The organism is Vibrio olivae (assembly GCF_042428525.1).
Lineage (GTDB): Bacteria > Pseudomonadota > Gammaproteobacteria > Enterobacterales > Vibrionaceae > Vibrio > Vibrio olivae.
Window position 1 is genome coordinate 28864 of record NZ_JBHMEP010000006.1, and the last position, 57671, is coordinate 86534.

Here is a 57671-nt window from a genome sequence, read left to right on the forward strand (position 1 = left end):
CAGAATCAACAGAATCAACAGAATCAACAGAATCAACAGAATCAACAGAATCAACAGAATCAACAGAATCAACAGAATCAACAGAATCAACAGAATCAACAGAATCAGTCTGATCGACAAGGCCAGCAAAGCAAGCAAAATGGCAATCAATCACAACAATCAGACGCGAATCGCTCACAAAGCGCCCAGCAACAACAGCAAGAGAAACAAAATCAGTCGGCTCAGGAGCAAAATGCACAGTCTTCGGATAAACGTCAGCCAACACCGTCATCTCAAGACCAGTCGCAAGCTGCTAAGCAAGCTCGCACGTCATCTGACGATGAGCAAGATGACAGCTCGCAATCGTCTCAAGCATTACCCCAGTCCGCATCGTCGGTAGAGCCGGAACTGAGGAAGCTAGAACAAGTTGAAGCGGCGCGTGACCCTAGCCAACTGCTGCGTGCTCAAATGATTCTTCAAGCCAAACAGAAACAAGCGCCTCTTGATACAGGTAAAAAGTGGTAATCATGACTATGCAATCAATTCGCTCCCTGATACTCATACTGTTCATTGGACTTAGCTATAGTCCACTCAGTTTTGCACTTAATCTGCAGGCCAGCGTAAGCAAAAATAAAGTGGCGCAAAATGAAGTGTTTCAGCTACGTATTGTCGCTGATGAGCGCCTGTCTTCCGATGACATCAATTTTGATGTGTTAGACCAAGACTTCTACCTAAGTCGCCCAAGTTTTGGCTCATCAATAAACAGCATTAATGGTAAACGGACCACACGCAGCGAATGGAATATTTCCCTTGCCAGCAATAAATTGGGGATGGTTAAAATTCCATCTTTTGAGGTCAATGGCGCTCAAACGCAACCCATCGCTATTCAAGTGGTCAAAGCGCAAGATGCCGTAGACCCTTCAGAATTAATCGACCTTAATGTTAGCCTCGACAACCAACAGCTTTATCCGAACGAATCCGCCATTTTATCGATTCAATTAGTCGTAAAATCCAGTGCCAGTCGCCTCAGAAACCCACGTATTTTTCCGCCGAAAATTGATGGTTTGAGTATGGAATCGGTGGATAATGGCAATCAATACAACACCGTCATTGATGGCGTGAGCGCCTCGGTTGTTGAATATCAGTTTCGTCTGACGGCTGACAAACCAGGGACTTATCAATTACAAGGCCCTCGATTTACCGCCAACTTAATGGATGATGATCCTCGTTCGGGCTCTACCCGCTTGGTGCCTGTCGATATTCGAGGTAAAGACTTCACGATCACCGTAGAAGGAAAACCCAGCAATTACTCTGGCGTCTGGCTACCAACGCCTCAACTGACGCTAGGGCAAAATTGGCAGGACAGCAATAACAATGCGGTCGATGTGCGCTACGACCAACCCTATTCAACACAAGTGGGTGAGTCACTATCACGAGAGATCACGTTAGATATTCAAGGTCTTAACCCTGAACGATTCCCAGATTTAAAGATTGACTACCCGAACTCTGTGCGCGTCTATAGCGAAAAACCGCAATTTGAGAAACTCGACAATAATACAACTCGCATGACTCTAAAGCAGGTGCTTATTCCTCAAGCGCCAGGTGCTGTTACGCTTCCCGGGTTAACACTCAATTGGTGGGATAGCCAAGAACGAGAGCAGCGCAGTGCAAGTCTTAACGCTCTAACGCTGGACGTGGCCAGCGCAACCAGTATTAATGCCGCTCCCGTTGCACCTTCATTACCCAGCGTCGATAACCCTGTCGAAACCGTTACCATAAAAGATGCGGGTTGGTGGCCAACCCTCAGCGCCATACTCGCCGTTTTATGGTTGGTTACCGCAGCCATTGCATTCCGTCTGGGACGCCATCGTGGCAGTAAAGCACCAAATAAAACCGAAATCGATGTGGATAATCATTGGGACCAGCTACTTTATGCATGCCAGCGTAACGATGTCATACAGATTCAACATTACTGTTCTTTATGGCTGCAAGATCACCCTGAGTTACTCAGCCAATATCGTGCAGAAATCGAACAACAACTTAGCGAGATGAACCAATCTCAATTCTCCGAGTCAGATAAGGTATGGCAAAGTCGTCATTTAGTCAGTGTGCTTAAGAAAGCACGTAAATCTCTCAAAAAAGAGACAGCAAAAGACGTCACACTAGCCAAACTCTAGCTGACCGTTGACATAGGCGACGATAGTTAATGCTAGTTTTATAACTAAAGTGGATGTATCGGAGGGAGAGATTGTGTCTGCTGCACAAAGCCCAAAAACTGAAGAGACGTATGTGATTATTTATTTTGATGGTGCCGACATGGCGTCATTTGAAATCGAAGCAGAAACTCGCGAGGAAGCGGTCGAGGCATTCAAACATACGGGTCGTTCAGATAAAGATGTATTTTCTATTCGCCCCTAGTTCGCTACTCGAATACAAAGTTCATCACGCGTTATAAAAAACCACGTCCAATGACGTGGTTTTCTGCTTTTATTACGATAACGGTTAGCCCCTATAGGGTTATAAGTTCTCGCCATAAATATCAAAATTGAAGTATTTGGCGGCGATTTTATCGTACGTGCCATTATCTCGAATGGCTTTAATTGCTTGGTTGAATTTAGCCGCGAGCGCTTTATCCTGCTTACGTAACGCAAGCGCTGTTCCTTCTCCTATATAGGCTTTATCGGTTACCGCTTGGCCTTTAAACTCAAAGTCTGCGCCCTCAGGCTTATCTAGAAATGCCAATGCCAGTTGATCCGCATTACCAAAGGTCACATCCAAACGACCATTTTGCATATCGAGATACACTTCATCCTGACCACCATAGCGTTTAATATCCGCGACACCCGCAAACATATCTGTTACATAGCGATCATGAATGGTTCCTTGTTGAACACCAATTACTTTGCCTTCTAGCCCTGCTTTATCAATCGTAAAATCCGCAGATTGTTTGGCAACAAAGCGTGCAGGAGTCTGATAGTACTTATCCGTAAACAGAACTTTCTTTTTACGGTCTTCCGTGATTCGCATCGAGGCCATAATCACATCCGATTTACGAGCCATCAAACTCGGTATCAAGGCATCCCAACCTTGGGAGACCCAAGTACAATCCAGTTTCGCCTCTTCACACAGAGCATTAGCAATTTCAATATCAAAGCCAACGGGTTCGCCCTGTGCATTTTTATAGTTAAACGGTGGATAGGTAAAATCCGAAGCTAACCGAACTTCCTTTGCACTCACCACACTACATACCAAGCTGGTAATAACGGCTAATCCCAAAGTGAATTTTTTCATTTCACGATTCCTTTTGATTCATTGTGTTCATTGGTATTACTTACAGAATAATTGTTCATGGCCTCAAGCACGTCTTGCATACTGGCTTGACTGCCGATGGTGATTCTTACGCAATTGGCTAGTGCGAGTTCGTGCCCCTGATCGCGCGTGACGATACCGTGGCTCAACAAATAATCAAACAGTTTTATGCCCGGCTTAGTACGAAGCAAAACAAAGTTGGTTGCGGATGCATACACCGTTTCAATCCAAGCGAAACCAGTGACTTGCTCAGCAAACCAGTCACGCCTGGCAATAAGTTGATGGGTTGCCTCTCGCATCTGTGCAATTCCTTGCTCTGACAGCGCTTTTAGTACAATTTCAGAGCTGGAATCTGGCATCGGGTACGGTGGAATCAGCTTCATCACATAATTCATGACCGAATCATCGGCGATAATGAATCCACAACGTACCGATGCAAGGCCAAACGCTTTGGATAACGTTCTAATAACCACAAGGTTCGGGTAATCAAGGACTAAGTCCGCTACGCTCTGTTGCCAATCGAACTCGATATAGGCTTCGTCCACCACCACTAATGTATCGTCTCGAGTGGCCTCTAAAATGCGTTCGATATCTTTACGCGCCAACACATTCCCAGTCGGATTATTGGGTGAGCATAGAAACACCACATTGGCCACCTTCGCAGCCGAAATGACCCCTTCGACATTTAACTCGAACTCGTCACCGAGTAATGGTACAGGCAAAGTAGCAACGGAGAGTGCTTCTGCACAGAATTCGTACATAGCGTAAGTGGGCGTACACACCACGATGTTATCTTTTCCCGGCTGACAAAAGGTGCGTATTAGCAGATCTATCGCTTCATCTGCGCCGCGTACAGCAAGCACGGGTGACTTGATCTCACTGTAACTTTGGTACGCCTTTGCCACTTCTGATGGCATAAAATCGGGATAACGATGATACTGCCCTTGCCCCGCAACGTAATCGATAGGCTGCTCTAATTCGTTGGCATTGAGCCAAATACGTCCTGCGCCTCCAATCCGACGAGCCGACTGATAAGGTATTAACTTTTTTATAGCCTCTGGTGCTAATTTTTCTGCAACCGATGACATTCCAACCTCATTACAAATGTTAATGATTTGTTTATGGTAATTTTTTATGCACTAAAAACATGAATAATGCGTTTATTTGCAATTTTATTAACTTATTAACCATTCAAACAAAAACCATTTGTAAACTGAATCGAAATAAAGACATACTAGGCATGATAAAAATTCATAGCTGTAACTCTTTTATGCCATTACCATCGACCAAATCACTGCAAGTATTTCTTGCCACAGCGAAACACCTTAATTTTACTCGAGCCGCAGATGCGATGAACCTGACCCAAGGAGCCATTAGCCGGCAGGTCATTGCGCTTGAAGAAACCGTCGGCGTGCCATTGTTTTATCGGCATGCTCGTGGCTTGTCCTTAACCGAACAAGGTCGTTTGCTTGTCCCCAAAGCCCAAGACATTCTTGACCGCCTGCAGCAGGCGATATCGGATGTCAGCGCCAGCTCTTCGCGTATCAAGCTTAATGCTCCGAGCTGTGTGACCTCATGGCTGTTACCACGGTTAATGGCGTTTCAAGATGCCCACCCAGATGTCGATGTTGAACTGACGTCAAGCATTAATCATCACTCCGCACCGAACTTCGAAGCCTTTGACGTGGTCATCATCTATGGCAAAGAGCCAAGACAGCCGAGCGTCACCAGCCATCATTTATTTGAAGAGCGCCTTACTCCGATGTGCCGCCCTGAACTGTGGGATGCCATCGTTCCCAAGGCCATCTCTGACCCCAGTCCTTGGCTTGAACAATTTACGTGGCTTCACGCCAACAGTACACAAAGTGATTGGCAACTGTGGCTAAACCATCGTCAGCAAAAGAAAATGTCGAGTAAAAGCAATCAGCACTTTTCGACTCTAGACCAAGCAATGAACGCTGCACAGCAAGGGTTTGGTATCGCCATTGGCGATGTCACGCTCGCGCAGCAAGACTTATTGATGAATCGTTTAATTCAGCCTTTTAACGACACCGTGTTATCGGGTCAAAGCTATTACTTTTTGTATCCAAGACAAACTCATAACCCAATCTTGAACTTGCTACAAAATTGGCTAATTTCAACACATTAACTGACGCGATTTTGCCGTATGATAAAACGAAGAGAATGAATTAGAACGGGCCGGCTAATACGATGCCCACCACCACCTCTAGGATAGGATGAATGCCAAGTCGACAAAAGCTACTAGAAGCGCCGATTCACCGAGCCCTGCTCTCGCTAGCCATTCCAATCGTCATCGGGCAAATATTGCAATCCACCTATCAACTGACTGACGCGTTTTGGGTCGGGCGGTTAGGCGCGCATCAGGTTGCCGCCGTATCTGTTAGTATGCCTGTCACCTTTTTAGTCATCGCGCTTGGCTCGGGACTTGCGATGGCAGGGGCAACATTAAGTGCCCAGTATATGGGCGCTCGCCAATACGAAAAAGTCAATAAAGTTGCAGCGCAAACCATGCTAATGGTGTTGTTTAGCTCAATCATTCTTGGGCTTACTGGCTATTTGCTATCACCCTACTTTTTAACACTCTTACAAGTTGAGCCAGCGGTTTATCAAGACGCACTGCGATTTATGCATGTGTCATTTATTGGTGTGGTGTTCGTTTTTACCTTTGCGATGTTTCAAGCCATTATGCGCGGTATCGGCGAAGTCAAAGTGCCGCTCCTGATCGTCTTTGGTACGGTCATTCTTAATTTCTTTTTGGACCCATTATTTATTTTTGGCTATGGCCCACTCCCTGGCTATGGCGTGATGGGCGCCGCACTGTCAACGCTGGTGACTCAAGGGTTAGCAGCGCTTCTTGGTCTAATGGTGCTACTAAAAGGCCGCCATGGCATTCATTTACGTCGTTACCATTTTAAGCCTGACATGAGCTATATACGCCGCGCGTTCTTTTTGGGTGCGCCCGGTTCGGTTGAGCTTTCCGCCCGTGCTTTGGGCTTAATCATTATGTCCTTTTTGGTCGCCAGTTTTGGCACCGTCACGATTGCCTCTTACGGCGTAGGATCCAACATACTGCAAGTGGTCACGATCCCTGCGATGGGGCTATCGATGGCGGTCTCGACCTTAGTGGGGCAAAACCTCGGTGCTAAACAGGTCGAACGCGCCGAGCACGTCACGTACATCGGCACGTTATGGGGTTTTATTGCGCTGACTATTTTAGGCATTCTCGCCTACTTTTTTGCGCCAAACATTGTCGGATTCTTCATTCCGGATGATCCTCAGGTCATTGAAAATGGAGGGCAATTTGTCAAAACCATGTCTCTAACATGGGGATTTATTGGCGTACAGCTGTGCGTTGTATCAGCATTTAGAGCCTCAGGAAATATGGTCAATACCATGGTGCTCTCGTTGCTCTCACAATGGGTATTTCAATTTCCCTTAGCGTATGTGCTGTCAAAGCATACACCGCTATCACAAACGGGAATCTGGTACTCTTTCGCTATCACCAATGTCCTGATAGCCGCAGTATCCGTAGCCTGGTTTGCACGCGGTCGCTGGAAGCAAACCCGGCTAACCGATGATGATCAAGACGTGTTGCAAGTCACCGAAGAAGCGCTATTGGATATTGAAGACCATCGATAGGCATTATATTGTGCAGTCGGGCTTTTAAAATCAGCGTGAGCCAACAAGCGTTGTAAGCTCTTCATACTTGAGCAAATCACGTAAGCCACGGATACTAGGGCTCTTTCACTCAATAGTTAACTGCTCTAAGGTTACTTACATGGACGTTTTTCAAAGCCTTCACCATCACCGTTCAATTCGCCAATACCATCCAGATCCTATCGATCCACAACTGCTCGAGCAGATATTAAATGCAGGCATACGGGCATCATCATCTGGGAATATGCAGTCGTATTCGATTATTGTCACCCAAGATCCACAGCTCAAGCAGGCATTGTATGAGCCTCACATGCAACAAAACATGGTTGTGGATGCACCTGTTCTTCTCACGTTTTGCGCCGACTTTCGCCGCATGCGTAAGTGGCTCGAGCTTAGCGATGCTCCGCTGAATTTTGATAACTTTATGAGTTTTATGATTGGAGCGATTGACGCCACTCTGGTATCGCAAAATGTGGCTCTAGCCGCCGAAGCGAAAGGTTTGGGACTATGTTATATGGGATCGACCTTAGCGAATTGCGACCAAATCGCCGAGCGATTAGCGCTGCCCCAAGGTGTCGTGCCTGTGGTCGGCTTTTCACTTGGCTACCCCGCAGAAAAGCCAGACATTCGAGATAGGTTGCCCTTAGAAGGCTTGGTGCATTACGAAACCTACCATGATCATAGTGATGAAGAGATTAAACGTATTTATGCTGATCGTGAGAAATCTGGCTGGGAACGCTACATGTCCTACCCTGACCTAAGAGCAATGATTACCTCGTCAGACGTCGAAAACTTAGCACAAATCTATACCAAATTAAAATACACTCGAGACTCTCATATCACCTTTTCCAAAACCGTACTCGATTGTCTTAAAGCACAAGGCTTTATGAATCATCAATAACCCTTGTTGGGCAACTTGAGCTCATCAAGCTGCCCCGTTTTATCCCAATACGGCGTATCACCGTAATATTCACTCAAGAAATCGATGAAATGGCGTACTTTTGATGCAAGAAATTCACGATGGCTGTATAACGCGTAGAGACCCAAAGATTCGATAGGAAAATGCTCTAGGGCGACAAGTTCACCGCGAGCAAGAGCTTGCCCTGTCAAGAATGTCGGTTGAATCGCATAACCACGCCCTTGCATCGCCATATTCACAATGACATCGCCATTGTTACTGGCAAAGTCACTTTTAAAATCCTGAATGGAAACGGACTTCGGCCAATCAACCAGTAAACTACGCAGGTCCGAATAGGTAAATCGCAAATAATTTAATTGGCTCAACGCCACTAAGTCTTGGGGTATTCCGTGTTGCGTCCAATACTGCGGAGCCGCGCACAAAGACAAGCGAATAGGGGTAATTTTCTTCGCCACCAGCGTAGAGCTTTTAAGGTGGCCAATTCGAAGCGCGACATCGATACCTTCATCCAGCAGATCGACTTTGCGATCGGTCAGAAACAGTTCAACCCGCATCTCTGGGTAACGCTGCTGAAATTCGGTTATTGGATTGGATAAATGGTGAATCCCAAACGACATCGGCACACTGACCCGTAGCGTCCCTGTCACCTGATTTTGCAAATTAGTTAAATCATTCTCCATATTATCAATATCTTGGAGAATTTGCTGGCAACGCTCAAAGTATGATTGACCGGCTTCGGTTAGATGGACTCGTCGTGTGGTTCGATTGAGAAGCCGCACCTGTAAACTCTCTTCTAACTGGCCAATGTACTTACTGATCAATTGCGGAGATATCTCTAAGCGACTCGCGGCTTTGGTAAAGCTACCTTCCATAACCACAGCATTAAATGCACGCATTGACGTAAACTTATCCATATTAACAACGCTCCGTTGATAATTAAGCAATGAATACCCGTTTTATCATACAATCTAACAGAGGTATATTAGTTCCATCGCAGTCGCCACCAACGAATAGATGAAAGAGTGGCGCAGTAATTCGCCGAAATGGCTAAGAGAGAGGTAACATGACAAATCAAACCCGTATGCCAGCGCTGTTTTTATCCCACGGTTCTCCAATGATGGCGATGGAGTCTTCATCAACGACCGCGTTCTTTAAAACGTTGGGACAATCCGTTCCTACACCAAAAGCAATTGTTATTTTCTCAGCGCACTTTGATTATCGTGGCCCTGCTGTTATTACCAGTGGGCATACTTTGGGTACCATCCATGATTTCTATGGTTTTCCTCAACCTCTGTATGATATTCAATACCCAGCTCAAGGTGCCCCAGAGTTAGCCAAAGAAATCGAAACAATGCTGACTGATGCAGGTATTCCCGCGATAACCAATGGCGAACAAGGGTTAGATCACGGAGCTTGGATCCCCATGTTGTATATGTTCCCCAACCATGATGTGCCTATTATCCAAGTCTCGATCGACAGTACTAAAGACGCGATTTCACACTACGAAATTGGTCGATTTTTGCGTCCACTACGTGAAAAAGGCGTGTTGTTTGTCGGTTCGGGTGGTATTAGCCATAACTTACGTGAAATCTTCGCGCCAAATGCGGATCCACAACGTGTGGCGAAAGTGAATGAGTTTACACAATGGGTCGGAGACGAAGTGACCCATGGTCGTGTCGATGCTTTGCTTGATTACCGTAACCAAGGCCCACATTCGTTGTATAACCATCCAACGCCGGATCACTACCTACCACTGCCAAGTATTCTAGGGGTGACTTATGATGATGAAAAAGGTCAAGTACTGCATCGTGCAATGGATTTAGAGATACTTGCTCTGGATGCGTATGGCTACGGAATGTAATAAAAAAGCGCCTATTAAGGCGCTTTTTTTAGGAGCAAAGAACAAGGAGAACGACTTTGACTATTTTGGACTATTCACCAATAAGGTGACAATGTAACTTGTTGATATGCTCCGGACCAATACCACAACACCCACCAATTAAACTTGCCCCGAGTTGACGCCATTTATCAGCCCAAGCTAGATAAGCGTCTGGGGTTAAATCGGCTCGAATGTCATCAAGCCCCTCATTTGCTGTCGCTTCCTTGGTTTGAGGCGGAAACGCATTGGCATACGCTCCAACTTGAATGTGGTTTGCGCCTTTTTTACGAAGAATGGTTATCGCCGCTTCAACGGCTTGTTCAATGACTTCCGGCTGAGAGCAGTTGAACAGAATCGCTTCAACACCTGCATTTGCCAAAGCCACAACCGCTTCCTCAACTGGCTCGCCAGAGCGCAGTAGCGGTGTATCTGATGGATTTTCATCATCCAATGTAAACGCTACCCAAAACGGTTTATATTCACTCGAGATCTGGTCAGTTAGTGCTTTGATATCAAGCGCTTCTGTGATTAAGCTCTGAGTCTCGGCCAACCAAATGTCAGCATAGGGCGCTAGGCCTTTAATCAGAGGCGTGGCTATATTTGCAACATCGTCTCTTTGGTAGAGATCTGGACGATAAGATCCAAACATAGGCGGTAAGGAAGCTGCTACTTGCACCGCTTTACCTGACTCAGTAACGGCTTGTCGCGCCACTTTTCCCGCTTCAGTCGCTAACAACAACGCAGATTCCAAGAAGCGTTGTTCACCGAGATGAAATGGCACTAAAGCATAACTATTCGTGGTAATAATTCTCGCCCCACTGTCGATGAAATGCCGATGAACTTGTAACACGGAGTCTGGTGATTCAATCATAGCAAGCGCAGACCATTCGGGTTGTTTAAACGGAGCACCAATGCGTGCGAGTTCTCTTCCCATTCCGCCATCAAGTAATGTAACTGGCTGTGACTGCATCATTCTTCTCTCACCTATAAACGACAAACATCTAATGGACGTCTAAACATCTAGAATTCCATTGAATGGCAATATAATTGACTTGCTATTTATTGACAAGCATTTTGTAAATTCTTTTATTGAAGTTAAGGACAAAACAAGCTGCTCATTTTATCTTTGTGGGCAATGAGTTAGAGTAAAAAAAACGAAGGCGCGATGGCCTTCGTCTTATCAACGCACATAGCGAACATGCTATAACTTAAAGTAACTGACCAACTTATCAAGCTGGGTTGATAGTCGCTGCAGGCTAGCACTCGCGTCGTTGAGCTGCTCTGCAATATCTGTCGTTTCGGTAGTAATTTGATTGATGTCTTCTACGTTGCGGTTAATGTCTTCAACCACGCTGGATTGCTCTTCGGTCGCCGTCGCGACTTGGATATTCTGGTCACTGATTTGATCAATATAACTGTCGATTTGCTCAAGCGATAAATTGGCTTTATCTGCGTATTCCACCACCAAACCACTTTTTGTTCGGCCTTTATCCATAGCATCAACCGCTCGCTGCGACTCAGCTTGTAAGCTGTCGATGATATGTTGAATTTCTTCTGTTGAATCCGCTGACCGACTCGCAAGCGTGCGGACTTCATCGGCAACCACGGCAAAGCCACGGCCTTGCTCCCCTGCCCGCGCCGCTTCTATCGCTGCGTTCAATGCTAGCAAGTTGGTTTGTTCTGAAATGCTACGAATCGTATCAAGCGTAGAACTGATACCATCAATTTGGCTGGCTAACGATTGCACCACCGCCGCTGACTGCTCAAGTTCGGTTGAAAGCTGAGCGATCTGCTCTCTCGCCTGCCCAACGACTTCACGCCCGTCAGCAGAACGGTGCGTTGCATCGCGCGCAACTTCGGCTGCATTAGCCGCATTCGATGCAATCTCCGTTACTGTAGCGCCCAATTCATGTATAGCTGTCGCCACTTGTACCGTGCGATCTCGTTGAGACGTACAGTTGCTTTGGGTCAGTTTTGCTCGCTCAGCCACATCCTTCGCCATCGCTGACAAATCTCTTGAGTTGGACGCAACCTCATTGATCGACTCATGTACTTTTTGAATAAAGCGATTGAAGCTGTTACCAATCTCGGTAAGCTCATCTTTACCTTGCAGATCAATACGCGTATCAAGTGCCAAAGTTTCAGCAGCGCTGCTCATCGTATCGCGCAAGAACGAAACTCGCTTGCGTAGATTATTGACGATAAACCAAGAGGTAATAAACGAAATCACCAAACCAATAATGATCACAGCAATTTGATTACGACGGCCATTTTGATAACTGGTCACACTCATGGCATTTTCCGATTGCGCTTGTACTAATAACACATCCAATAAATCATTGGCGGCTTTACGCATCGTGCCATAACTTTTCGCGTATCTATCGCGATATAAACGCTGTGCAAGGGGAATGTCACCTTGTTCAAACGCATCAAGCAAAGGGTTCAAGTCATTGCTGACCATTGACTCAAATTGATTTAACAAATCGTTCGCTTTGGTTTTTAGTTCAGGATTAACCTGAGCATCCACCGCTTGAGTCATCGCTTCACGCATTTGCGGAATATCTTCTGTACGCGCCTCTTTAACGCGAGTTAATACCCCACGTTCATCACGTAGCGACGTTTCCTGCAAAAGCATCATATCGATACCAACACGCATTCTCGGTATCCTCGAAGCCGCTTCGGCCATTGCTCGCATCGGCGACGCGGTATTGAGGTACAATTTTTCCGCCTGAGTTTGCATTACCGACATTGTCGTCAAGCTACCTAGTCCAACAATAATCAGTGCAATACATGGAATTGCAACAGCAATAATAAGGCGGCTTTTAAGCGTGAGCCTATTAATAAACATGAAGGGTCCTTTTGTATATAATTCGTACCATTATTGATAAACAACTTAAGTATAAGAGAAAAATATACAAAGGAAGTGAAATGTTTGGATTCGTTGAACTGTGCCAGATTTATTGCTCAGGAATGCAACAAAAGTGTTAGAAGACTATACCGTGGACTAGCTGTTTTTATCCATCCACTGAGCTAGGTATTGCTTGCCCATCATCAGCAACTCGGTTCGGGCGGTTGCAAGCAATAAATTACGCTGGCTATTCACAACATCGCATTGCGTCGTTGCACCAGCGATAAAGCTTAACCCTAAACCTTGTGGACTTGACGCCAGATTCAGTACCTTACTTTTATACTGTTGTCGCGAATCGCTCGCCAATTGCTCCATCGCTTTGGTTTTCGCATGAAGTAAGTCGCGCTTGCGGCGCATCTCTTTTAGACCAAACATTAGTCCTCCTCATCACTTGGGATTAACGCATCCAACGTTCGAGTAAAGTTCATTGATTTCAATGTTCTCTTAACCAAAATCATCAATCCATACGCGGAACCTAAGGTAATGACCGCCCCAACAAACAATGTTAAAGGTAAAGAAAATCCCGCTTGCCAAGCAATCACTGCGACTGCAGCGATAAGGAGCAACCAAGCCGTTACTAACAATACCGCTGCGCCACACATCAACGCGACAAGCTGTGCGCCAGAAGCAACCCAAATTTTTGCTTCCAGAGCGCCAAGCCCCAACACTCGTTTAAACCAAAGTTTATGAGTTTGAGTAACTTGTTCAAAGCTAATCGCTTGCTCTGTTGCTTGTTCTGAACTGGCTTGGCTCATCGCGTTGTGACCTCTAATAAACTAAAACGGCTGTGAGGAGATTATTTACGTTTGCTGCACAAGAAACCAGCCACTACCGCACCGGCTAAAAAGGCGATACCTACTGATTTTACTGGGTTTTCTTGAGTGTAGCTGCTGACAGCAGTCGATACACGCTCAGACTGAGCTTTTGCTTGATCAGAGATTTTATGGGCTTGATCGCTGATTTGGTTCGCCACCTGACGAATTTGCTCTTCACTGCGTTCAGCGGCTTGCGCTGCACTGTCGACACCTTTATGCGCAGCCTCAGCTGCTTGGTCTACTTTATCGTGTGCTTTTGTTTGAGTGCTTGCATTAGTCGTTGCCATAATATGTCTCCTTCTATTGATGTACTTAAACTAAAGCCAACATCATGCCAACAGTTCATCTTATTCTTTTTAAAGGTCTTTATTAAAAACTTGTTTATTTCGACACGGTGTATGAAAGGAGATTCTGCAGATCGGTTTGTAAAAATTTCATACCATTTTTACGAGCCTCGCTTTTTAGTCTGACTTACGGGTCGTGTTAGTGGTTCGAAATAGGCGCGGCGACATTCCAATAGATTTAGTAAAACGGTGGGTAAAGTTATTGGCATCACGATACCCAAGACGCGATGCAATCATTTTCACAGACCAATCTTTGGTTCGTAATAAGTCTTTTGCTTTATCCATGCGCAAAGAGATCACGTAATCTCGCGGCGTTTTGCCGTAGAGTTTTTTACAGATTCGATTAAGTTGCTCTTCACTTAAGTAAGCATGATTGGCAATCGCACTCACCGTCCAATCAAGATGAAGTTGCGACTCCACCAAGTTAAATACCCGCATGACTCGAATCGAGGCCGGTTTCATCGAACCATCAACTCCAGAAAGCAATTTCACCACTTCACTGACCATTAGGGCACGAAACGTCTGACGACCGTGAATGTCACGATGCACCAAGTTTAAAGCGGAATAAACCGACTCTGCCATGTCAGACTCCAGAACAACCGGCGCCATATCATCAATTGCACGCCACTGAGGGTGAGCCTTTAATAAGATCCATGCCATTTTCCAATGTCGATGTTGCGGGTGGAGCTCAAAACAGAAAGCCGTCTTTGCCGGTAACACGGTCACTGTGTTTTGACCTATTTGTTGCCTACCCTCATCAGTTGTCAGTTGCCCACACCCACCAATCGTTGCAAGCAGAGTATGAACGTCCGGGTTCTGACGCTCCACTCGATAGCCATCATTGAGGTCAGCCAGTCCAGCCATGAATATCTGTTGCTCAACAAATTCGGGAATGTCCGTAGTGGTTAGAAAGCGTTCCTTACACGCCGGCGCTAGATACACATCGTCGCGCCAAGCCATCTTATGACTAAGTGGGGAGATGACGGATTTGCACAGGTTTTTATCAGTTTTGAACATTTTGCTTGCGCCCTGCAAAAGGTAAAGTGAGCGCTATTATAGTCTCTTTTTATTCAACAAATTGGAACTCATTGCCAATGTCTGTTCACGCTCGAGCCATTCAACCACGTTCGGTTTTATTTAACGCATTCAAACTCGGGTTTCCAGTCGCTGTCCAAAGTGCGTTAGTCGCCATTCTTGCTTTAGCGGATGTTTTGATGGTGAGTGATTTTGGTCAAGCGGCGACCGCTGCCGTCGGACTTGCCTCCAAATGGCACTTTGTCGTCACCATGATCATGGCAGGTATGGCCAATGCAAATGGTATTTTGGTCGCTCAATATTGGGGACGGGCAAACGTAGAAAAATCCAAGCAAATTTCACGCTTTGCGATTGGCGCGGGTTTAGTGATCCTAACCCCTGTAACGCTTGCACTCACCTTAGGAGCTGATTTCATCATGCTGCTACAAACCAATGACAGTCACGTCATTGCGTTTGGTGTTGACTATTTATGGTTCGCAGCGCCTGCACTGCTATTGACTCATTTTATTATTGTTGTTGAATCCAGTATGCGCTCGACAGGCGATAGTATGACTCCGTTATTGGTCGCCGCGTTTACCATAGGTTGTAACATTACGCTCAACTACGCCTTAATTTCAGGGCACTTTGGTCTACCTGCGCTTGGGGTTGCTGGAGCAGCGTTGGCAACTACCTTATCGCGTCTTATCCAAGTCATCATTTATCTGATATTACTTAAAAAACGCCAGCACTGGCTGTATACCACCCAAGCAGATAAAGCCGACGCACGACTGAAAAAATCTTATTTACAACTGGCTGCACCAGCCGCAACCGGTGCCGTACTTTGGGCAACGGGCACACTGATATACCAAATGATCTTTGGGCACATGGGAACCACGGAGCTTGCTATTTTCAGCACTATCGCGCCTTTTGAGTCTCTATGTTATTCCGTGTTTCTTGGTATTTCCGTCGCCTGCTCGATCATTCTTGGTCAGCATCTAGGACGAGATGAGTTTGATAAAGCGACACAAACAGCAACGTTGTTTACCCAACTGATTCTAGTACTCGGCATCACCACTAGCGTGGTGCTATTTATCGGTAAAGATGGGTTAATCGAGTTACTTCGTCTTGACGGCTTGGACACCGCTTCCATGGCCAGCTTGGCATTGAATGTGACATGTCTTGGTGTCAGCGTAAAAATGATGAACATGCTGGTCATCAACGGTATTTTACGTGCGGGCGGCGAGAATAAGTTTTGCTTAAAAATGGACTTTATTTCCACTTGGGTATTTGGTCTCCCTCTCACCGCATTGGGCGCAATTTTACTCGATCTCCCTTTCCATCTGGTTTATTTGTGCATGTTGGTTGAGGAAGTGGTCAAAATCAGTTTGTGCTTTACACGCTACAAGAAACACATTTGGCTCAGAAACCTCACCCTCAATTAGAATTTCACCACGGTTTGAGTACTGGTTTCCTGCTCATAACGCCTCAGTAAGCCGTGCAAAGCGACATATTGCTGAGAAAGCCGATTGTGGCGAAAACGTAGAATAAGTGTCGGCAACCATACCCAATGATGAATAAACTCAATGGTTTTATGTAACTCTGTTCGCATCGCTTCGCTAGCCGTCAAGTGCCATGCAAGAAGCTCTTGAAGACGAGTTTCTTGACTCACGCTTTCTAAGCGATAGGAATCAAGCATAAACAAAATGAGATCGCGCACTTGCAACTTTGGTAAGGTCGACACACGGGATTCTTCCAAATCGAGAAAAGTGACCTTACCTTGCTCATCAACGACAATATCTCTCATGGCTGGTCGGCCATGAATAAACCCTTCTTGATGTAAGCGCTGCAAGTTTTTAAAAGCGTTAATGTAGAGTCGTTCTTGCGGCTGATTTTGCACTTGGTGGATTGGAATACCGGAGTTTTCCGTTGCAAATGAAGAGCGAGTTTTGAATATCAACTTTGGCACGGGTAAATGGTGTGCCAGCGCATATTCTAAGGCTTCTAATTCATGGAGAAACCTCTGTTTAGGCGGATAAGCGCTATAGAGAGCTAAATGGGTTAAATGAGGACAAGAACGAAACAATTTGTTGGTCAATACATTGAACCAATTACGTTTATCTTCGCCACATTTTTTAAGCCAAACTTGACGCCCATGAACTTCAAGTTGGTATACATACGGATTACGGGTGATAAGGCGCATGATCAGGTCCTTAGCAGAAAATTAAAGGAATAAAAACTTCTGATCAACAGAAAAACATTATGTTAACACCATTAAAAATGAGATCAATGTCTCAAAATTAAGTTACACAAACAATATATTGCGCAAATGAATCGCTTCCCCTATCGCCATGATAATTTTCGCGCGCATTCCCGTTTTAGCGCATAAAGTGTTAGAATCGCCGCCAACACAATGGCAGCGGTCAAAGCAGCTTATAACCAGAAGGCAATTTACGTCTTTAGAAGCATAAATAAGCGCACTTTACTACCGCTCAGCAAGATATATAAAGGTTGAATTACAAATGGTTAATAACTCGATTCAATGGTTCCCGGGCCATATGCACAAAGCTCGTAAAGAGATCGAGGAAGCTATTCCACAAGTCGATGTCATTATTGAAGTTCTTGATGCGCGCATTCCTTTTAGTAGCGAAAACCCAATGATCGCGCAGCTTAAAGGCGAAAAGCCAGTGGTTAAAGTATTGAACAAGCGAGATTTGGCCGATCCAGTTCTGACTCAACTTTGGATAGAACATTTTGAAAAAGAGCATAATGTCAAAGCCATAGCAATTACCACGTCACAGCAGCAAGAAGTGCAACAAATCCTTGAACAGTGCCGCCAATTAGCGCCTCACCGTGAAGAAATTGGTAAAAACATTCGCACTATGATCATGGGCATTCCGAATGTTGGTAAATCAACCATCATCAACACACTGGCAGGCCGAACCATCGCGGTGACGGGTAACCAACCTGCGGTGACTCGCCGTCAGCAACGGATTAATTTGCAAAATGGCATTGTGCTCTCTGATACACCAGGAATCTTATGGCCAAAAGTAGAAAACCCTCATAGCGGTTTTCGCCTTGCCGCGACTGGCGCTGTCAAAGATACGGCGATGGAATATGATGAAGTGGCTTTCTACACCGTTGAATATCTTGCAAGCGCCTACCCTGAACGCTTAAAAGAACGGTATCAGCTTGACGAGCTTCCAGAGACTGACTTAGAGATCATGGAGGAGATTGGTCGTAAACGCGGTGCCCTGCGCTCTGGTGGTCGTGTTGATTTACATAAAGTATCAGAAATACTGCTTCATGAACTGCGTTCAGGAACACTTGGCCAGCTCACGTTAGAGCTACCTGAGATGATCACTCAAGAACTGATCGAAGTGGAAATTGAAGAAGAGCGTAAAGCAGAAGAAAAAGCCAAACGCAAAGAAGAGCGTCGTAAACGTTACCTGAGAAACAAACGTTAAATTGGATTAAAGGTCTCTAAGTGATTGAGTGCTCAGAGACCTTTTTTGTATGATTGGGCGTTATTTACTTGTGTACGCCCGCAAGCTCTAACAACACGTCCTCTAGCTGATCCCATGGCATCAGTGATGAATCGATCACTTCAATGCGTGATTCAAAACCTTCTAAACTCATTTCATTAACAGATACCACACCTTTTGCCACATTAAATGCATAGCAACCACGTGACGTATTGACCACCGCTTTCACTCGCTCTGCCGTGATGTCATTGAGCATGGAAAGCAACAAATCAAAATCGAACTGATACTCAGCGCCAAACAGCCAACCACAGCTAAAGTAACCTTGGCCTTGATTCTCCCTACGCGAATACGCTTCACCCGGTGGTAATTGGAATTGGGGCTCCATCTGTGCGTGGTGGTGATGGTGGTCATCGCCTTCATTTTTGGCAACAGAATACACACTGTGAATATCGAGCACTTCCAAAGGTAATTCGCCATATTTTACTAATTTTGAAAATACCTTGGGTGGAACTTGGTCGGTGATCCAAGCATTGAAACGATCGATATCTTTCACTTGGCATTGGTCAACTTTGTTACCAACGACTACGTCAGCACACGCGAGTTGGTCAGCAAAATTCTGGTTTGAATAATACTTTTCGTCACTCAGATTTCGCGGATCAACTAAGGCTATCGTTGCTTTTAAATCAACATAGTCTTGATATTGCGGGGAGCGAAGCGTTGCCATTACCTGTTTTGGATGACCTAGGCCTGTTGGCTCAATAAGCAGTCGATCAGGCTTTTGACGCAACAATGCGGTAATGCCTACCGACATTGGCACGCCAGCAGTGCAACACATACATCCACCGGGCACTTCTTTTATCATCGCCCCTTGCTCAGACATCATCGCCCCATCAATGCCTACTTCACCAAATTCATTGACCAACACTGCCCAATTTTCATCTGCAGGCTTGGTTTTTAGCAAATGTAAAATAGCGGTTGTTTTTCCTGAGCCTAAAAAGCCGGTGATGATATTAGTCGGGACGCGGGATGACATATAATCGCTCCAAAAGAATTTTTCGACAGTATACCACTCTTTATAAACGACAAAAGGCGCATCATAAGATGCGCCTTAATCCCTCGTGACTCAATCGTGAGTTTGCGAATTGGACAGTCTCTAGATGCTGACCAATCATGGTACGAGGCGTTGGAAATGACTGTTTGAATCCATCCAAATTGTAGGTAAGGCGATTGCATTCCTCCCTGCGAGTCGGTTCAGATTGCCTTACACTTTAACTATGGATCAGATTTTGATTTGTGCAAATTTCAACTGTGATCTTGCTTGCAAAACGACACCAAATTTGCAACTCAATATTTCATTCTTGTCGCTATAGTTAGACGAGTTGGCGAGTATAATTTGTAGCACATGCTCCCCTTTTTCTTCGTCGACTACGAGGCCTTTAAACTAATGACAAATAGAGAGAAAATAAAGCGGTCTTTTCTTGCCCATGTTCCAAAAGATGCAATAAATCAGTTTCTCTCTAAAGATCGAACCCCTATCTCCGTATTATTCATGGCGCTCTTGGTTGGTATCCTTGCTGGTTTAGTCGGCACCTATTTTGAAGTGGCGGTGCACTTTGTCTCCGAAACGCGCACTGAATGGCTAAAGAGCGAAATCGGCCACCTCGTCCCACTCTGGTTTGCGGCATTTGTTATTAGCGCAGGCTTGGCGTTTGTTGGCTATTTCCTTGTACATCGCTTTTGCTCAGAGGCAGCAGGTTCAGGAATTCCGGAAATCGAAGGGGCGATGGACGGTATGCGGCCTGTTCGTTGGTGGCGAGTCATTCCCGTAAAATTTCTAGGTGGTATGGGCGCCCTTGGTTCTGGCATGGTACTTGGTCGAGAAGGCCCCACCGTGCAGATGGGCGGAGCTATCGGGCGCATGGTCACCGATATTTTTAAGATAAAAAATGAAGACACTCGTCACTCTCTGCTTGCTTCTGGTGCTGCAGGAGGACTGGCGGCGGCATTTAATGCGCCATTGGCGGGGATTTTGTTTGTCGTCGAAGAGATGCGTCCGCAGTTTCGCTATTCACTAATTTCAATTCGAGCCGTGATCATTTCGTCGATGTCAGCCAATATCGTATTCCGGATGATTAGCGGTCAAGATGCCGTGATTAAAATGCCGCAATATCAACCCCCTGAATTGATTTCGTTATGGCTATTTTTGTCATTAGGCATTTTGTTTGGTGTGTTTGGCGTGATGTTCAACCGCTTAGTCACCTTTTCTCAAGATTTATTTGCGCGTATTCATAAAAATGACCGTAAGCGCTATTTAGTCACAGGCACACTGCTAGGCGGATTTTTTGGGATTACCCTACTGTATATTCCTGAACTGACTGGTGGCGGGATTTGGTTAATTCCTAATATAACCAATGGCGACTATGGCGCCGCATTCTTACTTGTCCTGTTCTTGGGTCGTATTTTAACCACCATGATGTGTTTTGGCTCTGGTGCGCCTGGCGGTATTTTTGCGCCAATGCTCGCGCTCGGCACACTGTTTGGGTATGCGTTTGGCGTGGTTGTCAAAGGCATATACCCAGAGCTGGACATAGACCCTGGTATGTTTGCTATCGCTGGCATGGGGGCCTTATTTGCGGCGACCGTGCGAGCCCCCATCACTGGCATCGTATTAGTCATTGAGATGACGAATAATTACTACCTCATTCTTCCGTTGATTACGACCTGTTTAGGTGCAGTGGTTGTCGCACATATGTTTGGTGGCCAACCCATTTACAGCCAGTTACTTCGTAGAACATTGAAAAATGAGAAGTTACGTCAGCGAGATCTCCCAAAGGAGCGACATTCTTAATTGCCAGTTAGTCACTCCTATTGATATTATTTGAACAAATAATACTCTCGGTGAATTTTCACCTGAAGTTCTTATAATACTCAATAGGAGATTAATTTTTGGACTGGAAGCGTTTTATACGGTTTAACGAAGTACCGTCATCTCAGGCATCACTTGCTTTAGCTGTCATAGCACTTGGTCATGCTTGGTCGCTTTACGTTCCTAAAATTGGTCCCTTTACTCGACAATATTGCGCCATTTTTGGTGCTTTATTATTAATTCCAGTTCTAATTAAGTATTTTACTAACTTTTCACTTTTTATTCGTGATCTACAAAATCCGCTCACTGGCAGTTTAATGGCACCAATCACCATGGCGCTCCTGGTACTTTGTGACTACCTTGCCGCCATCTCACCGCTTATCGCCTACCCTATTTGGTTTTCAGCGCTGTTACTCCATCTTGTTATGATGATTTTGTTTTTCTTCTTTCAAATCGTCAATTTCAAAATGTCGCATCTGCTGCCTAGCTGGTTTTTGTACCCTGTAGGTATGATCAGCAGCTCTCTCGCAGGAACTCAATTTGGCCACACCGTTTTCTCATCGACGCTGGTCAATATCTGTGTCGCGATTTATTTCTTTATGTTGCCCGTCGTGCTCTATCGCTTAGTGTTTGAAGGTATGGTGCCTAAACGCGCGAGGCCAACGTTGGCCATTATGGCAGCGCCTATAAATTTGACGCTTGCGGCATATCTGGTCAACTACAAGCATGCGGACCCAATCTTAACCGGTGCTCTCGCAGGGATCGCCATCACAATGACGGTCTTAGTGTATTTATGCTACCTAAAACTGCTTAAATCTAAATTTCAACCTTCGATCGCGACAGTAACCTTTCCTTCCGTGATCAGCGCTGTCGCAATGCACCATCTTACGACCTTTTTTGCCGCCTATTATCCTCACTGGCATTGGCTACACCATTTTGGATGGTTTGAACTTTCTGTTGCAACAGGATTGGTTATTTGGGTCACTTTTGGCTATATAAAAATGTATTGGCCGGAAATAATAAATAAACAAAAAGATATTAAAAACAACGTACCTTAAATTTAGATATACCTCCCTAGGGGTACGGAAAAACAGAAATAATAAATATACACACTATTTTTGTTTGTTATGGTACCCAAAATAATAATAATTTCACCTCGTAATTATATTAAAATTAACTCATATATTTATTTGTCAGCTGGCTATCAGGTTTACAAATAAAAAAGGATATATGAGTTATGAATACCGTTACGAATTTCCCAGTCTTACCCGATTTCATTCAATCGAAGATCGACTACCATCTAGATGATTTAATTCATTCAAATGACAACGGAAAACATTTAGTTCTTGGTAAACGACCATCTCCCGAAGATATCGTTTTACAAAGTAATGATTATTTAGATTTATCTAATAACGCAGAAATTGTGCAATACCATGCTCAATCATTACTCAAAAATCAAAATACACCGTTTATGTCTGGGATCTTCCTCCAGGATGACGAATCCAAACCTGAGATAGAAACCGAACTGGCACGCTTTACAGGTTTCTCCTCTTGTTTGCTTTCACAATCGGGTTGGGCTGCCAATACCGCGCTGCTCCAAACGATATGCGACAGTGAAACTCAAGTATATGTCGATTTTTTTGCTCATATGTCATTGTGGGAAGGTGCGCGTATTGCCGGAGCAAACATTCATCCATTTATGCATAACAACGTTCGTCACTTGAAAAAACTGCTTAAACGTAATGGCCCCGGTATTGTCCTCATTGATTCTATTTACAGTACTGTGGGTACAATTGCACCAATTGAAGAAATTGTTCACGCAGCGAAAGATGCCGGGTGTGCCGTTGTCGTCGATGAATCACACTCTTTGGGAACTCATGGTCAACATGGTGCCGGATTAGTCCACGAACTTGGATTAACCAAACAAGTTGATTTCCTAACCGCAAGCTTAGCGAAAACTTTTGCTTATCGTGCCGGTGCTATTTGGTGTAACAATCTGGCTAATGAATGTATACCATTTGTCGCTTACCCAGCAATTTTCAGCTCTGCGATGCTTCCATACGAAATAGATCGCATATCTAAAACTTTGGAAGTAATCAAGAAGTCGGATATTGCACGCGAAAGATTAGCCGAATCATCAAAATATCTTGCAGAAGGGCTTAAGAATATCGGTTTTAGTATTCGAAGTGACTCGCAGATTATTGCTTTAGAAACCGGAGATGAAAGAAATACTGAAAAAGCACGAGATTTCTTAGAAAGAAATGGTGTATTTGGGGCTGTATTCTGCCGTCCGGCTACCACCCCAAATAAAAATATCATTCGATTATCTTTAAATAGTTCGGTGACTCAAGTTGAACTAGATAAAATTCTCGAAGTATGTCAAACCGCTTATTCGGATCCGAGTATCTACTTCATTTAAGCTCTGAGAGAACCACCACATTTTTGTGGTGTATTTCAGACCCAATCGGAGATTTTATCGAGCATTGTTTCAGAATTAGATGGCTTCACGATGTAATCATTCATGCCTGATAGCCGAATATTCTCAAGTGTTTCCTCTCTTGAATCACCAGTGTGAGCCAAGATAGGTATAGTAGAATAACCATTTGCTGAATTACGAATGAGTGAAGCCGTTTTAATGCCATCCAATTGTGGCATTTCTAAATCCATAATGATCAAGTCAACCGATTGAATATTGAGCTTATCCAATACTTCTTGTCCGTCAGCGGCTTGCACGATGTTATAGCCCTGTTTTTCAAGCAAAATGGAGGTATAAGTTCGTAAAGAATGGTTATCGTCGGCAATCATAATGGTTTTTCCGACTTTAACATCTTTACGTGGGAGCAAATTACGGTTACTGGATGGATTTTCAAAAAACAGTTCATCCAGCACCGATTTTGCATCCATAATCAAACGATTTCGCTCGATTGGATATATCGTTAAATGTCTTTCAATATCCGTGTGATAGGTTTTAGTATTGTCATACAGGAAGACAATTCTGGCTTCGGTAAAATGTAACTTATTTAATAAAGCTTTAAATTGCGTTGGCTTATTAACCATCACTTCCAAATCAAGCAAAATAAGTGAAAATTCAAACTGATACTCTTCTCGCTCCAGCGCATGTTCAAACTCGCAGGCGTTGAAATGAAAACCTTGATAAAACGCTTGTTCACTTAAAAATCGGCCAAATACCGCAGTTTCACCAATAAAGAGCACCGAGCGCGACTTCATAAGGTCGAGCTTAATATTATCCGTTACTTTGGATTCGTATTTAGGGAAAGACAATGTAAATTCCGTCCATTTGCCAACAACAGAGCGGCAACTAATATTGCCACCAAATGAGTTCATTACCTTTTTACAAAACGGCAAGCCTAAGCCGTAGCTCCCGTTTTTGCCAAAGGTGTAAAAATCCTTAAAGATGTTTTCAAGAATATCGGGCTCAATCCCAACCCCATTATCCTTAAAGCGGATAAGGTTCTGATTGCTTCTCGATGTAATTTCGATGTCAATCTTAAAGTCATTTGAGCTTCGATAGTAAAACGCGTTTTTTAGTAAATTGTACAGTGCATATTTCAGCAAGGTATCACTACCAAGATAGTTAAAATCGTCTTCAACATGCAAAAATACCGCTTCTCTATCCAACGCACGCTTATAAGAGAAGCTTTTTAAGGTATTTTCAACGACAGCTTTAACGCTATGCCGCTTAAATGTATTGCGGGAAACACGGTTTTCATCAATTGAAGTCAACAGTAGATCAATGGTTTCATTACCATTACTGATAACTTCATCAGCATCCGTCAATAATTCACGAGCAAGCGATAGCTCAGAGTCAGATATCGAATAAAAATCGCGCTTAATATCTTTATTTTTTGGCAAAATTGAATCAAGAACTTCAAGCGATGATTTGAGTGCGCTTAGCGGGTTGCGCATCTCATGAGCGATACCTGCACCAAATGATTTGGCAATCGATGCTTTAGTTTCATGAGAGACTTGGTTGCGGAAGTAAAACAAGTTGCCAAATATGTAAGTAAAAAGAAAAATTGGTATATATGGCCATACGACCTGCGAAGCCACTTTCTCAAAATCAAGCCCATAAACGGATAAAAAGGCCATCGTGATAAAAAAGGCCGCTTGCATTACCATGACTCGCGTTTGGTGAACCAGCAAGATATGCAGGAATATAGACGCCATAAATGACATCGCCCACACCGTTGTCCAACCATTCTTAAACATCATGAAGGAAAAGAAAAAAGGCAAACTAAAGCCAATTGAAGCTAAGTAATAAGCAGGGATATACTTTTTAAAGTATTTGGGCGCATGATTTCGAAACGCAACACCTACAAACAACAAAGAACATATCACTCTTAACGTTGCGTTTTCATAGGGTTGGGGAAAAATAAACGACCAAACGATATAATAGGTAGGAAATCCTATTATGCCCATCCATCCTACTAAGGTAAGATTCGGTTCCGCATATTGATAAACCTTTCTTACTGTTTCCATTGAAATTCCTACAAACCTTTGTGCCATCCACTAGCCACGTATTTTATAATTTTTTAAAGCTGTGCGCACATCTAACTGACATTAATCGTTTCTGAAAATATCGATTCGTTAATGTGCTAACGATATCGAACTTCCTGCCCTTGTACTTTTTATATCCACACGCAGAGACATTTGTTCTTTCATTTCTGTCACGTGAGATATGACACCGATGGTTCGTCCACCCTGCTGTAAATCGATCAAGGTCTGAATCGCTAAATCAAGTGATTCAGGGTCGAGGCTACCAAAACCTTCATCAATAAATAACGTATCCAAACGAATACCGCCGCTGTATGATTGAACCACATCAGATAAGCCTAATGCCAGCGCAAGCGCCGCCATAAAAGACTCTCCGCCTGATAGCGTGGCGACATCACGCCATTTTCCTGTATACCCATCTTCCACCATCAGGTCTAAGCCAGAACCCGCATTTCCTCTCGCTCTATCTTCTTTGCGGCGTAATTCATAACGTCCTTTAGTCATTAATCGCAGCCGAGTGGATGCCTGAATCAGTACATCATCAAGCAATACACCGAGCACAAAACGATGCAAACTGACCTTAGTGCCTGTTCTTCCATTTGCAACGTCACTTAACGTTCCAACCACCTGATACTGTTTCTCTAAAGCCTCATTTTGCTGATGGATTAATTTTAAGTTTGTTTCGACTTTGTGATACCCATCAAAATTCGATTGAAGTGCAGACTGCTGTTTTTGTGCTTGTTGATATTTTTCGCTGTGCATTTCAACACGTTTGACGAGCGAATCCATCTCTGGTTCTTTATGCTCACCAAGCTCCTTGTGGAGAGATTCCAAAACGCCGTTAATCGCCGCTTGTTTTTCGAAATAGGTTTTGATGGCCGCTTCTAACCCTTCTAATTGAGCGGGTTCCAATTTGGCGTTCAAGAATGCTTGTTCACTTTCAAACGCACTCTCTTTTAATACCGAGTACCACTGAGTCTCAAGCTCTTCCGTTCGCTGACGACTTTGTTTGTGATATTGCTCTTTGTTGGCAAGATCAGTTTGTGCGGCAACCAACTGCTGCTGAGACGATGAAAGCCGTTGCTGAGTTAGTGACAACGCCTCTTTTAGACGAGTGATTTGTTGTGTGAGTCGCACTTGTTGAGCCTTAACATCTTCAACTCGTGTTAACTCATCTTTCGCTAGCGTCTCAGCAAGATTATCAACTAAGCCTTTTAACCTTACGACGTGATTATGCGCTTCATCACGGCTTGCCAACAAAGCGTGAATCTCACTCTCTTTACTCACCACACACTGCTTAAGGCTGTTGGCTTGTTGCTCAATTTGGTGCAAATTAATGGCTTCAAGCTGCGTAATTTCTTGCTGCAATTGCTCTGATTGCTGCTGTAATGCATCTAAGCTCTGCTGCTCAACATCGCCCAACTGTTGGCGCCATCCCGCAACAGCCTGTTCTACTTTACTCAATTGGAGACTGGCTTGATGACGAGACTCTGCCGCTTGGTTAACAAGCAACTGAGCCTGCTGCTGCTGCTGACGAGCCTGTTCTACAGCTTCTTTGCTCACTTCCTCTGACTCGAATGTTGCGGGGGTTGGATGGTCACAACTCCCACAAACCGGGCAAGGAGCATCTTCAAGCAACGTTTTAGCCAGTAGCGCTGCTTGAGAACTATGCCAGAGAAACTCTTGCTGATTGGCAAAATGCTCCGCATCCGCGAGGGCTTTTTTTGCCGCTTCAAGCTTGCCTTGCTCACTGGCATCCTGCTGCTGATAGTGAGAGAGGGCAGACAAGGTCTGATTGAGCTCTTGATAAGCTCGAATTTGCTTATTTAACTCTTTATATTGTTGCTGTTTGAGAGCCAACTGCGATTGCTGCGCTTTAGCGCTGTCAAACTCTTGATTCTTTTCTTCAAGTTTCTTATTTAAATCAGATAATTGACCCACACTTTGCTCGTGACGCTTCTGGGCCTGAACCAACGCTTTTTGCGACTCATCCAATTGTGCGCTCAGTTTATCTTTCTCAGTCAGCTTTTTTTCCAATTCATCAAGGTAATAGCCCCGCTGGTTTAACTCAGGTAACTGCTGTGATTCTTGTTCCGCTGTTTGGTGGTTTTGCTGCGCCTGAGTTACCGCTTGCTGCTGCTCTAAAACGACTTGTTTAGCTTGAGTGATGGCTAAATTCGCTTCTACCGTTTGCTGCTGCGATTGCTTCCAGTCTCGATATGTCACACTAATTTGTGCCGCTTTTTTTCCGTCAGTCAGCTCGATTTGTTGTTTTTCAATGTCACCGCGAGTAGCTTGAAGAAAATCAAGCTCCTGCTGAGTACGCCTTAACTGGGTATACTTATTGGCGATATCCTGCGCGGTTTTTTGATCAAGCTTAGCGGTTTCAAGCTGCTCAAAACACTGTTGAGTGTATGCTTTAGCGGCATTCAACTCTGGAAGCAATGCATCCATCGCTTGCCTCAATTCTTGCTCCGAGTGCACGTTCGCTGTGCCCAAAGCCCCCATAATTTGATTATCAAAATCCTCTTTCGCTTTGCGAATACTTGAGGCTTTTTCAAACAACGCTCGCTCAATAGCGGTATAAACATGGGTTTGAAACAGTTGCCCAAAGATTTGCTCTCTGTCTTTTGAGTTGGCGATCAGTAATTCACGAAACTTTCCTTGAGGAAGTACCATGACCTGACGAAATTGTTTTACGTCTAAGCCTATAAGTTCGAGCATCGCCTGTGAGACAGGTTTGGGTTTATTGGCGATTAAGGTTTCTTGCTGGTTTTCAATTGCAAATAACGTCGCACTATGCAGCTTTTTTGTCGTCCCCTCTCCACGCTTTTTAGGGATTTGCTGCTCTGGACTGCGCACAACTTTGTACTGTTTGTCACCAAGAGCAAACACAAAGCTCACCTCTGTGATACTATCAGAGGAGGCATAGTCACAACGCATTTGATCACCCGTACGCTCACTACCCGTTGTTTCACCATACAACGCAAAGCAAATCGCATCGAGAATCGAGCTTTTTCCTGATCCAGTTGGGCCATTGATCAAAAACAAAGGATTCGCCCCAAGCAGAGTAAAATCAATCCGTTCCGTGCCTGCAAATGGCCCAAACGCTTGGATCGTCAAGGTAATTGGTTTCATTGATTACTCCTCGCCATGGCGGGTTAGCGTCTGAATCACTTGGGTCACGACCGCTTCTTGCTCTGGCGTTAAATCGCTTTGCTGCGCTTCTAAGAAAAAATCTTTAAACATATCCAATTCGCCGCGAGCTAAACGCGCTTTGCCCATTTCCTGCTCAACGCCAATAAGCATTCCTGGCTTCTCAAGATGCAGGACGTTTGGGTAAATGGCTCGAAGTTTCTCCATCGGGTCCAAAATAGCATGCTGATCCATCAAACGAACGAGAAGATAGTCATCAGCTTTAGGGTCAGACTTGCCACACTCTAGCAAGGTATTGAGCTCGCCTTCCAAAATACGCATTTGATGCGGAGCATGAAGATCGATATGTGTCGCGGAATGAAAGCCTTGTTGGTTGATTTCCACCAGCGTCATACCTTTTTTCTGATGCTGCTCAGAAAAGCTATATTTCATGATTGAGCCTGAATAGCGAATGTAGGACTCACCTTTGTATTGCGGCTGATGTAAATGCCCGAGTGCCACATAATCAAAGTCGACAAAGTGTTGATGATTCACGCGATCAGAGCCACCGATAGAAAGTGGACGCTCAGATTCAGATTCCATGGCGCCATCAACAAAACAATGACTGATCAAAATATGTTTTTGCTCAGGGTGGAATTGCTCACGTATCTTTTCACATAGCAGCTGATGCGCATCATCATGGGTCGATACCGACTGCTGGTAGTAATGACGCACGATTTCTGGGTCGTTATAAGGCATGCCATAAAACGCGACATCACCGGCCTGCTCCGTGTGAATAACCACGGGTTGCAGCATATCGTCAAAATGAGCAATGATATGCAGCCCTGCCTGCTTGAGTTGCTCAGCGCCAAACCCAAGTCTCTGAGCTCCGTCATGATTCCCCGGAATGAGGATAACGGGTACATGAAGCTCCCCACAAACGACGTTCACGAAATGATTCATGACTTCAATCGCGGCGGTTGGTGGCACTGAGCGGTCATAAATATCACCGGCCACGACCAAGGCATCAATGGGATTTGAACGCATAAAGTCAATGATTTGCTCTAGGACCACTTTCTGATCATCAAGCAGAGATACATTGTGGAATTGACGTCCTAAATGCCAATCAGAAGTGTGAAGAAATTTCATTGCAATTCAGACTATTCAAAAAACTAGAGTCTATGATAACAAGAAAATTGTAATGATAACTATAAGCAAACAGCCGCGAAATGCGGCTGTTGTTCAACTATTGGGCTTTTTGTTTGCAATGGGTTATCGCCCGCTCAAGTAGCTCAAGCGCAGACTGCTCACATGGCGGGAGTTGGGCATCACTTTGAGCGAGAGGAGTCACACGTTCGCCCCATTTGATATGGCCTGCCCCCCATGTAAGCCCAGCACCAAACGCGGCAAGCAACACATTATCCCCAGGCTTAATTCGGCCTTGCTCTAGCGCTTCGCACAATGCAATGGGAACGGTAGCTGCCGAGGTATTACCATACTGCTGAATATTGATGAAAGCTTTGCTCTGTTCAATACCTGAAAGGTCGCACAATGTTTGGATAATTCGAACATTGGCTTGGTGCGGAATGACAACATCAATATCGCTTTTGTCCAATTCACTGCGGCGCAGCACTTGCGTTGCCGCGGCTCCCATTCCTTTGACTGCGCGCTTGAAGATTTCCTTACCGACGAAATCAAATTCCCAATAACCATTATCCACAGCAAATCGATCCATGGCCGTTCCAAATTTGGGTACGGCTAAAATATCTCGTCCTTTCGCATCACAACCGATTTGTGCTTGCATTAATCCTACAGGCTGATCAGTTTTACTTAATACCACCGCGCCAGAACCATCACCAAATAAAACCGCCGTATCACGCTTAGTCCAATCAAGAAAAAAAGACAGTCGCTCAGCGCCAATCACTAGCGCATGCCGATAATTCCCGGCTTGAATCAAGCGAGTGGCTGTTTCGAGGCCATAGACAAAGCCAGTACAGGCAGCATTGAGGTCAAATGCCGCGGCTGAGGTGATGTGTAAATTTTGTGAAACTTTAGAGGCAATATTCGGAATTAAAGAATCTGCTGAGCACGTTGCTACAATCACCATATCAATATCGTTGGCTTCAAGCCCAGCACACGCCAATGCCCTTTTAGCAGCTAGCGTCGCAAGTTCTGACGTATTGACATGGCTAATTCGGCGATTTTCAATGCCAGTGCGCGTTCGAATCCACTCATCTGACGTATCGAGGAACGTACTTAAGTCATCGTTGGAGAGCGTGGCGGGCGGCAGACATTTACCCCACCCTGAAATTTCAGCATAATAATTTGTCATCAAACACCTAATTATTTTTATATTTGTTACTTAGCAGTATAACGGCTCGCGCTATAGCGTGTCACAGTGGTGACAAAAATCAGAGAGGTAAGTCATGTCTACATTTAATACTCGCTGCCCGTCTTGTGCTGGAGTCAACCGAGTCCCAAGCGAACGCATATCAGAAAGTCCAATATGTGGAAAATGCCAATCGCCTTTGCTCGATGGCGCACCTATTGAAGGAACCGAGCAGAATTTCACGACCTTATTGCAAAGTAGCCAACCTGTTGTTGTCGACTTTTGGGCGTCTTGGTGCAACCCATGTGTTGGGTTTGCACCCGTTTTTTCCGATGTCGCTAGCGAACGAAAAGGCCAAGTTCGATTTGTAAAAATCGACACAGAAGCACAGCAAAATATCGCAGCGCAATATCAGATTCGCAGCATTCCAACCGTCATGGTCTTTAAGGATGGCCAGCGCGTCGATATGATCAATGGCGCTCTGCCCAAAGGCCAATTTGACCAATGGCTCAACGCAGCACTCGCTAAATAGTTTTCACTTGATTAAGGCGAGGGCCATATTCTGCCTTCGCCTTTCCCTCCAATAACTACTGACTTCTCTAAAAATACCTCACAACGTTCTATTCTATTAGACTCATCACTTGATTTTTGCTAAATATCGCAAATAGTTACTCGTATCTTATAATTTATTTGAGACGTATAACCATGAAGCAGTCATGCATTAAAATCTCATTTCTGGAGTGTTCGTATGAGCAATGAAGATAACGGCGGCGTACCTCGCCCAAGTGGCAAGGCGACGCCGATTGATACTGACTATACCGTTGGACAAGACAACGTCGTTGTCTCCCTTGGCCCATTTGGTTTAGATATCCATAACCGCGTTTTCGCCATTTCCGGGTTAGCGATTGTCATATTCGTTTTTGCCACTCTGATTTTTCGAGAGCAAGTCGAACCCTTGTTCGTTAGTCTCAGAGCTTGGTTAACCTCAACCTTGGATTGGTTCTTTCTATTTTCTGGTAACATTTTTGTTGTCATCTGTTTAGCTCTTGCAATTTCACCGCTCGGCCGGGTACGTATTGGTGGAACAGACTCGACACCGGATTATTCCTATATGGGATGGCTGGCGATGCTCTTTGCGGCTGGGATGGGGATCGGTCTGGTGTTCTTTGGCGTATCCGAGCCAATGTCCCACTTCACGACAGCGCTTGGCGGGCCAATCGTCGAAAACGGCGTGCGAACAGACTGGGCTCCGCTTGGCGGCGCATTGGGTGATACTGACGCGGCAACGGCTCTGGGTATGGCAGCAACCATCTATCACTGGGCGCTTCATCCTTGGGCGATTTACGCATTGCTCGCCTTAGGCCTTGCTATCTTTTCCTTCAATAAGGGCCTTCCGCTCACGATGCGTTCTGTGTTTTATCCCGTGTTTGGCGAACGCGTTTGGGGTTGGACGGGGCATATCATTGATATTTTGGCGGTCATCGCCACGGTATTCGGTTTGGCGACCTCTTTAGGGTACGGTGCATCGCAAGCGGCAACCGGACTGAACTACCTGTTTGACATCCCAATGACCGACACCACGCAAATAGTGCTGATTATCGCGATCACCTCTCTGGCGCTATTGTCTGTCGTTGCCGGGTTAGATAGCGGCGTAAAACGCCTCTCTGAAATTAATATGGCGCTCGCCGCTATTTTGCTGGTGTTTATTGTTTTAGTCGGTCCAACGCTAGCGATTTTAGGTGGCTTTTTTGAAAATATTTATGCTTACATCACCAATATTCCCGCGCTCTCTATGCCGTTTGGGCGTGAAGATGTGAACTACTCACAAGGATGGACTGCATTTTACTGGGCATGGTGGATTTCCTGGTCGCCATTTGTTGGTATGTTTATCGCTCGCGTGTCTCGTGGTCGTACCGTTCGTGAATTCATCGTCTGCGTGCTGCTCGTCCCTTCAACTGTGTGTGTATTCTGGATGACAGCGTTTGGAGAAACGGCGATCAGTCAGTATGTCAATGATGGTTATGAAGAAGTGATGAATGCAGTATTACCATTGAAACTGTTTGAGATGCTTCACGTAATGCCACTTTCAAGCATCACTTCGTTTGTCGGTATTGTATTAGTTATCGTGTTCTTTATTACCTCTTCGGACTCTGGGTCATTAGTCATCGATACCATCGCTGCCGGTGGTAAAGTCGATGCCCCGACACCACAACGTATATTTTGGTGTACGTTCGAAGGTTTAGTCGCGATTGCCTTATTGTTAGGCGGCGGCCTAACCGCAGCCCAAGCGATGGCAGTAACGACTGGGTTCCCATTTACTATCGTGCTACTCATTGCATCGTTTTCGCTTGTCTTGGGCCTCATGAGTGAACCAAGAGTGCACAAAAAACCTAAGCTCTAACACTTCCACCAAGCCCTGATTCAGTCAGGGCTTGTTTCATTCTCAACAGCGCTTTTTAAGCTGAGGCGTCGAACCTAGATCTGCCATTTTTAATCCATTTCCATCCGCTGCGTTTTTCGCACGAAATATAAAAATTTTTTATCGTCTCGACCAAAACCTTTCGTTTTACCTTTGATAGCATCAGGCGCATAGTCGCGCCCGACTGTTATGAATTTTCTTACTTTTTCCGTAGTTGAGGCGTGTTGTGAGTACCTCTGTGGTAGACGTTCCAAACGTGCGAGTCACGGTTCCTGTGATCGCATTAACTCTTTATGCTGTTGCATCCGGTTATTTAATGAGCATTATCCCTTTAATGCTTCCGTTTTATGGCTTGGATACTGAACTCGCCGGTTGGTTGGCGAGCCTGTTTTATGCAGGCTTATTGATTGGCGCAGTAGCCATTGAACCGGTGATTCGTCAAATCGGTCATAAAAATGCCTTTGTTTGGTGTTTGCTAACCCTAATCTTAACGATCATCGCTCTGCCCAGTATGCCAAACGCGTTTGCCTGGTTAGCAAGTCGCTTTGTCGCTGGCTTGGCGGTGGCGGGTATTTTTGTGGTTGTCGAATCGTGGTTACTCTCTGGCGATGAACAAGCGAGAACCAAGCGTTTAGGCGTGTACATGGCCGCCTTGTATGGCGGTACTTCAATCGGACAATTTGGTATCGGATTTATCGGCGTAAGTGGTGCAATTCCTTTTATCACAATGATCACATTTTTACTGTTTGCTGTGATGGTATTGCTCGTTGGACGTGGTCAGCAGCCCAATCACCATCAAAGTCACCGCCTATCGCTCAAAAGCGTCACCAAAGCCAATCAAGCCGCGTTGATCGGTTGTGTCGTCTCTGGGTTGACGTTGGGAGCAATATACGGACTGATGCCATTGGCACTTAGCCAGCAACATATTGAACACCAACACATCGGTAGCTTGATGGCTTTAATCATACTAGGCGCGATGGCGGTTCAGCCTGTTGTTCCCTGGTTATCAAAAGTATTTGGTAGCACATTGCTCATGGGCGGCTTTTGTCTGATTGGCTCTGCAGCAAGTATTACGGCACTCTTAAGCACAAGCTTGATAGAGATGAGTATCAGCCTATTTGTGCTAGGCATTTCGATTTTCGCACTCTATCCAATTGCGATTAATCTCGGTTGTAAAGCGGTATCGGCGGACCAAATCGTCACCATCACACAAGTGATGCTACTGAGTTACAGTGTTGGTTCGGTTGTTGGCCCAGTATTGGCCGACATATCCATGCAATCCCAGCATGGGCTATTCGGCTATCTGTTCGCTATGCTATTCTCAACATGCCTTTATATGATGGTTGTGAGTATCAAGCGTCATAAACGCGCTATGGCTGGTTAAACTCGAAAGATTCCGATGTTAATAAAGGGGCTTAATGCCCCTTTTTTCGTCGCAATTGCCAATTCGATGGCCCTTTAGGAGGCATGGTAGGCCGTGCTTGACGTTCTTTGAGTAAATGCTGCACCGCCTGTATCGGATGATGTAGCAGCATCCTCGGGCCTGAATACCTCATCACTCTTTTCATGGTTTGCTTTGGTGCTGGTTTATAGCAATGTATGGGACAACGTTTGCAAGCAGGTTTTTCAGCCCCAAACGGACAGCGATCTAACTTGGTTTCGGCGTATTGAATCAATTGCCGACAATCGGCACATAGACTTTGCTGACGGTCATGGTGAGCATGACAATATAAATTGACCATATCACTAACCGTGTTGAACTCCTTTTGTAAACTCGGAATCAGCCACTGGTTATCTTGTACCTTCATTACCGTTCTTCAATCCACTCATTTGCCGCTAGTCTACCAACATTTCGAACAGCGTTTATTGATATCATTCCTTTTCATTCACTTTCAGCAAAAGTCATCCAAAAGTCTAGAATCAACGTATAAAGGGAAATCATTAAGGGAGTACCAAGATGCATCGATTCTTCTACGTCATCATTTCCATGTTGTTCGCCACAACCGCTTGGAGTTACCCCAATTACACCAACTCTTGGTCGCATCGTAGCTTACTTTACTTCGCTCCAACCTTTGACAAGCAAGTTAACGAGTTCCAGTTGCAGGCGCTGAAATATCATTGCCAATTAGAAGCGCGTGATGTGATTACTTTGATTCTGGCAGCCGATGGTAATTCCGAACCCAAATGGGTAAAGGAGCAGTACAATATCGCTCAACTCTTTGTGAATTACGATGTCAGGCCCTCTCAGCACACTCTGATTTTGATAGGCAAAGATGGTCAAGAGAAACTCCGCTTTGATCATGAAGTTGATTGGCCTCTGATCACTCAGACCATCGACGGCATGCCGATGCGACAAGAAGAGATGCGCCAACGGCGCGATCACTGTTCAGTTTAACGTGAGCCCAAAATGGAATCTGTGTGGTTTTGAACTAACTCAAGCAGCTCATTCATATGCCGAAATGGAATTTCACCATGAACACTCTTCAGGTGACCATGTGGACGATAGTGAAAACATGTCATTCCGGCAGCCAATGCGGCGGCGACACCAACATCGCTATCTTCAATCACGCAACATTCCTCTGGTTGCACCGACATTGCTTTGGCCGCATGCAGGAAAATATCAGGCTGAGGTTTCCAAACACCAATGTCATAGCAGCTAAAAATCTCATTGCCGAAATACGAACGTAGTCCTGTGACCGTCAGCGATTGCTCAATCTTCGTCCGAGGCGCAGACGAAGCAACACACTTAGTGGTCTTGAGCTGTGACAACACCGCTGATGCACCTTCTATCGGCTGTAAGTGTTGATCAAACAAACGTGTCACCGTTTGGCGATAATCAGCTTCAAAGTTCTCTGGGACGCTAAAACCTCGCTCTGTGATTAAAGCTTGTAAGATGACATCAAACTCCACACCGCGAAAACGCTGGACAAGTTCATCCCCAGAGATATCAACCCCAATTGATGCTAACTGCTCAGACAGCCCTTGATTGCACAATAATTCACTGTCAACCAAGGTTCCATCACAATCAAAAATAACCAGTTTTGCCATGTTTTCTCCTGTAAAAATGCGGCTTAAGCTGAAGTTATGGCTGTTTATCGAACGTTTTTACACCTTCAGGTATGGTGTACCAATCTTGCTTCTCACTAACCCAAGCGTGAACGGTAGGCTGAATCAAATCGGTATTTGATAAATTAGACGGTTTGAGTTTTAGCGTACTCATGTCCGCGGGGTTAAAATGGTAGAGTCGATTTCCACAGGTAGGGCAAAACATAGCGCCGGAGATATTACCGCTCTCAGCTGGGCGGCGCCACTCTTTCATCTCTCCTTCAAATACAACATCTTCCGCTTTTACAATGGCAGTAATGCTAAATGCACTGGTTGAGAGTTTTTGACACTCTTTACAATGGCAAGCCACCACCATTAGAGGCTTGGCCAACAGTTGATAGTGAACGTTGCCACATTGACAAGCCCCTTCAATCGGATATTCCATTTGCCCTACTCCTTTGTGAACTCTCTTCTTCACACCTTACATCACTCTTCAGGAGCAGACGAGTATGAACATGCCTTCAAGTTCAACAAAAATCGCCTTAACGCATTTTTCGACTAAAAGATTGAAGGAAATTTGCGCAGTTTCAACCCCTTGCCTAGACTTTGTTTAACACAAAAGAACCATCCCTTTGTTAACCTTGAGGACGACCATGCGCATTCATTCAATACGGATAAAACTGATGCTTCCCGTTATCTTCCTAACTGTTGTAGTCTGCGGACTGTTTGGGTCGATGGTAGTTGTGACGAAAATGCAACAAAACGGTCTCGAGCAACAAGCCGCCCGTTACTTCGAGGCGGTCACTGAAGTACTTAACGCTGACCGAGATATCTATCAAGCCCGTTTAGCTCAAGAGCGCTTGATTGGAGGGCAAGGGACCTTTGAGGAGAACAAAGCGACGTTTGAAGAAAACGCGCAGCAAGTCGCTGACCGCTTCTTTAAATACCGGGAGTTCTTAAGTGAAGAACCTGAGCTGCTTGAAGAATTTGAGTCATTTGATGCCCAATACAACAATTGGCGAGAAGCCAGCGATAGTCTGCTGTCTTTCTCGAGTGCCAGAGTCCAGCTGAACAGTGATTTTACGACCTTGGATAGCCAATTTCTCACACTACGTAAAATGCTCGATGCCGCGGGAGAGGAGCTACGTGTCTATGCGCGAGAAATCGAGTCTCAACCTGACGCCCAAATTGACCTTGAACGCTATGTTGAAGCCATCGCTGAAATTCTTAATGCGGATAGGGATATCTATCAAGCTCGATTGATTCAGCAACAGATTCTCAACGGAGTGGGTGACTTTACTGAAAATCGTCAAATATTTGAAGAAAATGCCAATCAAGTGATTCAGCGTTTTCATTCCTACCGTAATTACCTACGAAAAGAACCTCACTTAACGGAGCCGTACAGCAATTTTGATGCGCTATTTACCAATTGGTTTGACGAAAGTAAGCAATTTTTGGCGTCTGACCCTGCGACCGCGCAAGCAAAAATTCCAGATGCACTCACCCTAGCGGAACAACGCTTTGATGTTATTCGCGATACGCTGGATAAAGCAGGAGAACGCGTTCGACAACACGCTCGAGAGATGGAAGAGCAACTGACGTCTCGAATTGAAAAGTTTCAATCGATTGCGATGGTGGTCATCTTAGTCGCATTTGTTACCTCGCTAATTGTCGGTTTTCTTGTTCCTCGTAAAATTACCAATAATGTCGAAAATCTTTCAATGCGAATTAGAGAAATCGCCGAAGGTGATGGTGACCTAACTCAAAGAATTAACTCCTCAGCTAAAGATGAACTCGGAGACTTAGCCAATGAATTTGATGGATTTGTTGAGCGGCTGCAATCGATTATCAGTAGTGTTCACTCGCAATCGAGGGCTCTTGGTGGAATGACAGGTGAGCTGAACAGCACATCGGAAACAACGGCGCACATCACTCAGGCTCTCGTTTCAGCCTCTGACTTTATTGTCGGGTCCGGGGACGAAATGAATCGTTCGACACAGAATATGTCCGATGTCGCGAAAGAAACTTCGCTTGAAGCGAATAATTCCACCCAGCTCACTCAGCAAGGTGTCTCTGCGGTGAATACCTCTCACAAAGCGATTAATGCGCTTGTGTCTGACATTGAGGAAGCGCTAAACCGCGCCGGAGAGCTTGAGAAGAGTTCGGAAGCGATATCTTCGGTACTTGAAGTTATTCGTAACATCGCCGAACAAACTAACCTACTTGCGCTAAACGCGGCCATCGAAGCGGCGCGAGCGGGCGAACAAGGACGAGGGTTTGCAGTGGTAGCAGATGAAGTTCGCACTCTCGCGACAAGAACGCAGCAAAGTACAGATGAAATCGAGACGATGATTGAGCGACTAAAAGTCAACGTGAATGCATCCTCATCCGCCATTCATAATAGCCGTACAAACGCAGATACCACAGTGGCAAATTTTGATGAAGTTATCCGTATTTTTGATGCGTTAGAAGAGTCATTTGAAAAAGTGCAACTGATGGCGGGCCAAACTGAGCATGCGACAGAAGAACAATTTACCTTGGTGAGTGCAATTAACGACAACCTAGGGCAACTCAAAGAACAAACGGATGGTGTAAAAACCGTATCAGAACTGATTCAATCCACCTCACAGCAGATTTCTGACTTATATATTGAATTGGATACTCAAGTTGGGAACTTTAAGGTGTAATCGCATTACCGATGGAAAATATAAAAGGCGCCTTATGGGCGTCTTTTTATTTAAAACTAGGAACGTCAATCTTAAGCATCAAGGCGAATGTGTTGTGAATATCACAACACGTCTTTTTCTTAGTGATGAAGAAAAGAAAATGGAGGCGCGTCCCGGAGTCGAACCGAGGTCCACGGATTTGCAATCCGCTGCATAGCCACTCTGCCAACGCGCCATATTTTGAATTAGATAGAGAAAGAGAGATGGTGCCCCGGGCCGGACTTGAACCGGCACAGCGCGAACGCCGAGGGATTTTAAATCCCTTGTGTCTACCAATTCCACCACCAGGGCACGCAAAATTTTGCGATGGAGACACCATCTTAAACACCGCTGAGCGGTATCATCTATCTGTATGAATCAGGTTATACCCGGTTCAAGAAATTTGGAGCGACACACGAGGTTCGAACTCGTGACCTCAACCTTGGCAAGGTTGCGCTCTACCAACTGAGCTAGTGTCGCATTGTGTTCTTAGCGGGCTTCCCCTTTGGAACGAGGCGTACTTTAACTGATTGAAAAATCCCGTCAACTATAAAATTTCGTTTTATCAATCGAATGACTAAAAAATACGCCACGCTGTTTATAGCGCAAACAATACGGTCAAATAAACGCCTGAACAAACCCAATAACATAAACGAAAAAACCTAAAACCCGACATCAAAGTCGCTCAGTTTTAGGTTTTGATGACGCAGACAACCGCGTCAGTGACGATTTTGTGCCTTTTTTTGTGGCTCATCATGTGTAGTCGAAGCATCCACCAGAGTTTGAACATACCACTGTAAACAGTTCCTCTGGCTATTTTTCGCCATATACAAAGCTTTATCCGCATCGTGCAAATGGCGCTTCAGGTTCTGCATAGACGCTTTGCGATACCAATTCGCGCCGATACTCACCGTGACATGAATTGGCTTTTTTTCCCATTTAGCTGGGTTAGAATCAATATAACATCGAATATTTTCAAGCACCTTTTCAGCATGATCACGTTCAGTGTGATTAATGATCACTGCAAATTCTTCGCCGCCCATCCGTGCGACAAAATCATCTGTGCGTAGATTACTTTTCATGCATTGCGCGATATGACAGATCACGGCATCACCAGCTTCGTGTCCATAGGTATCATTGACCACTTTAAAGTGGTCAATATCAATGATCGCAATCGCATAAGGCGCCCCTTCTTTTTCCAAACTACGGCAGTGGTCAATAAAGGCACGGCGATTAGGTAACCCAGACAGAGCATCTGTCATCGCCAGATATTTTAGTCGCTCTTCAGCTTCACTCCGCGCATGTTCAAGCTCGACGGCATAATAAAGCCCTCCTAATGCATCAAGCAGTGGCTGTAAGAAGACAACATCTTTGTGGCTGTACTCTTCTGCTTTGTTAGCGAGGCCAATCATACCGACCAGTCTGTCTTGAATGTAAATCGGTAGTCCAAGAAAACTAAAAATAGGTGGATGTCCTCCAGGTGTGCCCCTCGAACTCGTGTGCACATGCATGCGATTACTGATCACCTCTTCACCGCTTTTTATCACCTCACCAAATAAATTATCAAACGAATCAAAATACAGCTCCCCCCCTTTGTAAAGGTCGAGCAACTGTTCACTGGTTGAATTCCAACTCAGTTCTGAAATCGCATGGATCAATAATCGCCGTTTGCCCTGCTCTTCGATTAAATGCCCAATAAAACCAAACTGGCTGTCGGCAATATCGATCAGTTCGGGCAAAATAGCTTGGCACGCTCGTGGTAAATTGTTATCGACTAAATACGCCGCACGGGCATTGTTAATAAAGCTCAGTAATTGGCCCTGCTTCTGCTGGAATAATTCGGCTTCTTTGCGTTCGGTAATATCACGATGTGTCCCTGCAAGTCGCAATGGTTGTCCGAGCTCATTTCGTTCGACGACGCACCCATAAGTTTCAACCCAAACCCAATGGCCATCACCGTGTTTGAGTCGATAAGTTGACATATATGCTTCACTTCGACCGCAAAGGTGGCTGTCTAACGCATCATCCACTTTACTGAGATCTGCCGGATGGATCCGCTGCCGCCAGAATTGGCTTGTACCATCATAGAAATCATGGTCAACACCCAAAATGTCGCACCAACGTTTGTTGACTTTGGTGGCATCGGCAATGATATTCCAATCCCAAGTCCCCAACCCAGAAGCTTCAATGAGCAGCCGCATTTGCTTATTGGTTCCACTGAGCCTGTCTTCCATGTACTTGTGGGCAGTATTATCAGTGATAATAGCCTGAATAGAATGAAGTTTTCCGTTTTGGTCGAAGAAGGCTTTACTCAGCATGCGCAGCCAAACCGTTCGAGTTGGATGCTTGATATTGAGGTGACATTCCGCGTTTTCGACGCCATCTAAATGATTCTGTAACCAAAAGCCAAACTCTTGCTGGCTTTCAACGGTTAAGAAATCCTCAAAACAAGCGTCGTGCTCGATAAGTTGGGCATACTCAATTGCGGTGACATCTTTAATATTGCGAGAGACGCTTTGCAGCAGCAGACAATTTTTATAATGCCATGTTAGTAATACCGCCGGTGAGCTATCAAGCAAGCTGTGCTCCAACTTCAGTTGAACATGCTCTTTGACAAGACACAGATGATTGCTTACTAAGTGGCTGATTTGCTCCAAACTTTCAATTTGCTTCGCCGTAATACAGCGAGGAGAGCGGTCAAAAAGACACACAGTGCCAACCACCACCTCTTCAATTTGCAAGGGTACGCCAGTATAAAAACGGAAAGCCTCGTTACCCATACCTTCGAATAACGCTGCAGATTCAGCTTCAAGAGATAAGTCTTCAATGACTAATGGCTGCCCACAATCAATAATGTGTCGACATAATGAGGTACTCTGCGGCATCGAGGTTAGCGTCGTACCGTAACTGGCACGCACAACGGACCGGTCTTCATCGGCAATCGTCACCAAGGCGACGGGAACTTCATATAAGGTTGCAAGCGCATCCATAAGCGGTGCAAGTCCTAGATCATAAGAATCAAGTAGCTCGTACCGCTGAATTATTTTTTTACGCAGAGTCTCAGGCATAATGCTTACACTAACCTAACCATTGATTGAATATTCAACTAACTGACTCCTTTAACCATAGCAAAGGTTAGCCGTTTGTCTCATTCTTTCGTTGTATTACGTCAGTGCGCATAGCCTACCCAGTGATGGCCTTTACAGTGCAATACTAAAACCGGTATTCAACTCAAGATGCGTCGCGGCTTGATAATCCAAATCATCACTGCGAAGTCCTAAATAAAACCCGTGCCAATTGGCCTTTAAACCGAGCGCGTGACTTTGTGTATTAACGCTCACTTGCGTCGAAAATTGAGGCGTCCAATGAGCGAACCACTCAATATCAGTGAGCCAAAGTCCATCGACGTACAAACCTTTAACACCCAACGCCCCATTACCATATAGGAAGGCCGTGCGTGCATAATATTTGGTGGGTAAATGCTGGGTATAATTTTCGCTATCACTGACACCAAAAACGATTGGACGAATGGAGACATTGCCTTGGTCATCGGTTATCGATATCGCGGAATTCGCATAAGCCTGAGTACGTGGCAGATCATTCCAACGAATCGCATTGAAGGCATCTTGAACCCAAGCGCTGATGAACACATGGTCACTAGGCTGCCAATTAAATCCGATATCAGAGCTATAACCAAAATCACTCTTTGGCGCATTCGTTGTGCGATTAAACAATACGTCATCAGTATAAACATAATTTAGGTTGAGCAAGCCTTGGTATTGACCAAAAACGTCGCGTTGCGCGTCACCTTGCAAAGTCCCACTCAGCATGTCTTGCGCTTGCAAATAACTCACGGATAAATATGTCGTAAAGCGAGGAGACCAATCATGACTCCAGCCCAGGCGAAGCCCATGACTGTATAAATGCTCGGCATCCAGCATGATTTGATATTCCCGCCCCAGGTCTAAATCCGTCCCCTCTAAGGAACCAGCGTAAATTGACATGGTGTCGGGATTAAATTTTAAATACCATTCATAGCGGCTAAATAAAGAGACGGAGAAGTCACCATATTGCACACCAACCTCACCTTGATTCAGTGTATAAGCGTGATCCGAGGATACATACCCACCTTGCTTACCCATAATGAGTGGGTAGATTTCATTCCCCTGAGCGTAACCCGATGCTGAAAGATGTGTAAACATCACTGATTGATCACTTGGTATCGGTAAAGGAATAAGACTCAACATTGGAGCCAATAGCGTTGTACTTGCAACCATTATGAATACTACCCTAGTGTTTAAACCATCATCGATGATGTTAAAACTAGTTCAACGTATTCAATTCATTGCGTATTTATCGTCATATCCATGTCAATGAACGACGAGAATAGAATAGTGTTCAAATTCAAAAGAAACAAAGATCGATCTTGTTCTTACTTTAAGACACATCAAGCTCAACATTTTATTCTTTCATTGTAAATGAATAAGAATAAAATTATATTGTCACTATTTCAACATAATTATTAAACATGTTTTCGTTAGTACTCACCACTCTAGAAAAATTAAAACATGAAAACAAAAGATAATAATCTCACAAATGAGAAGATAGTTTTAAAACATGATGTGAATTCAATATATTTCTAACAAAACTCAAGAGAAAAAAACCAACTTTGGAAGCAAATTTCTCACCGAAGTAAATGGTGGCTCATTAAATATGATAATAAATCAGTTAGCACAATAAATTACAGAAAAACACAAATAAGGTTATTAAAACCACACCCTTCTCATTTAAAAGTGCTTTTATGGTTAAAATGTTCAAAAATTGTTTAAGCCATAAAATAACCGATAAAAAGAGAGGCTATCAAAAAATAAACAAACTTTGTAACTATCTCTTTCCATTATTGTTTAATAATAAATAGTAAAAAACGATAAAAACAGTAATAAAAACGAAATTTGACTTTCACAAAATGTATTTATATTTTCATTTCCCCTATACAAAAATACATGGAAGTTAGTATATGACCTTGAATAAATTAATGTTAACCATAGCGGTTGGAATCGTATTAACAGGATGTAATGACGAAGAAGAAAACGTGACCTGTGATACCGACGAATCGTGCGTTAAGTTTACCATTTTACATACCAACGATAACCACGGACGGTTCTGGCAAAACAGTGATGGCGAATATGGTATGCCCGCTCGCAAAACATTAATTGACCAAATCAAACAAGAAGTCTCAGCTAACGGTGGCGAAACCTTGGTTTTATCAGGTGGGGATATCAATACTGGTGTGCCTGAATCTGATATGTTGGATGCTGAACCTGACTTTGTCGGAATGAGTGACATCGGATACGATGCCATGGCAGTAGGTAATCACGAATTCGATAATCCGCTGTCTGTTCTCGAGCAGCAACGGAGTTGGGCCAACTTCCCTATGCTTGCCGCTAATATTTACAACCAAGACGGTACGCGTTATTTCGACCCTTACCACATCTTCACGATCAACGGTTTGCGAATCGCTGTCGTCGGTTTAACCACAGAAGATACAGCAAAAATCGGTAATCCGCAGTATACAAGTAGCCTAGAATTTCGCGATCCTAAAGTAGAAATGGCGAGCGTAATTAACGAAATCGAAGCGGATGACAGCGCGGATCTCATTATTGCAGCGACCCATATGGGCCACTATGTGAATATGCTCCATGGCTCAAACGCCCCCGGCGATGTAGCGCTCGCTCGCTCACTAGAAGAAGGGCACTTAGCGGCAATTATCGGTGGTCACTCGCAAAATCCGGTATGTATGGAACCCTCGAATAACACCAGCTACGCTGACTTTGAACCTGGAGATGATTGCACACCAGACCGCCAAAACGGCACTTGGATCATGCAAGCACATGAGTGGGGTAAATACGTTGGTCGAGCCGACTTTGAATACTATGGTGGCGAATTGCACCTTGCGAGTTATGCATTAATCCCCGTGAACTTAAAACGCGAAAATGCGGACGGTGACCTTGAGTTTATTCAATCAGAAATCGCTGAAGATGATGCTCTCAAGCAGCGTTTGCAACCATATCAAGATGAAGGCCAAGAAGCCTTAGACGAAGTCATTGCTACGTTGACCGGCGATCTTCAAGGTGAACGTGCTGTGGTTCGAAGCCAACAAACCAACCTAGGCCGCTTAATTGCCACGGCACAAAAAACTCAAGTGGAAGCAGATTTTGGTATTACCAACTCGGGTGGCGTCCGTGCTTCCATTGCCGAAGGTGACGTCACCTATCGAGACGTGCTCACCGTTCAACCCTTTGCCAACTTAGTGACGCTGGCCACGATGACCGGGAGCGAACTCACTGAATATCTCAACACCGTAGCGACAATTCAAGGAGGCTCAGGGGGGTATGCTCAATTTGCGGATATCAGTATGACTGTGGATTGCCAAGCAGGTACAGTGGAAATCAATACCATTAACGGCCAAAGTTTTAACTCAAGTGCGAGCTATACGTTTACAATTTCAAACTTTAGTGCTGCGGGTGGTGATGGTTACCCTGAGATAGACCCGTTACCGACAGGCAATGTAGACGCCGATGCGTTATATCAATACTTTGTCGACCAAGGCTCGATCAACGCGACTGATTATGCACCCAATGGAGAAATTGTATATACCAACTCTTCAAGTAGCACATCTTGCGTTATTGCTAGCGTAGAATAAGACCGCATCGTCAATAAAAGCCGCTGCCCTCGATATTTGATCAGCGGCTTATTATCACGTTAAATATCTTGATTCATTAACTGCAGGCTTGCAAGCAATTGCTTTTGCTGCTCGATACCAAGTTTATTTAGGAATTGGCTATCGATCTGAGCAGCGACAGGAGCGACAGATTCGAGCAGTTTCTTTCCTTGGTTAGAAAGAAAAACAAAACGTCGACGTTTATCGCTTTCACCTTGTTCACGATAAATCAGCCCTCTCTTTTCCAACCGAGCTAACAATTCCGCCAAGGTTGCCTTGGTGCTTACCGACGCATCGATCAGTTCGACTTGTTCAATTCCAGGATGATTTAACACCGCTTGCATCACGGCATACTGCGGTTTAGTTAAGTCTGGTATCGCTTTTTGCCATGCCGCGGTATGGGCCTGAAATAGCTTACGCATTAAGTAAAAGGCAGCTTGCTCTAATTCGTTACTCATCCCTTGTGCCTGACCTAATCTTACCTATTTGAAGATTAGCATATTTCTCTTTCAAACAATAACTTAAACAAAAATTTGCCAGCTACATTCGTTCGTCAACGATCTTTTTACCCCTCCTTCTATTGCTAAATGTTTCAACTCGATCTAGAGTAGCCTAAATGTTCGCACACGAACAATAAGGTTTAATATGAAGTTAATTGTTGCCATTACGGGTGCAACAGGTGCCCCGTTAGCTGTTCGCTTGCTTGAAGCGTTAAAGCATATTCCCAATGTAGAAACACACTTAGTCATGTCCCGCTGGGCAAAAACAACCATTGAGCATGAAACGGAATACTCAGCGCGAGATGTCGCCGTCCTTGCCGACGTTTGCCATAACGCGTCGGATCAAGCTGCAACCATTTCTTCCGGTTCATTTAAAACCGATGGAATGATCATTATTCCCTGCAGCATGAAAACACTAGCCGGTATCCGCACTGGCTATGCTGAAGGGTTAATCGGCCGCGCCGCTGATGTGGTGATGAAGGAAAATCGTAAACTGGTTTTAGTCCCCAGAGAAATGCCACTCAGCACTGTCCATCTCGAGAACATGCTGGCTCTAGCCCAGAAAGGTGTGGCCATGGTGCCCCCAATGCCGGCTTGGTACAACCACCCAAAGTCGGTCACTGATATTGAAAATCATATTGTCACCCGAGTACTCGACCAATTTGATTTGGACTCCCCATTCGCCAAACGTTGGCAAGGTATCCACGCAAAGTGAATACCGCTCATAAGGAGAAACATATGCCATTTGATGATTTGCGCAGTTTTTTAGATGCGCTTGATGAACAAGGCCAGTTATTAAAGATATCTGAGCAAGTAAAAGCTGAACCTGATATTGCCGCAGCAGCCAATGCCGCAGGGCGTATCGGTGAAGGCTCACCCGCGCTGTGGTTTGATAACGTTGAAGGGTTTGATAATGCCCGCATTGCGATGAATACCATTGGCTCTTGGCAAAATCACGCGATTTCCATGGGTCTTCCAGCCAATACCACCACCAAACATCAAGTTGATGAGTTTATCCGTCGTTGGGATACATTCCCCATCGCGCCCGAACGTCGTGACAATCCACCATGGGCAGAAAATAGTGTCGAAGGTGAAGATGTCAACTTATTTGATATTCTCCCTCTATTTCGTCTCAACGATGGCGATGGTGGTTTTTACCTCGATAAAGCAAGTGTCGTTTCACGTGATCCTCTCGACCCTGATCATTTTGGAAAACAAAATGTCGGTATCTATCGTATGGAGGTCAAAGGTAAGCGTAAATTAGGCCTACAACCGGTTCCGATGCACGATATCGCACTGCATCTGTACAAAGCCGAAGAGCGGGGTGACGATCTTCCCGTAGCCATTACCCTTGGAAATGACCCAATCATCACTTTAATGGGCGCCACGCCACTAAAATACGATCAATCTGAATATGAGATGGCTGGCGCGATCCGTCAAGCTCCCTACCCTATAGCAACAGCACCATTAACGGGGTTAGATGTGCCTTGGGGCTCAGAGGTCGTAATTGAAGGTGTAATTGAAGGCCGTAAACGTGAAATTGAAGGTCCATTTGGCGAGTTTACTGGTCACTACTCTGGCGGTCGAAATATGACGGTAGTGCGTATCGATAAGATTTCCTACCGCACGAACCCGATTTTTGAGTCCTTGTATTTAGGCATGCCTTGGACAGAAGTTGACTACCTGATTGGTCCTGCGACGTGTGTGCCACTCTACCAACAGCTCAAAGCGGAATTTCCTGAAGTACAAGCCGTCAATGCCATGTACACCCACGGCTTACTCGCCATTATTTCTACCAAGAAACGTTATGGCGGTTTTGCGCGCGCCGTAGGTATGCGAGCCATGACGACTCCTCACGGCTTAGGCTATGTGAAGATGGTGATTATGGTCGATGAAGACGTTGACCCATTCGACCTTCCGCAAGTGATGTGGGCCCTGTCATCGAAAGTCAATGCCGCGGGTGATTTGGTACAACTGCCAAACATGTCAGTTCTGGAATTAGACCCAGGCTCCTCGCCTGCGGGGATTACCGACAAATTGATCATTGATGCAACAACCCCTGTAGCACCAGATAATCGAGGGCATTACAGCCAACCGGTGAAAGACCTGCCAGAAACCAAAGAGTGGATCAGTAAGTTAAACGAGTTGATCGCCCAGCAAACCGGTAAAAAGGAGAAAACATCATGATCTGTCCTCGCTGCGAACACCATGATATTGAGCTATTAGCGACATCGCCCGTTCCCGATGTCTGGAAAGTTCATCAATGCCAACGCTGTCTTTATACTTGGCGCTCGACAGAACCACTAAGAAGAATCAGCCGTGAGCATTACCCAGAAGAGTTTCGCATGACTCAGCAAGATATAGATAATGCGCCGGAAGTACCAAGTGTACCGCCACTGCTCTCACCATCAGAACGCTAAATCTATCAACGCGCCTTTCTCGATGGAGGGCGCGCTTTTAGAAGGTATGGCCGGTTAACCCCTCCATTTCATACACTAAGCTACCCGCAACGAACACTAAAAAACATGACATGGTAAGGTTAAACACTCGAAAGTAGATTGGGTTATGAATTCGTTGCCCCAGTATTCTTCCAATTAAGTAATAGGAAAACGGCGCGCCAAACGCCAATATCGCTAACCCAACACTCCAAATACCAATCCAATGACCAGTAATATGTTCTGCGGGAAACTGCACCGTCGCCACGGGTAGTGACGCGGTTAACCCTTTCGGATTCATCAGTTGAACCAACAAACCATCCTTGAAAGACAAATGCTGTTGGTGTGGTTTTTCTTTAGATAAATCCACACTCGACTTGGCAATTTTATAGGCAAGATACACGATATAAGTGCAGCCAATCAGTGAAAAATAAAATAACCAATCACGTTGAATAAACTCAGCGCCAAGTAGAGAGAAGCCAAAGAAAAAGATAAACATCGCCACGCCCACGCCAATATAAAAATGGATAGCACGGGCGCCTTGTTTTTGAATACCGTTATTTAAGGCAATAAGATTCACCGGGCCAGGCGTGTACATAACGCCTAGCGCATAAAGTAGGATTTCTAACATAGTTTTCTCAGTGAAGGTTAACGCGAGAACTGACGTTGATACTGTTTTGGGGTTATTCCAAAAACACGTTTGAACTTACGGTTAAGGTGACTCGCATCAGAAAACCCTAAAGATAGGGCAACATCCAATGCTGAGGTCCCTTGCTCTAGCGCTTGCCGCGCACGATTAATTCGGCAATTGAGTAAATATTGATGCGGGGTAATACCAAATTGCTCACGAAACAGACGAATAAAATGATACTTCGACATATTCGCCGCTTCACTCATATCATCTGACGTGATGGGATTCTCTAGGTTACAGAGAATGAACTCTTTTGAACGGAGCAACAATGTATCTTTTCTAGCATAAGATTTTGACGTTATCGCCTTTGCACCGCTTAAACGTACCAGTGATTCCGCGATGGAAATCAACCCCGCCTCTTGGTCCACATGTTGGCTGTCATCTTGGTTTAGCAGCGAGCACATCGTAAGAATCTGCTGGCGCAAAATAGGATCATTGAACACCGAGTCGCTCACTCTCGCTTGGTTAAGATGAGTCAGCCCCATGGTACGCATTAGTGGAATCAGCTTTGCCGGTGGAATGTAGAGCATATCGTACTCAAGTGTCGAGTGCGCCCCCGCTGAACCATCATGAACTTGTTCCGGGTTAAAACACATCACGTTGCCTGCGTAGCTTTTATGAAATGCTCCGTCACTGAAATAATCTTGACGCCCTTTACGAGTCACGCCGATCGCGTACTCTTCATGAGCATGCTTGTCGTAGGTAAACGAGGTCATGGTCGCGTTAAAAGCTTTGACACCTTCAATATGCTGACTACTGGCATATTCAAAATGATCTTGTTTCATCCTTTCTTCCACTTCTATTGACCACCGTTTGCTTAGTATATGAATCGATAGCCAACAAAAATAGAATAAAATTGCGCTTTTTTATACTTGAGTCACCATGCTTCGCAAATCAATAAGCATTCATCGCATCTTTTAGTGGGAGCCAAAAAGCCTTGCGGCTTAGCAAAGCTTTTTGAGCGTCTCGTCGGATTAGTGTACTCCATCGAGAATAAATACGGTGTAATCTGCTCCTAAATTGCGGTGCGCTTTAGCCGTTTGATATTCAGGACTGTAGTACCACCGCTTAGCCGCATCGATATCATCAAACTTAAGAATAACCGCGCCTTCTGGCTCCTGCCCTTCTAACCTTTCCAGTTCACCGTAAAAAGCTAAGGGCGTAATGTTATGGCCATCTCGAGCTTGACTGGCTAAGGCGCCATAGACATCAAGTTCAGCTTGATCTTTGGTGTTGTTACGAATTAAAACAACAAATGCGCTCATTACCGCTACCTCTTTTTAATGGATTCTCGCCTGATCATGCCTTAACCGGCATAAACTTTGATTCAGTTTATTAGAACAACTCGTTCGAAATAATGAAAAACCGCTTGGGCGTTTAACCCAAGCGGTTTAGACAAATCATTGTGTGATACAACAGTGAGAATTAAAGCACTGTAAGTTTCACATCGATGTTACCGCGAGTCGCATTCGAGTATGGGCAAACTTCGTGAGCTTTTTCTACAAGCTCTTGAACCTGCGCTTTGTCTAGCTCGGGAACATTAATACGAAGTTCAACTTCAATACCAAAACCTTTCTCGGTTGGACCGATACCCACTAAACCTTCAATGGTTGAAGCTTCTGGAATTTTCACGCTGTGTTGTGATGCCACCAGCTTGAGTGCGCCAGTAAAGCAAGCCGCATAACCCGCTGCAAATAATTGCTCAGGGTTGGTGCCGTCACCACCCATACCACCGAGTGCTTTTGGCGTCGTCAATTTTAGATCAATCGCTTCATCATCAGCAGTCGCTCGACCATCACGGCCACCATTAACTGTTGCTTGAGCGGTATACAGAACTTTATCTAAAGACATAATGATACTCCGTTATTGTTTAAAAGTGACGATTCGTATCTACAACTGACCGCCCTTTATTCGAAGGCCTCTGCCTTGATATAAAGGGTGAGATGCGAATGTTTGATATAAGGTGCGTCTCGCGACCCGATGTCAATAAAGGTAGCAGCTCCCCTTTTTGATTGCAAGCAATTAAATTGCGAGCAATTTAATTTAATAAAAAAGCATGACTCATCCAAGATCTTTGGATGTATGATCATACAACCTTATATTTAAGGGTGAGATAAGGCATTGGGCGCTTTGAGTGCATGCTTGGGTGAATCACCAAATAGTTTGCGATAAGCGGTAATAAAATTAGTAACGTGGTTATAGCCAGCGAGGCTTGCCGCCTCCGATAAACTCATCGGCTTTTGCTCCAGTAAAACTCGAATTTGATGTAATTTCTTTTCACGCAAATAGCGATTGAGGCTCATTCCTAATTCTTTACGCGCCGTGCGCTGCAAAGTTGACACACTCATGCCTAACTGACTTGCGATATCATCGAGTGTTCTTCCGTGAGTGTCTTCATCACGAAGAAACACTTTTAAACGCGTGGCTTGTACCGAGGTTTTATTTGGTGTGGTAAAGCTCAACTGCTTAGCTTGAAGTAAAAGGTTCTCCCAGATAGCCAAAGTAAAGGCTTCACGTAACTGGTTCTCAGCTTCGGTTTGGCTGCTGGTCAAATTGAGCGCCTCTGCCAACTCCCCTAAATGCAGCGGTAAAGACCAATCAAATCGAGACAAATGCTTATCAAACATATGATGAAAGGCATCTCGATCTTTTGCTTTCAACTGACCATCAATCCATGGCAACGAGAGAGAAATCACAATGCTCCGGCTACGCACATACGCTTTGGCGCTGCCTTCGACCACGTCGGATTTGGCGTAATAGATGGCAGTGGCTAACACAGGCGCCGACTTATCAAAGCGGCCTACTTTTAACGCCTGTTTATTGCCGTAGCACATAAGCGCCTTGCTCTCGAGTTGCAAGGCGATAATCAGCTGAGCCTCCAGCTGACGTTGGCTATGAAAATCAGCGCGATGAACAATATCTTTGTTATGGAACCGAATCCCCGGCTGGACGACGAGATTTTCCACACGGCCAGTAAATAAGCCACGCTTACGAACTTGAGTATCAGGCAGTATTGGTTGATTCAACATGCTTTTGACCATTTCCCATAATTAAATGAACATGCCGCATAATTCCACGTCGACATTGAGTGATATATTAACGCCAAACAAAGCTTAATGAAAATTATTATCATATAGATTTAGGAGTTTTTGATCATGACGGCGAATCGGAATGTGGTGCGTACCCCACTCGCTCTAGCGATTACAATGGCATTACTAAATAGTGCCTCTGCTCTGGCAAATACCGACACGGAAAGCGAAACAGAACAAGTGATTGTGTATGGCAATCCACTCTTTGCAATGGATCAATCCGAGCAAACCGGTGGTTATGGCATCGACTCTGCCACGATTGGTACCAAAACGCCTGCTGCGCTTAAAGATATTCCTCAGTCGGTATCGGTTCTTACCAACGACTACATAGAAGAGCGTAACTTTGTTGCTGTCGACGACTTGGCGAAATATACTCCGGGGTTACGTACAATGATGAACGACAGCGGGCGATCATCGATCTTTTCTCGTGGTTACGAATACGATGAAGTTAACCTCAATGGATTACCCGCGCCAATGCAAAGCCGCTACGGTAACCTGCCTTCTCTTGCCGCGGTGGACCGGGTTGAAATCATGCGAGGCCCTTCTGGCCTGTTCAACAGCAGCAGCGAACTTGGCGGCGTGATTAATATGGTCTTAAAACGGCCAACAGAGGAATTCAATGCTTCAGTCACGGCGCGCTATGGCTCTTGGAATCGTCACTATTTAGAAGCGGATATGGGCGGCGCACTCAATGACGATAACACTCTAAGAGGACGTTTAGTTATCGCCAATGCGGACATCAAGAACCAAGTTGACGACAACGAAAATGACAATGGCACCTACTACGGTACTCTGGAATATGACCTGAATGACAATACATTATTGTCCGTTTATGCCTTACACCAAACGAAAGATATCGTGCCAACCAATGGCCTACCTGCCTATAGCGATGGTACGTTATTAGACATTAAACGTACCACGTATTTGGGCTCGGCGGATGACAATTTTGACGCTGAAACCACCGATTTGGGCGCAGCTCTTCAACATACGTTTGCCAATGGCGGTGTCGGCCAGATAGCCCTACGTTATATGGACCACGATGTTTCGCTTGAGCAAACATACACCAATGGCGCCGTAGATGCCGATGGCAACACAGGGTTAATGTTTGCAGCCCAAGCCAACCAACAGAAAAACTTTTCGGCCGACGCTAACTACAGCCAAACATTTGACCTGCTTGGTCATGTCAGCGAATATGTTGTCGGTGCCGATTACAAACGCTTTGAAGCCGACACCCAAACGTATCGCAACCGAAATTTAGTCTCGTCAATCAACGTGTTTGACTTTGATCCGCGCAGCGTCACCACACCAGATTACACCTATACCACTAATGCCTACGAAGAAAGCTCGGAACTGGGTTTATACGCCAAGGCTACATGGCGTATTATGGAGCCATTAGCCATCATCACTGGTGCTCGCCTATCATGGTACGACCTTGAACTCACCAATACGACCCTGTCTTCAGGAGTCTCATCAACAGATGCGGATTCCATCAACGCCAAATTTACTCCGTACGCGGGGTTAGTATTTGATCTCAATGCAACGCATAGTTTGTACGCCAGTTACTCCAATGTGTTTAAACCGCAAACTAGCCAAGATATCAACGGCCATATGCTTGAAGCGCGAGAGGGCCACCAATGGGAAGCCGGGGTTAAATCGTCACTACTTGATGGTCAACTCAACACTCGTGCTACCGCCTTTATCATGGAAGATCGCAACATTGCCGCTCAAGCTTACGATGAAAGCGGTAATGCTATCTCTAGTACCTATGTGGCGACCGGTGAGGTAGAAACTAAGGGGATTGAACTCGAAGCCATGGGCTACCTGACAGAAAACTGGATGACGATGACGGGTTACACCTATACCGACATCACCGAACTATCCGGTGATCATAATCCGAAGTTTGATGCCATTCCCAAACATTCGTTATCACTGTGGACGGACTACCACCTTGCGTCAGTGGTGCCTGGTTTACATCTGGGTGCCGGGATGACCGCGTACAGCGAATACACATTTAATCGTGGAAGCGCGACAACCAAACAAGCTGGATACGCCATCTTTGACGCTGCAATCCGTTACGATGTCACTGAGAACCTTCAAGCGTCTTTGAATGTTTACAACTTGTTTGATCGCGAGTATTACTATCGCATTGGCTCGACATCGACCTTCAACATGTATGGTGAACCAGCAAATTTCATGGCGGGCGTTACCTACAAATTTAACTAACGCTCTCCTCCAACCACATTCAGACTCAATGCAGGGGCTTGTTCCCTGCATTTGCCGTTAAGGAATTGATATGAAAAAGCGACTCGCCACATCCATGGCTGCGCTACTCAGCGCACAAGTCAGTGCAGAGCCAGCACTCAACTATGCTGAGCTTTTTAGCCACCCTTCTCAAACATTAAATGAAACCCGTCATTACAGTGTCCACTTACCAAGAAGTTATCAGCAATCCCCAAATAAACACTACCCAGTCTTATATCTATTGGATGGTGAAAATCGGATGCTGCAAGTGTCTGGGATTGCAAACTCATTTCAGGGAGGGCTTAGCGCTGAAGTACCAGAGCTTATCATTGTCGGGATTCATAATACGGATCGCATGCGCGATTACACCCCAACCCACTACGAAAAACTGCCCAGCGGAGAAGACGTTGCTTGGTATAAAAATACCGGGGGTGGCAAGCAATTTCTTAACTATCTCACCACGGAGCTGATGCCCGTAATTGACCATGACTACCGCACGACAAACCCCAATTTGCTGGTTGGCCATTCGTTAGGTGGATTGATAAGTTTAGACGCACTCAGCCAACACGAGACGTATTTTCAAGGAGTTATTTCGATTGATCCAAGTTTATGGTTTGATTATCCAAATTATTATAAAACACTTAAATCTAAGTTAAACAAACCGTTCACCACCCCAGCGGCTCTATATTTAGCCATCGCAAATAATCCCTTTACGCCGGGACTTGGTCGTGACAATTTTCACCGCGACAATCTCAAGCGCTTTAGTCAAGATGTCGCTCCTTCAGCGAACAGTCAATTGCAGTTTAAGAGCGAGTACTACCCGCAACAAGACCACCATACCGTTTATCATTTAGCGGTGTATCAAGGATTGAAATGGCTGTTTGATGGGTATGCGCTCGATTCCGCTCCAGAGAAACTCCAACTAGAGAGTATCAAAGAAAACTATCAACGCCTGAATCAGCGATTCAATAGCCAATTAAAACCGGATGCGTCAGCACTCGACAGCTTAGCCAAAAAAGGCGAACGCTGGCCATTAATGCAAATCTCACCTAAAGAGATACAACGCATCAAAGCGTATTTTTATCCATCGTCTGAGCAACAGTAAACTAACTGGCGATAGCCGAAGTACGCAGTGAGTCTAGCAAGGTATTCAGCATCACTAACCCTTGTGTAAGTTTAGACTCACTGCTAACTGACATCAGAGAAAGTCGTACACAGTGCTGAGCAGGCTCAGAGACGGTAAATTGGTCGCCAGCTCGTAAGTAAATATTCTGTTTACGTGCTTGCTCCACCAGCCAGTGGGCTTGAGTTTGAGAACCTAGGGGCAACCAAATGTGGTACCCCCCTGTATGGATGCTAGCTAGGTTTAAGACTTGGCGCGCGATAGCTTGCCGAGCCTGGGCAAGCTCCCGCTGCCCACTCGCCAGTTTAAAGGCATCACCCGTTTTAATGAGTTCACATGCGGTCGCATGCCCCACCGAACTCGAAAGGTAAACGTTAGCACGTAAGTGAGCATTAACTTTCTCTATCAAAGATAATGGCGCTTTTAAGAAACCACAATTCAAAGAAGGGCTGAGCGCTTTCGACAAACTGGTTAAATGGCATGCTCGCTGGGGAATAAAATTGCTGATGGCAGCAACAGGCTGAGGATTGAGAAAACCAAATGCATCATCTTCAATCAACCACAGTTGATGGTCTTCGACCACTTGCGCAATTTGTTGACGGCGCTCGACACTCATTGTCGCCCCTGTGGGATTTTGGAAAGACGGGGTCGCAATCACAACCTTAGGGGCATGTTCAGCAATCACCTGCTTTAGGCTTTGTGGCGTCATTCCCTGTTCATCCATCTTCACTCCAACAAGACGCCGTCCCAGAAGTTCGCCAAGTGCGATCATCCCAGGATAGGTTTGCGCCTCAACCGCGACACAATCGCCTTCACTGGTTAACAGCGTGAGGAGCAACGATAAGCTGTGCTGAACACCATGGGTAAGCAGAGTATTGTCGGTATTTCCGCCTTCAAGACCATAGCGCTTCGCCCATTCCACCGCAGCTTGCCGATGTGCATCTAAGCCGGAATGTTCAATGTAGGTCAGTTGTTGCAAATTTAAGTTACGGCTTACTTTCTCCATCGCCTTTTTAATAAAAGGCAGATTTTCTGGCAAATACGGCTGAGTAATCGAGAAATCAAATCCTTGTTCTGCTAGTGAAGGGGCGGGGTCTACATCATTGGCAGGCTTAACAAAAGTGCCACGGCCAACAAACGATTCAACCCGTCCTTTATCTGCCAGTAAGTTATAGGCTTTGGCAATCGTGGTCGGCGTCGTCTCGAGCACATCGGCCATAATCCGATGCGGAGGAAGTTTGGAATGAGTGGGATATTCGCCTTGTTCGATCCTTTCTTCAATCTTACGTGCTATTAGCCTAAATTTGGTCTCACTCACTACATCACTCCTGGATACATTGCGCCGATGAGTTAGTTTAAATTTCATCATCGACAAAGCAAATGTTTTATAAACATAAGTTATGTGCAGCCAAACTATATAAATGAGTCAATAAACACAATAACCGTATGTTTTTATTGAAGCTTGGATGTTCTATTCACGAAATCGCGCCCAATGGATCGATGCTAAATCCACATTCGTCTTATTGTTAA

49 protein-coding genes, 3 tRNA genes and 1 pseudogene are annotated in these 57671 nt (G+C 45.0%); 23 read left to right on the forward strand and 30 right to left on the reverse strand.

What is annotated here, in order from left to right; genetic code table 11:
* From ACFFUV_RS16460 to ACFFUV_RS16470, 3 genes and pseudogenes are all read left to right on the forward strand, one after another.
* A pseudogene (locus ACFFUV_RS16460) lies at positions 1-504 on the forward strand (hypothetical protein); the annotation flags it as partial.
* A 2-nt stretch (positions 505-506) separates the two neighbouring features.
* A complete protein-coding gene (locus ACFFUV_RS16465; RefSeq protein WP_390194780.1) occupies positions 507-2156 on the forward strand; it encodes a BatD family protein in 1650 nt (549 codons plus the stop codon).
* Between the two features lie 73 nt (positions 2157-2229).
* Positions 2230-2397, forward strand: coding sequence for a hypothetical protein (locus tag ACFFUV_RS16470; RefSeq protein WP_390194782.1), 168 nt, complete (start codon positions 2230-2232; stop codon positions 2395-2397).
* A gap of 99 nt (positions 2398-2496) precedes the next feature.
* Here ACFFUV_RS16470 and ACFFUV_RS16475 read toward each other — a convergent pair whose 3' ends face one another.
* Complete coding sequence (locus ACFFUV_RS16475) at positions 2497-3270, reverse strand: ABC transporter substrate-binding protein (RefSeq protein WP_390194784.1); 774 nt, start codon at positions 3268-3270, stop codon at positions 2497-2499.
* Positions 3267-4376 (reverse strand): histidinol-phosphate transaminase, encoded by a 1110-nt coding sequence (gene hisC / locus ACFFUV_RS16480; RefSeq protein ID WP_390194786.1) that lies wholly within the window; start codon positions 4374-4376, stop codon positions 3267-3269. The genes ACFFUV_RS16475 and hisC overlap by 4 nt, the downstream gene beginning before the upstream one ends.
* A gap of 182 nt (positions 4377-4558) precedes the next feature.
* Between hisC and ACFFUV_RS16485 the strand changes: the two genes are divergently transcribed.
* From ACFFUV_RS16485 to ACFFUV_RS16495, 3 genes are all read left to right on the forward strand, one after another.
* A complete protein-coding gene (locus ACFFUV_RS16485; RefSeq protein ID WP_390195146.1) occupies positions 4559-5437 on the forward strand; it encodes a LysR substrate-binding domain-containing protein in 879 nt (292 codons plus the stop codon).
* Positions 5438-5529: 92 nt separating this feature from the next.
* The gene (locus ACFFUV_RS16490) at positions 5530-6948 is read left to right on the forward strand and encodes an MATE family efflux transporter (RefSeq protein ID WP_390194788.1); all 1419 of its coding nucleotides are present in this window, start codon (positions 5530-5532) and stop codon (positions 6946-6948) included.
* A 139-nt stretch (positions 6949-7087) separates the two neighbouring features.
* Positions 7088-7867 carry a nitroreductase family protein gene (locus tag ACFFUV_RS16495; protein WP_390194790.1) on the forward strand — a complete coding sequence of 260 codons (780 nt, stop codon included), beginning with the start codon at positions 7088-7090 and terminating at the stop codon, positions 7865-7867.
* On the opposite strand, the gene ACFFUV_RS16500 is transcribed toward ACFFUV_RS16495, so the two are convergent.
* Entirely contained in the window at positions 7861-8799 is a 939-nt protein-coding gene (locus ACFFUV_RS16500; RefSeq protein ID WP_390194792.1) for a LysR family transcriptional regulator, read from the reverse strand. The two genes, ACFFUV_RS16495 and ACFFUV_RS16500, sit on opposite strands and share 7 nt — an antisense overlap.
* Before the next feature lie 149 nt (positions 8800-8948).
* Between ACFFUV_RS16500 and ACFFUV_RS16505 the strand changes: the two genes are divergently transcribed.
* On the forward strand, positions 8949-9746 hold the full coding sequence (locus ACFFUV_RS16505) for a DODA-type extradiol aromatic ring-opening family dioxygenase (RefSeq protein WP_390194794.1): 798 nt from the start codon (positions 8949-8951) through the stop codon (positions 9744-9746).
* Positions 9747-9816: 70 nt separating this feature from the next.
* On the opposite strand, the gene ACFFUV_RS16510 is transcribed toward ACFFUV_RS16505, so the two are convergent.
* The 6 genes from ACFFUV_RS16510 to ACFFUV_RS16535 form a co-directional block, all read right to left on the reverse strand.
* On the reverse strand, positions 9817-10737 hold the full coding sequence (locus tag ACFFUV_RS16510) for a homocysteine S-methyltransferase family protein (protein ID WP_390194796.1): 921 nt from the start codon (positions 10735-10737) through the stop codon (positions 9817-9819).
* A gap of 228 nt (positions 10738-10965) precedes the next feature.
* Positions 10966-12612 (reverse strand): methyl-accepting chemotaxis protein, encoded by a 1647-nt coding sequence (locus tag ACFFUV_RS16515; protein ID WP_390194798.1) that lies wholly within the window; start codon positions 12610-12612, stop codon positions 10966-10968.
* A gap of 156 nt (positions 12613-12768) precedes the next feature.
* Positions 12769-13047: a hypothetical protein gene (locus tag ACFFUV_RS16520; protein WP_390194800.1), complete on the reverse strand. Its 279-nt coding sequence runs from the start codon at positions 13045-13047 to the stop codon at positions 12769-12771.
* Positions 13047-13427, reverse strand: a complete 381-nt coding sequence (locus ACFFUV_RS16525; protein WP_390194802.1) for a hypothetical protein — start codon at positions 13425-13427, stop codon at positions 13047-13049. The genes ACFFUV_RS16520 and ACFFUV_RS16525 overlap by 1 nt, the downstream gene beginning before the upstream one ends.
* Before the next feature lie 41 nt (positions 13428-13468).
* Positions 13469-13774 (reverse strand): hypothetical protein, encoded by a 306-nt coding sequence (locus ACFFUV_RS16530; RefSeq protein ID WP_390194804.1) that lies wholly within the window; start codon positions 13772-13774, stop codon positions 13469-13471.
* 174 nt (positions 13775-13948) lie between these two features.
* Positions 13949-14848 (reverse strand): helix-turn-helix transcriptional regulator, encoded by a 900-nt coding sequence (locus ACFFUV_RS16535; protein WP_390194806.1) that lies wholly within the window; start codon positions 14846-14848, stop codon positions 13949-13951.
* 77 nt (positions 14849-14925) lie between these two features.
* Between ACFFUV_RS16535 and ACFFUV_RS16540 the strand changes: the two genes are divergently transcribed.
* Positions 14926-16287 (forward strand): MATE family efflux transporter, encoded by a 1362-nt coding sequence (locus ACFFUV_RS16540; protein WP_390194808.1) that lies wholly within the window; start codon positions 14926-14928, stop codon positions 16285-16287.
* Here the strand turns inward: ACFFUV_RS16540 and ACFFUV_RS16545 are convergent.
* Positions 16284-17045 carry a BUD32 family EKC/KEOPS complex subunit gene (locus ACFFUV_RS16545; protein ID WP_390194810.1) on the reverse strand — a complete coding sequence of 254 codons (762 nt, stop codon included), beginning with the start codon at positions 17043-17045 and terminating at the stop codon, positions 16284-16286. The genes ACFFUV_RS16540 and ACFFUV_RS16545 overlap by 4 nt on opposite strands.
* A gap of 319 nt (positions 17046-17364) precedes the next feature.
* Here ACFFUV_RS16545 and ylqF point away from each other — a divergent pair, with 319 nt between their 5' ends.
* A complete protein-coding gene (ylqF, locus tag ACFFUV_RS16550) occupies positions 17365-18309 on the forward strand; it encodes a ribosome biogenesis GTPase YlqF (RefSeq protein ID WP_390194812.1) in 945 nt (314 codons plus the stop codon).
* A 64-nt stretch (positions 18310-18373) separates the two neighbouring features.
* Here the strand turns inward: ylqF and ACFFUV_RS16555 are convergent, their stop codons facing one another.
* Positions 18374-19360, reverse strand: a complete 987-nt coding sequence (locus tag ACFFUV_RS16555) for a CobW family GTP-binding protein (RefSeq protein WP_390194814.1) — start codon at positions 19358-19360, stop codon at positions 18374-18376.
* 411 nt (positions 19361-19771) lie between these two features.
* Here ACFFUV_RS16555 and clcA point away from each other — a divergent pair, with 411 nt between their 5' ends.
* The 3 genes from clcA (at position 19772) to cqsA (ending at position 23612) form a co-directional block, all read left to right on the forward strand.
* Positions 19772-21175 carry a H(+)/Cl(-) exchange transporter ClcA gene (gene clcA, locus ACFFUV_RS16560; RefSeq protein ID WP_390194816.1) on the forward strand — a complete coding sequence of 468 codons (1404 nt, stop codon included), beginning with the start codon at positions 19772-19774 and terminating at the stop codon, positions 21173-21175.
* Between the two features lie 98 nt (positions 21176-21273).
* The gene (locus ACFFUV_RS16565) at positions 21274-22251 is read left to right on the forward strand and encodes a TDT family transporter (RefSeq protein WP_390194818.1); all 978 of its coding nucleotides are present in this window, start codon (positions 21274-21276) and stop codon (positions 22249-22251) included.
* Positions 22252-22430: 179 nt separating this feature from the next.
* Positions 22431-23612 carry an alpha-hydroxyketone-type quorum-sensing autoinducer synthase gene (gene cqsA, locus ACFFUV_RS16570; protein WP_390194820.1) on the forward strand — a complete coding sequence of 394 codons (1182 nt, stop codon included), beginning with the start codon at positions 22431-22433 and terminating at the stop codon, positions 23610-23612.
* Between the two features lie 35 nt (positions 23613-23647).
* On the opposite strand, the gene ACFFUV_RS16575 is transcribed toward cqsA, so the two are convergent.
* The 4 genes from ACFFUV_RS16575 to ACFFUV_RS16590 form a co-directional block, all read right to left on the reverse strand.
* Complete coding sequence (locus ACFFUV_RS16575; protein ID WP_390194822.1) at positions 23648-25693, reverse strand: hybrid sensor histidine kinase/response regulator; 2046 nt, start codon at positions 25691-25693, stop codon at positions 23648-23650.
* Between the two features lie 108 nt (positions 25694-25801).
* Positions 25802-28846, reverse strand: a complete 3045-nt coding sequence (locus ACFFUV_RS16580) for an AAA family ATPase (protein ID WP_390194824.1) — start codon at positions 28844-28846, stop codon at positions 25802-25804.
* A gap of 3 nt (positions 28847-28849) precedes the next feature.
* Complete coding sequence (locus ACFFUV_RS16585) at positions 28850-29992, reverse strand: exonuclease SbcCD subunit D (protein ID WP_390194826.1); 1143 nt, start codon at positions 29990-29992, stop codon at positions 28850-28852.
* A 97-nt stretch (positions 29993-30089) separates the two neighbouring features.
* The gene (locus ACFFUV_RS16590; RefSeq protein WP_390194828.1) at positions 30090-31175 is read right to left on the reverse strand and encodes a ketoacyl-ACP synthase III; all 1086 of its coding nucleotides are present in this window, start codon (positions 31173-31175) and stop codon (positions 30090-30092) included.
* 94 nt (positions 31176-31269) lie between these two features.
* On the opposite strand from ACFFUV_RS16590, the gene trxC reads away from it, so the two are divergent.
* The 3 genes from trxC to ACFFUV_RS16605 all read left to right on the forward strand — a co-directional run bounded on the left by trxC (position 31270) and on the right by ACFFUV_RS16605 (position 34975).
* Entirely contained in the window at positions 31270-31704 is a 435-nt protein-coding gene (gene trxC / locus ACFFUV_RS16595) for a thioredoxin TrxC (RefSeq protein ID WP_390194830.1), read from the forward strand.
* A gap of 216 nt (positions 31705-31920) precedes the next feature.
* Positions 31921-33573, forward strand: coding sequence for a BCCT family transporter (locus ACFFUV_RS16600; RefSeq protein ID WP_390194832.1), 1653 nt, complete (start codon positions 31921-31923; stop codon positions 33571-33573).
* A gap of 244 nt (positions 33574-33817) precedes the next feature.
* Positions 33818-34975 carry an MFS transporter gene (locus ACFFUV_RS16605; protein ID WP_390194834.1) on the forward strand — a complete coding sequence of 386 codons (1158 nt, stop codon included), beginning with the start codon at positions 33818-33820 and terminating at the stop codon, positions 34973-34975.
* A gap of 31 nt (positions 34976-35006) precedes the next feature.
* Here ACFFUV_RS16605 and ACFFUV_RS16610 read toward each other — a convergent pair whose 3' ends face one another.
* Positions 35007-35399: a nitrous oxide-stimulated promoter family protein gene (locus tag ACFFUV_RS16610; protein WP_390194836.1), complete on the reverse strand. Its 393-nt coding sequence runs from the start codon at positions 35397-35399 to the stop codon at positions 35007-35009.
* A 149-nt stretch (positions 35400-35548) separates the two neighbouring features.
* Between ACFFUV_RS16610 and ACFFUV_RS16615 the strand changes: the two genes are divergently transcribed.
* Positions 35549-35986, forward strand: coding sequence for a DUF4174 domain-containing protein (locus ACFFUV_RS16615; protein WP_390194839.1), 438 nt, complete (start codon positions 35549-35551; stop codon positions 35984-35986).
* Here ACFFUV_RS16615 and ACFFUV_RS16620 read toward each other — a convergent pair.
* Together ACFFUV_RS16620 and ACFFUV_RS16625 are read right to left on the reverse strand one after the other, a co-directional pair.
* Positions 35983-36639, reverse strand: coding sequence for an HAD-IA family hydrolase (locus ACFFUV_RS16620; protein ID WP_390194841.1), 657 nt, complete (start codon positions 36637-36639; stop codon positions 35983-35985). The two genes, ACFFUV_RS16615 and ACFFUV_RS16620, sit on opposite strands and share 4 nt — an antisense overlap.
* A 34-nt stretch (positions 36640-36673) precedes the next feature.
* On the reverse strand, positions 36674-37081 hold the full coding sequence (locus ACFFUV_RS16625; RefSeq protein ID WP_390194843.1) for a GFA family protein: 408 nt from the start codon (positions 37079-37081) through the stop codon (positions 36674-36676).
* A gap of 208 nt (positions 37082-37289) precedes the next feature.
* Between ACFFUV_RS16625 and ACFFUV_RS16630 the strand changes: the two genes are divergently transcribed.
* Positions 37290-39323, forward strand: a complete 2034-nt coding sequence (locus ACFFUV_RS16630; RefSeq protein ID WP_390194845.1) for a methyl-accepting chemotaxis protein — start codon at positions 37290-37292, stop codon at positions 39321-39323.
* 140 nt (positions 39324-39463) lie between these two features.
* Here the strand turns inward: ACFFUV_RS16630 and ACFFUV_RS16635 are convergent.
* The 5 genes from ACFFUV_RS16635 to ACFFUV_RS16655 form a co-directional block, all read right to left on the reverse strand.
* A tRNA-Cys gene (locus ACFFUV_RS16635) sits at positions 39464-39537 on the reverse strand.
* 29 nt (positions 39538-39566) lie between these two features.
* Positions 39567-39653: transfer RNA gene (locus tag ACFFUV_RS16640), tRNA-Leu, on the reverse strand.
* A gap of 92 nt (positions 39654-39745) precedes the next feature.
* Positions 39746-39821, reverse strand: a tRNA-Gly gene (locus ACFFUV_RS16645).
* Between the two features lie 239 nt (positions 39822-40060).
* Complete coding sequence (locus ACFFUV_RS16650; protein WP_390194847.1) at positions 40061-42409, reverse strand: sensor domain-containing diguanylate cyclase; 2349 nt, start codon at positions 42407-42409, stop codon at positions 40061-40063.
* A 132-nt stretch (positions 42410-42541) separates the two neighbouring features.
* Positions 42542-43618 carry a hypothetical protein gene (locus ACFFUV_RS16655; protein WP_390194849.1) on the reverse strand — a complete coding sequence of 359 codons (1077 nt, stop codon included), beginning with the start codon at positions 43616-43618 and terminating at the stop codon, positions 42542-42544.
* Between the two features lie 740 nt (positions 43619-44358).
* Between ACFFUV_RS16655 and ushA the strand changes: the two genes are divergently transcribed.
* Positions 44359-46044 carry a bifunctional UDP-sugar hydrolase/5'-nucleotidase UshA gene (gene ushA, locus ACFFUV_RS16660; RefSeq protein ID WP_390194851.1) on the forward strand — a complete coding sequence of 562 codons (1686 nt, stop codon included), beginning with the start codon at positions 44359-44361 and terminating at the stop codon, positions 46042-46044.
* A 59-nt stretch (positions 46045-46103) separates the two neighbouring features.
* Here the strand turns inward: ushA and ACFFUV_RS16665 are convergent, their stop codons facing one another.
* Entirely contained in the window at positions 46104-46520 is a 417-nt protein-coding gene (locus ACFFUV_RS16665; protein ID WP_390194853.1) for a MarR family winged helix-turn-helix transcriptional regulator, read from the reverse strand.
* A gap of 187 nt (positions 46521-46707) precedes the next feature.
* On the opposite strand from ACFFUV_RS16665, the gene ACFFUV_RS16670 reads away from it, so the two are divergent.
* From ACFFUV_RS16670 to ACFFUV_RS16680, 3 genes are read left to right on the forward strand one after another with little or no spacing between them, the layout of a single operon-like run.
* Positions 46708-47277 carry a non-oxidative hydroxyarylic acid decarboxylases subunit B gene (locus ACFFUV_RS16670; protein ID WP_390194855.1) on the forward strand — a complete coding sequence of 190 codons (570 nt, stop codon included), beginning with the start codon at positions 46708-46710 and terminating at the stop codon, positions 47275-47277.
* Between the two features lie 23 nt (positions 47278-47300).
* Entirely contained in the window at positions 47301-48749 is a 1449-nt protein-coding gene (locus tag ACFFUV_RS16675) for a non-oxidative hydroxyarylic acid decarboxylases subunit C (RefSeq protein ID WP_390194857.1), read from the forward strand.
* A complete protein-coding gene (locus tag ACFFUV_RS16680; protein ID WP_390194860.1) occupies positions 48746-48982 on the forward strand; it encodes a non-oxidative hydroxyarylic acid decarboxylases subunit D in 237 nt (78 codons plus the stop codon). Before ACFFUV_RS16675 ends, ACFFUV_RS16680 begins: the two co-directional genes overlap by 4 nt.
* 37 nt (positions 48983-49019) lie before the next feature.
* Here ACFFUV_RS16680 and ACFFUV_RS16685 read toward each other — a convergent pair whose 3' ends face one another.
* The 5 genes from ACFFUV_RS16685 to ACFFUV_RS16705 form a co-directional block, all read right to left on the reverse strand.
* A complete protein-coding gene (locus ACFFUV_RS16685; protein WP_390194863.1) occupies positions 49020-49628 on the reverse strand; it encodes a LysE family translocator in 609 nt (202 codons plus the stop codon).
* Positions 49629-49645: 17 nt separating this feature from the next.
* Positions 49646-50473 (reverse strand): helix-turn-helix domain-containing protein, encoded by an 828-nt coding sequence (locus ACFFUV_RS16690; protein ID WP_390194866.1) that lies wholly within the window; start codon positions 50471-50473, stop codon positions 49646-49648.
* Between the two features lie 189 nt (positions 50474-50662).
* Positions 50663-50953, reverse strand: coding sequence for a DUF1330 domain-containing protein (locus tag ACFFUV_RS16695; RefSeq protein WP_390194868.1), 291 nt, complete (start codon positions 50951-50953; stop codon positions 50663-50665).
* A 160-nt stretch (positions 50954-51113) separates the two neighbouring features.
* Positions 51114-51539: an organic hydroperoxide resistance protein gene (locus ACFFUV_RS16700; RefSeq protein ID WP_390194870.1), complete on the reverse strand. Its 426-nt coding sequence runs from the start codon at positions 51537-51539 to the stop codon at positions 51114-51116.
* 251 nt (positions 51540-51790) lie between these two features.
* Entirely contained in the window at positions 51791-52717 is a 927-nt protein-coding gene (locus ACFFUV_RS16705) for a helix-turn-helix transcriptional regulator (RefSeq protein WP_390194872.1), read from the reverse strand.
* 126 nt (positions 52718-52843) lie between these two features.
* Here ACFFUV_RS16705 and ACFFUV_RS16710 point away from each other — a divergent pair, with 126 nt between their 5' ends.
* Positions 52844-55000 carry a TonB-dependent siderophore receptor gene (locus ACFFUV_RS16710; RefSeq protein WP_390194874.1) on the forward strand — a complete coding sequence of 719 codons (2157 nt, stop codon included), beginning with the start codon at positions 52844-52846 and terminating at the stop codon, positions 54998-55000.
* 70 nt (positions 55001-55070) lie between these two features.
* Positions 55071-56123, forward strand: coding sequence for an alpha/beta hydrolase (locus ACFFUV_RS16715; RefSeq protein WP_390194876.1), 1053 nt, complete (start codon positions 55071-55073; stop codon positions 56121-56123).
* A 1-nt stretch (position 56124) separates the two neighbouring features.
* Here the strand turns inward: ACFFUV_RS16715 and ACFFUV_RS16720 are convergent, their stop codons facing one another.
* Entirely contained in the window at positions 56125-57459 is a 1335-nt protein-coding gene (locus ACFFUV_RS16720; protein ID WP_390194878.1) for an aminotransferase-like domain-containing protein, read from the reverse strand.
* Positions 57460-57671: the final 212 nt, after the last annotated feature.

Bases quoted from the DNA above. Each gene is read 5' to 3' on its own strand.
- ACFFUV_RS16530 (WP_390194804.1), bottom strand. From the start codon at position 13,774: ATGGCAACGACTAATGCAAGCACTCAAACAAAAGCACACGATAAAGTA.
- ACFFUV_RS16520 (WP_390194800.1), bottom strand. From the start codon at position 13,047: ATGTTTGGTCTAAAAGAGATGCGCCGCAAGCGCGACTTACTTCATGCG.
- ACFFUV_RS16525 (WP_390194802.1), bottom strand. From the start codon at position 13,427: ATGAGCCAAGCCAGTTCAGAACAAGCAACAGAGCAAGCGATTAGCTTT.
- ACFFUV_RS16600 (WP_390194832.1), top strand. From the start codon at position 31,921: ATGAGCAATGAAGATAACGGCGGCGTACCTCGCCCAAGTGGCAAGGCG.
- ACFFUV_RS16620 (WP_390194841.1), bottom strand. From the start codon at position 36,639: ATGGCAAAACTGGTTATTTTTGATTGTGATGGAACCTTGGTTGACAGT.
- trxC (WP_390194830.1), top strand. From the start codon at position 31,270: ATGTCTACATTTAATACTCGCTGCCCGTCTTGTGCTGGAGTCAACCGA.
- ACFFUV_RS16505 (WP_390194794.1), top strand. From the start codon at position 8,949: ATGACAAATCAAACCCGTATGCCAGCGCTGTTTTTATCCCACGGTTCT.
- ACFFUV_RS16625 (WP_390194843.1), bottom strand. From the start codon at position 37,081: ATGGAATATCCGATTGAAGGGGCTTGTCAATGTGGCAACGTTCACTAT.
- ACFFUV_RS16555 (WP_390194814.1), bottom strand. From the start codon at position 19,360: ATGTCATCCCGCGTCCCGACTAATATCATCACCGGCTTTTTAGGCTCA.
- ACFFUV_RS16535 (WP_390194806.1), bottom strand. From the start codon at position 14,848: ATGTTCAAAACTGATAAAAACCTGTGCAAATCCGTCATCTCCCCACTT.
- ACFFUV_RS16490 (WP_390194788.1), top strand. From the start codon at position 5,530: ATGCCAAGTCGACAAAAGCTACTAGAAGCGCCGATTCACCGAGCCCTG.
- ACFFUV_RS16670 (WP_390194855.1), top strand. From the start codon at position 46,708: ATGAAGTTAATTGTTGCCATTACGGGTGCAACAGGTGCCCCGTTAGCT.
- cqsA (WP_390194820.1), top strand. From the start codon at position 22,431: ATGAATACCGTTACGAATTTCCCAGTCTTACCCGATTTCATTCAATCG.
- ACFFUV_RS16695 (WP_390194868.1), bottom strand. From the start codon at position 50,953: ATGAGCGCATTTGTTGTTTTAATTCGTAACAACACCAAAGATCAAGCT.
- ACFFUV_RS16585 (WP_390194826.1), bottom strand. From the start codon at position 29,992: ATGAAATTTCTTCACACTTCTGATTGGCATTTAGGACGTCAATTCCAC.
- ACFFUV_RS16485 (WP_390195146.1), top strand. From the start codon at position 4,559: ATGCCATTACCATCGACCAAATCACTGCAAGTATTTCTTGCCACAGCG.
- ACFFUV_RS16590 (WP_390194828.1), bottom strand. From the start codon at position 31,175: ATGACAAATTATTATGCTGAAATTTCAGGGTGGGGTAAATGTCTGCCG.
- ACFFUV_RS16580 (WP_390194824.1), bottom strand. From the start codon at position 28,846: ATGAAACCAATTACCTTGACGATCCAAGCGTTTGGGCCATTTGCAGGC.
- ACFFUV_RS16710 (WP_390194874.1), top strand. From the start codon at position 52,844: ATGACGGCGAATCGGAATGTGGTGCGTACCCCACTCGCTCTAGCGATT.
- ACFFUV_RS16690 (WP_390194866.1), bottom strand. From the start codon at position 50,473: ATGAAACAAGATCATTTTGAATATGCCAGTAGTCAGCATATTGAAGGT.
- ACFFUV_RS16650 (WP_390194847.1), bottom strand. From the start codon at position 42,409: ATGCCTGAGACTCTGCGTAAAAAAATAATTCAGCGGTACGAGCTACTT.
- ACFFUV_RS16465 (WP_390194780.1), top strand. From the start codon at position 507: ATGACTATGCAATCAATTCGCTCCCTGATACTCATACTGTTCATTGGA.
- ACFFUV_RS16575 (WP_390194822.1), bottom strand. From the start codon at position 25,693: ATGGAAACAGTAAGAAAGGTTTATCAATATGCGGAACCGAATCTTACC.
- ACFFUV_RS16615 (WP_390194839.1), top strand. From the start codon at position 35,549: ATGCATCGATTCTTCTACGTCATCATTTCCATGTTGTTCGCCACAACC.
- ylqF (WP_390194812.1), top strand. From the start codon at position 17,365: ATGGTTAATAACTCGATTCAATGGTTCCCGGGCCATATGCACAAAGCT.
- ACFFUV_RS16705 (WP_390194872.1), bottom strand. From the start codon at position 52,717: ATGTTGAATCAACCAATACTGCCTGATACTCAAGTTCGTAAGCGTGGC.
- ACFFUV_RS16495 (WP_390194790.1), top strand. From the start codon at position 7,088: ATGGACGTTTTTCAAAGCCTTCACCATCACCGTTCAATTCGCCAATAC.
- ACFFUV_RS16610 (WP_390194836.1), bottom strand. From the start codon at position 35,399: ATGAAGGTACAAGATAACCAGTGGCTGATTCCGAGTTTACAAAAGGAG.
- ACFFUV_RS16500 (WP_390194792.1), bottom strand. From the start codon at position 8,799: ATGGATAAGTTTACGTCAATGCGTGCATTTAATGCTGTGGTTATGGAA.
- clcA (WP_390194816.1), top strand. From the start codon at position 19,772: ATGACAAATAGAGAGAAAATAAAGCGGTCTTTTCTTGCCCATGTTCCA.
- ACFFUV_RS16715 (WP_390194876.1), top strand. From the start codon at position 55,071: ATGAAAAAGCGACTCGCCACATCCATGGCTGCGCTACTCAGCGCACAA.
- hisC (WP_390194786.1), bottom strand. From the start codon at position 4,376: ATGTCATCGGTTGCAGAAAAATTAGCACCAGAGGCTATAAAAAAGTTA.
- ACFFUV_RS16515 (WP_390194798.1), bottom strand. From the start codon at position 12,612: ATGTTTATTAATAGGCTCACGCTTAAAAGCCGCCTTATTATTGCTGTT.
- ushA (WP_390194851.1), top strand. From the start codon at position 44,359: ATGACCTTGAATAAATTAATGTTAACCATAGCGGTTGGAATCGTATTA.
- ACFFUV_RS16540 (WP_390194808.1), top strand. From the start codon at position 14,926: ATGTCTGTTCACGCTCGAGCCATTCAACCACGTTCGGTTTTATTTAAC.
- ACFFUV_RS16675 (WP_390194857.1), top strand. From the start codon at position 47,301: ATGCCATTTGATGATTTGCGCAGTTTTTTAGATGCGCTTGATGAACAA.
- ACFFUV_RS16545 (WP_390194810.1), bottom strand. From the start codon at position 17,045: ATGCGCCTTATCACCCGTAATCCGTATGTATACCAACTTGAAGTTCAT.
- ACFFUV_RS16680 (WP_390194860.1), top strand. From the start codon at position 48,746: ATGATCTGTCCTCGCTGCGAACACCATGATATTGAGCTATTAGCGACA.
- ACFFUV_RS16700 (WP_390194870.1), bottom strand. From the start codon at position 51,539: ATGTCTTTAGATAAAGTTCTGTATACCGCTCAAGCAACAGTTAATGGT.
- ACFFUV_RS16655 (WP_390194849.1), bottom strand. From the start codon at position 43,618: ATGGTTGCAAGTACAACGCTATTGGCTCCAATGTTGAGTCTTATTCCT.
- ACFFUV_RS16685 (WP_390194863.1), bottom strand. From the start codon at position 49,628: ATGTTAGAAATCCTACTTTATGCGCTAGGCGTTATGTACACGCCTGGC.
- ACFFUV_RS16630 (WP_390194845.1), top strand. From the start codon at position 37,290: ATGCGCATTCATTCAATACGGATAAAACTGATGCTTCCCGTTATCTTC.
- ACFFUV_RS16475 (WP_390194784.1), bottom strand. From the start codon at position 3,270: ATGAAAAAATTCACTTTGGGATTAGCCGTTATTACCAGCTTGGTATGT.
- ACFFUV_RS16510 (WP_390194796.1), bottom strand. From the start codon at position 10,737: ATGATGCAGTCACAGCCAGTTACATTACTTGATGGCGGAATGGGAAGA.
- ACFFUV_RS16665 (WP_390194853.1), bottom strand. From the start codon at position 46,520: ATGAGTAACGAATTAGAGCAAGCTGCCTTTTACTTAATGCGTAAGCTA.